The organism is Planctobacterium sp. R6 (genome assembly GCF_055755215.1).
On the sequence record NZ_JBVTQY010000005.1, the window covers coordinates 1 to 57,671 of the forward strand.

40 protein-coding genes and 1 tRNA gene are annotated in these 57,671 nt (G+C 48.2%); 17 read left to right on the forward strand and 24 right to left on the reverse strand.

The annotated features are described in order from the left end of the window. Positions 1-112: 112 nt before the first annotated feature. Positions 113-1,378 (reverse strand): transcription termination factor Rho, encoded by a 1,266-nt coding sequence (gene rho, locus AC0J20_RS04815; protein ID WP_473020834.1) that lies wholly within the window; start codon positions 1,376-1,378, stop codon positions 113-115. A 257-nt stretch (positions 1,379-1,635) separates the two neighbouring features. Between rho and AC0J20_RS04820 the strand changes: the two genes are divergently transcribed. After that, positions 1,636-2,121 (forward strand): GNAT family N-acetyltransferase, encoded by a 486-nt coding sequence (locus AC0J20_RS04820; RefSeq protein ID WP_473020835.1) that lies wholly within the window; start codon positions 1,636-1,638, stop codon positions 2,119-2,121. Positions 2,122-2,139: 18 nt separating this feature from the next. On the opposite strand, the gene AC0J20_RS04825 is transcribed toward AC0J20_RS04820, so the two are convergent. The 3 genes from AC0J20_RS04825 to ilvC form a co-directional block, all read right to left on the reverse strand. Continuing rightward, on the reverse strand, positions 2,140-2,490 hold the full coding sequence (locus AC0J20_RS04825; protein WP_473020836.1) for a hypothetical protein: 351 nt from the start codon (positions 2,488-2,490) through the stop codon (positions 2,140-2,142). Positions 2,491-2,673: 183 nt separating this feature from the next. Further along, positions 2,674-3,519 (reverse strand): hypothetical protein, encoded by an 846-nt coding sequence (locus tag AC0J20_RS04830; protein ID WP_473020837.1) that lies wholly within the window; start codon positions 3,517-3,519, stop codon positions 2,674-2,676. A 241-nt stretch (positions 3,520-3,760) separates the two neighbouring features. Next, on the reverse strand, positions 3,761-5,245 hold the full coding sequence (gene ilvC, locus AC0J20_RS04835; protein ID WP_473020838.1) for a ketol-acid reductoisomerase: 1,485 nt from the start codon (positions 5,243-5,245) through the stop codon (positions 3,761-3,763). 114 nt (positions 5,246-5,359) lie between these two features. On the opposite strand from ilvC, the gene ilvY reads away from it, so the two are divergent. Beyond that, positions 5,360-6,217 (forward strand): HTH-type transcriptional activator IlvY, encoded by an 858-nt coding sequence (gene ilvY, locus AC0J20_RS04840; RefSeq protein WP_229529839.1) that lies wholly within the window; start codon positions 5,360-5,362, stop codon positions 6,215-6,217. A 3-nt stretch (positions 6,218-6,220) separates the two neighbouring features. Here ilvY and AC0J20_RS04845 read toward each other — a convergent pair whose 3' ends face one another. Both AC0J20_RS04845 and AC0J20_RS04850 read right to left on the reverse strand, forming a co-directional pair. Next, on the reverse strand, positions 6,221-7,732 hold the full coding sequence (locus tag AC0J20_RS04845; protein ID WP_473020839.1) for a YifB family Mg chelatase-like AAA ATPase: 1,512 nt from the start codon (positions 7,730-7,732) through the stop codon (positions 6,221-6,223). 116 nt (positions 7,733-7,848) lie between these two features. Continuing rightward, the gene (locus AC0J20_RS04850) at positions 7,849-8,490 is read right to left on the reverse strand and encodes a trimeric intracellular cation channel family protein (protein ID WP_473020840.1); all 642 of its coding nucleotides are present in this window, start codon (positions 8,488-8,490) and stop codon (positions 7,849-7,851) included. A 332-nt stretch (positions 8,491-8,822) separates the two neighbouring features. Between AC0J20_RS04850 and ilvG the strand changes: the two genes are divergently transcribed. The 5 genes from ilvG to ilvA are packed head-to-tail and all read left to right on the forward strand — an operon-like array spanning position 8,823 to position 15,151. Further along, complete coding sequence (ilvG, locus tag AC0J20_RS04855) at positions 8,823-10,517, forward strand: acetolactate synthase 2 catalytic subunit (RefSeq protein ID WP_473020841.1); 1,695 nt, start codon at positions 8,823-8,825, stop codon at positions 10,515-10,517. Further along, complete coding sequence (gene ilvM, locus AC0J20_RS04860) at positions 10,501-10,752, forward strand: acetolactate synthase 2 small subunit (RefSeq protein ID WP_229529811.1); 252 nt, start codon at positions 10,501-10,503, stop codon at positions 10,750-10,752. Before ilvG ends, ilvM begins: the two co-directional genes overlap by 17 nt. Before the next feature lie 14 nt (positions 10,753-10,766). Further along, positions 10,767-11,696, forward strand: a complete 930-nt coding sequence (locus AC0J20_RS04865) for a branched-chain amino acid transaminase (RefSeq protein WP_229529810.1) — start codon at positions 10,767-10,769, stop codon at positions 11,694-11,696. Between the two features lie 37 nt (positions 11,697-11,733). Next, positions 11,734-13,584 (forward strand): dihydroxy-acid dehydratase, encoded by a 1,851-nt coding sequence (ilvD, locus tag AC0J20_RS04870; RefSeq protein ID WP_473020842.1) that lies wholly within the window; start codon positions 11,734-11,736, stop codon positions 13,582-13,584. A gap of 4 nt (positions 13,585-13,588) precedes the next feature. Continuing rightward, entirely contained in the window at positions 13,589-15,151 is a 1,563-nt protein-coding gene (ilvA, locus tag AC0J20_RS04875; RefSeq protein WP_473020843.1) for a threonine ammonia-lyase, biosynthetic, read from the forward strand. A 64-nt stretch (positions 15,152-15,215) separates the two neighbouring features. On the opposite strand, the gene AC0J20_RS04880 is transcribed toward ilvA, so the two are convergent. Continuing rightward, on the reverse strand, positions 15,216-15,404 hold the full coding sequence (locus tag AC0J20_RS04880) for a hypothetical protein (protein ID WP_473020844.1): 189 nt from the start codon (positions 15,402-15,404) through the stop codon (positions 15,216-15,218). Positions 15,405-15,469: 65 nt separating this feature from the next. On the opposite strand from AC0J20_RS04880, the gene AC0J20_RS04885 reads away from it, so the two are divergent. After that, complete coding sequence (locus AC0J20_RS04885) at positions 15,470-16,549, forward strand: GlxA family transcriptional regulator (RefSeq protein WP_473020845.1); 1,080 nt, start codon at positions 15,470-15,472, stop codon at positions 16,547-16,549. Here the strand turns inward: AC0J20_RS04885 and ubiK are convergent. Next, complete coding sequence (ubiK, locus tag AC0J20_RS04890; RefSeq protein WP_473020846.1) at positions 16,546-16,824, reverse strand: ubiquinone biosynthesis accessory factor UbiK; 279 nt, start codon at positions 16,822-16,824, stop codon at positions 16,546-16,548. The two genes, AC0J20_RS04885 and ubiK, sit on opposite strands and share 4 nt — an antisense overlap. 158 nt (positions 16,825-16,982) lie before the next feature. Between ubiK and rep the strand changes: the two genes are divergently transcribed. Beyond that, complete coding sequence (rep, locus tag AC0J20_RS04895; protein ID WP_473020847.1) at positions 16,983-18,992, forward strand: DNA helicase Rep; 2,010 nt, start codon at positions 16,983-16,985, stop codon at positions 18,990-18,992. 7 nt (positions 18,993-18,999) lie between these two features. Here the strand turns inward: rep and AC0J20_RS04900 are convergent, their stop codons facing one another. Together AC0J20_RS04900 and AC0J20_RS04905 are read right to left on the reverse strand one after the other, a co-directional pair. Beyond that, a complete protein-coding gene (locus tag AC0J20_RS04900) occupies positions 19,000-21,660 on the reverse strand; it encodes a bifunctional diguanylate cyclase/phosphodiesterase (RefSeq protein WP_473020848.1) in 2,661 nt (886 codons plus the stop codon). A 220-nt stretch (positions 21,661-21,880) separates the two neighbouring features. Then, positions 21,881-22,276, reverse strand: a complete 396-nt coding sequence (locus tag AC0J20_RS04905) for a c-type cytochrome (RefSeq protein WP_229529802.1) — start codon at positions 22,274-22,276, stop codon at positions 21,881-21,883. Positions 22,277-22,648: 372 nt separating this feature from the next. On the opposite strand from AC0J20_RS04905, the gene AC0J20_RS04910 reads away from it, so the two are divergent. From AC0J20_RS04910 to AC0J20_RS04920, 3 genes are all read left to right on the forward strand, one after another. Next, positions 22,649-22,725: transfer RNA gene (locus AC0J20_RS04910), tRNA-Arg, on the forward strand. 290 nt (positions 22,726-23,015) lie between these two features. Continuing rightward, complete coding sequence (locus AC0J20_RS04915; protein WP_473020849.1) at positions 23,016-23,621, forward strand: flavodoxin family protein; 606 nt, start codon at positions 23,016-23,018, stop codon at positions 23,619-23,621. 112 nt (positions 23,622-23,733) lie between these two features. Continuing rightward, a complete protein-coding gene (locus AC0J20_RS04920) occupies positions 23,734-24,408 on the forward strand; it encodes a response regulator transcription factor (protein ID WP_473020850.1) in 675 nt (224 codons plus the stop codon). 22 nt (positions 24,409-24,430) lie between these two features. On the opposite strand, the gene AC0J20_RS04925 is transcribed toward AC0J20_RS04920, so the two are convergent. From AC0J20_RS04925 to AC0J20_RS04940, 4 genes are all read right to left on the reverse strand, one after another. Then, positions 24,431-25,174 (reverse strand): LytR/AlgR family response regulator transcription factor, encoded by a 744-nt coding sequence (locus AC0J20_RS04925; RefSeq protein ID WP_473020851.1) that lies wholly within the window; start codon positions 25,172-25,174, stop codon positions 24,431-24,433. A 211-nt stretch (positions 25,175-25,385) separates the two neighbouring features. Next, positions 25,386-28,301 carry a TonB-dependent receptor gene (locus AC0J20_RS04930; RefSeq protein WP_473020852.1) on the reverse strand — a complete coding sequence of 972 codons (2,916 nt, stop codon included), beginning with the start codon at positions 28,299-28,301 and terminating at the stop codon, positions 25,386-25,388. Between the two features lie 239 nt (positions 28,302-28,540). After that, the gene (locus AC0J20_RS04935; RefSeq protein ID WP_473020853.1) at positions 28,541-29,278 is read right to left on the reverse strand and encodes a dienelactone hydrolase family protein; all 738 of its coding nucleotides are present in this window, start codon (positions 29,276-29,278) and stop codon (positions 28,541-28,543) included. Positions 29,279-29,427: 149 nt separating this feature from the next. Then, positions 29,428-30,228, reverse strand: a complete 801-nt coding sequence (locus AC0J20_RS04940; RefSeq protein WP_473020854.1) for an alpha/beta hydrolase — start codon at positions 30,226-30,228, stop codon at positions 29,428-29,430. A 467-nt stretch (positions 30,229-30,695) separates the two neighbouring features. Between AC0J20_RS04940 and AC0J20_RS04945 the strand changes: the two genes are divergently transcribed. Then, positions 30,696-31,493 carry a DeoR/GlpR family DNA-binding transcription regulator gene (locus AC0J20_RS04945; RefSeq protein WP_229529801.1) on the forward strand — a complete coding sequence of 266 codons (798 nt, stop codon included), beginning with the start codon at positions 30,696-30,698 and terminating at the stop codon, positions 31,491-31,493. Between the two features lie 36 nt (positions 31,494-31,529). On the opposite strand, the gene AC0J20_RS04950 is transcribed toward AC0J20_RS04945, so the two are convergent. The 6 genes from AC0J20_RS04950 to AC0J20_RS04975 all read right to left on the reverse strand — a co-directional run bounded on the left by AC0J20_RS04950 (position 31,530) and on the right by AC0J20_RS04975 (position 40,304). Next, positions 31,530-32,372, reverse strand: coding sequence for a hypothetical protein (locus AC0J20_RS04950; protein WP_473020855.1), 843 nt, complete (start codon positions 32,370-32,372; stop codon positions 31,530-31,532). Positions 32,373-32,449: 77 nt separating this feature from the next. Then, entirely contained in the window at positions 32,450-33,850 is a 1,401-nt protein-coding gene (locus AC0J20_RS04955; RefSeq protein ID WP_473020856.1) for an FGGY-family carbohydrate kinase, read from the reverse strand. Positions 33,851-33,871: 21 nt separating this feature from the next. Continuing rightward, positions 33,872-34,540, reverse strand: a complete 669-nt coding sequence (locus tag AC0J20_RS04960) for an aspartate/glutamate racemase family protein (RefSeq protein ID WP_473020857.1) — start codon at positions 34,538-34,540, stop codon at positions 33,872-33,874. Between the two features lie 143 nt (positions 34,541-34,683). Continuing rightward, positions 34,684-35,970, reverse strand: coding sequence for a four-carbon acid sugar kinase family protein (locus AC0J20_RS04965; RefSeq protein ID WP_473020858.1), 1,287 nt, complete (start codon positions 35,968-35,970; stop codon positions 34,684-34,686). 1 nt (position 35,971) lies between these two features. Then, positions 35,972-37,231 (reverse strand): ribulose-bisphosphate carboxylase large subunit family protein, encoded by a 1,260-nt coding sequence (locus AC0J20_RS04970; protein WP_473020859.1) that lies wholly within the window; start codon positions 37,229-37,231, stop codon positions 35,972-35,974. 133 nt (positions 37,232-37,364) lie between these two features. After that, complete coding sequence (locus tag AC0J20_RS04975) at positions 37,365-40,304, reverse strand: TonB-dependent receptor domain-containing protein (RefSeq protein ID WP_229529795.1); 2,940 nt, start codon at positions 40,302-40,304, stop codon at positions 37,365-37,367. 592 nt (positions 40,305-40,896) lie between these two features. On the opposite strand from AC0J20_RS04975, the gene AC0J20_RS04980 reads away from it, so the two are divergent. From AC0J20_RS04980 to AC0J20_RS04990, 3 genes are read left to right on the forward strand one after another with little or no spacing between them, the layout of a single operon-like run. Beyond that, positions 40,897-41,424, forward strand: a complete 528-nt coding sequence (locus tag AC0J20_RS04980; RefSeq protein WP_473020860.1) for a gluconate 2-dehydrogenase subunit 3 family protein — start codon at positions 40,897-40,899, stop codon at positions 41,422-41,424. Positions 41,425-41,433: 9 nt separating this feature from the next. Further along, the gene (locus AC0J20_RS04985; protein WP_473020861.1) at positions 41,434-43,122 is read left to right on the forward strand and encodes a GMC oxidoreductase; all 1,689 of its coding nucleotides are present in this window, start codon (positions 41,434-41,436) and stop codon (positions 43,120-43,122) included. Beyond that, positions 43,123-43,902, forward strand: coding sequence for a 3-keto-disaccharide hydrolase (locus AC0J20_RS04990; RefSeq protein WP_473020862.1), 780 nt, complete (start codon positions 43,123-43,125; stop codon positions 43,900-43,902). Between the two features lie 113 nt (positions 43,903-44,015). Here the strand turns inward: AC0J20_RS04990 and AC0J20_RS04995 are convergent, their stop codons facing one another. From AC0J20_RS04995 to AC0J20_RS05010, 4 genes are all read right to left on the reverse strand, one after another. Further along, positions 44,016-44,843, reverse strand: coding sequence for a phosphogluconate dehydrogenase C-terminal domain-containing protein (locus AC0J20_RS04995; protein WP_473020863.1), 828 nt, complete (start codon positions 44,841-44,843; stop codon positions 44,016-44,018). A 146-nt stretch (positions 44,844-44,989) separates the two neighbouring features. Beyond that, a complete protein-coding gene (locus tag AC0J20_RS05000) occupies positions 44,990-46,711 on the reverse strand; it encodes a DUF5060 domain-containing protein (protein WP_473020864.1) in 1,722 nt (573 codons plus the stop codon). 108 nt (positions 46,712-46,819) lie between these two features. After that, positions 46,820-49,690, reverse strand: coding sequence for an FAD-binding and (Fe-S)-binding domain-containing protein (locus AC0J20_RS05005; RefSeq protein ID WP_473020865.1), 2,871 nt, complete (start codon positions 49,688-49,690; stop codon positions 46,820-46,822). Between the two features lie 7 nt (positions 49,691-49,697). After that, the gene (locus tag AC0J20_RS05010) at positions 49,698-53,273 is read right to left on the reverse strand and encodes a family 78 glycoside hydrolase catalytic domain (RefSeq protein ID WP_473020866.1); all 3,576 of its coding nucleotides are present in this window, start codon (positions 53,271-53,273) and stop codon (positions 49,698-49,700) included. Positions 53,274-53,818: 545 nt separating this feature from the next. Between AC0J20_RS05010 and AC0J20_RS05015 the strand changes: the two genes are divergently transcribed. Continuing rightward, the gene (locus AC0J20_RS05015) at positions 53,819-57,325 is read left to right on the forward strand and encodes a family 78 glycoside hydrolase catalytic domain (protein ID WP_473020867.1); all 3,507 of its coding nucleotides are present in this window, start codon (positions 53,819-53,821) and stop codon (positions 57,323-57,325) included. Positions 57,326-57,671: the final 346 nt, after the last annotated feature.

The following is a 57,671-nucleotide window of genomic DNA, read 5'->3' on the forward strand; positions in this document are numbered from 1 at the left end:
GGCTCAAACTACAAGCCATCCTTGAAGGCTATGAATTGGCTAAGTCTCTTGAATCAGACTTGTGATCAAGAGACAGCTAAAACAGCGCCTTTTTTGGTATTTCTGCCGTTTATCAGCTCTTTTGACGCTTCATGGCATCAAAGAACTCATCATTGGTTTTAGTCATAGACAGCTTGCCAATGAGGAATTCCATCGCATCAATCTCTGACATTTCGTGCACGATTTTTCTCAGGATCCACATTTTCTGCAGCTCATCCTGTGAAGTCAGCAGCTCTTCACGACGGGTACCAGAGCGATTAAAGTCGATAGCCGGGAATACGCGTTTTTCTGCAATCTTGCGGTTCAGGTGCAATTCCATGTTACCGGTACCTTTAAACTCTTCGTAGATAACTTCATCCATCTTAGAGCCGGTATCGATCAATGCCGTTGCGATGATAGTCAGGCTGCCACCTTCTTCTACATTTCGAGCCGCACCAAAGAAACGCTTAGGCTTGTGTAGCGCATTAGCATCAACACCACCGGTCAGTACCTTACCGGAACTTGGAATAACGGTGTTGTAGGCACGTGCCAGACGAGTAATTGAATCCAATAAAATAACCACGTCTTTCTTGTGCTCTACCAGACGCTTGGCTTTCTCAATCACCATTTCAGCCACCTGCACGTGACGGCTGGCTGGCTCATCAAAGGTAGAGGCAACCACTTCGCCCTGCACCAGGCGCTGCATTTCGGTTACTTCTTCCGGACGTTCATCAATCAGCAATACCATTAACTGGCAATCCGGGTGATTGGCAGCAATTGACTGGGCGATGTTCTGTAATAACAATGTTTTACCGGCTTTTGGCGGGGCTACAATCAGACCACGCTGACCATTACCGATAGGAGAAGCAAGATCTAACACTCGCGCGGTAATGTCTTCGGTACTACCGTTGCCACGTTCCATTCTCAGGCGTTGTTCTGCATGCAGTGGCGTCAGGTTTTCGAATAAAATTTTGTTTCTGGAATTTTCAGGTTTATCAAAGTTAACCTGGTTTATCTTCAACAGTGCAAAGTAGCGCTCACTATCCTTTGGTGGTCTGATTTTTCCTGAAATGGTATCACCAGTGCGAAGGTTAAAGCGTCTGATTTGGCTGGGAGATACATAGATATCGTCCGGTCCGGCCAAATAAGATGAGTCAGCAGAGCGCAGAAAGCCAAAACCATCTTGTAAAATTTCAAGGACACCGTCGCCAAAAATATCTTCGCCGCTTTTTGCGTGAGTTTTAAGGATCGCGAAGATGATGTCTTGTTTACGGGCGCGGGCCATGTTTTCAATGCCCATTTCTTCCGCTAAAGAGACGAGTTCATTGATGGGTTTCTTTTTCAGTTCAGTCAGGTTCATATGGAAGGATCTTTATAATTGATGTGATACGCCTCTGGCGTGTTTGCTGTTGTCTGGGTCAATTATTTTGTTTATTCTCGGATAGAAATCGTGAGTAACAAGGATGTTCAGGTGTGAACAAGATTAAAACTAGCACCAAAAATTTAATTGAACAAGTAAAAAATGCGAATTACCGAAATTAGCCACCCATCAGGCCGGATTAGCGCTAAAACAGGGGATACCAGCGGCTACAATAGGAATTAACAGGGAACACAGACATGACGTTTAACCTTATCGAAGTAGATTACAACAACCCTCATCAGGCCAGTGATTTAGTTGCTATGCTCAATCATTATGCTCAGGACCCTATGGGTGGTGGCGAACCACTGAGCGAATTTGTTCATCAAAATCTGGCTAAATCCCTGGCACAGACCCCGGGTGCATTCTCCTTTATCATTTATATAGAAGGCAAACCCGCTGCCATGTGTAACTGCTTTACAGGGTTTTCCACCTTTGCCTGCAAACCGCTTATCAATATCCATGACTTTGTAGTGCACAGCGATTTCAGAGGGCAAGGATTAAGTAAGCATTTACTATCTGCGGTTGCAGAAAAGGCCAAAAAAGACGGCTGCTGCAAAGTGACACTGGAAGTGTTATCCAATAACAAAGCCGCCATTCAGGCTTACAACAAATTTGGTTTTAAATTATATCAACTGGATGAAGCCGCTGGCACCGCCCAGTTTATGGAGTTGAAATTGGTTTAGCCTGCTAGTAAATGTCCCTTATTTGAAAAAAAAGCCATTTACTCTGATTGGAGAAACCTGATTTTGTAAAATTAAGACCCCAAGGTATTGCATATCATCGTTGAGACTCCACTGCTTCCAGAGCACATGAATGGTTTCTCCTCTGCGAAGAATACCCAACAACTCTTTTTGTTCACTTAAAGAAGTTAAAAAAGGGACGTGCTTCCATTGCTCTTCTACATCCCTTTTAAGCTCCGGCGTTTTTAGTTCTTCCGGAGCGTATTGGGTGAATACATCCCAATTTCTGGTATTTGAACCTTCAACAAGCTCACGATAAATGGGTTCTGCAATTTGATGTATTTCCGCATCCGATTTTGAGGTTAGATCCAAAATAGCACTCCTTAAATCACGTTTTTTAAATGGAGCAACAAAATCAGATATTCAGTCAGCTCACATGATTTTTCATACTAAGGAGCATAGCAGACTGAGGAAAATTCGAGGAAAAGTATGCCTAGCCAGTTTTAATCACTTATTAAGTACTCAAAAACTGGTCCAATAATCGGCATTGCTTACCTACTCATTGACACTATTGGCGACAATGACTTTTGCCATTCCGGTCAACATGTGTTCCATCCAGTCAACGCCGTACTCTAATATTGAATCTACACTCAACGCCATGTAATGCTGTCCAGCTTCTGAAGCCAGGAACTGACTATAGGCCTCTAATGACGGGTCAGAAGCATCGCGAAACATATAGCTAAATGTAGCAACCATTTGCATTTCCAACATAGGCCCCAGTTGATCACGCATCATGGTAATTTGCTTGCGAAAGGTCCGTTCAAACTCCACCGGATCGCTGATGCGATTTTGGCCCAGCGCCTTATCAATTTCCACCACGCCCTTCATCATGGCAGGCATGAACTTTTCCATCATCTTGAACATCATTTCGTTCATTTCAGAAGCAGCAACCAAATCGCTAAACAACGCCATTTTACGTCGCCCTAACGCTTCTGGAGTAAAAGCCATAATATATTGCTGCATTGCCAGTGGGTCGATTTGTTGCGCCAGGATTTCCACCTGTGTGATCTCCCGACCTTCCGGACTGTTTAACCAGTTCAGGACTAAACGCAATTTATCGCTGTCACCCTGCTGTACAAAATGCTGTTTAACGGCGTTGAATACTTCAACTTCGTTAAAGTCATTCATAATCGTTGCCACAACATCATCCATCAGAACTTGTTTTTGCTGTGCCTCCATTGGCATCATGGCTGGCAGTTGAGACAACTGTGCAGGCATATTCATGATGGAAATTTCGATGCTGGATTGCTTTAGTACGGCATCCACCAGTGCAGCCTTATCCTGCGTAGCATTGGCGGTAGAAACGAAAAACAGTATTAGGGGTATCAGTACCTTTTTCATGTGAGCTTCCTTGATTCTTTCCGTTGGGTCAAAAAATTTTCGTCAGACTACCTGTATGACGTTTAGAAGCAAAGGCTAAAAAAATTCAGTTGCTGTAAGACATTGCCTTACGGTTTTGTCAGTCGGGGAATTTTTGCCGAACCACATAAAAAAAGCCCGGCGAAATTCACCGGGCTAACAGGGCTTTTAAAGCACCTAACGACAGAAATTGTCAACGTGGGAGACAAATCTGTTTGGGAACTTAGTTACTGGCTGCCACAATTGTTTTCATGTCAGTCATGTAACCGCGTAAGTCTGTACCAATGGTTTCAACAGGGTGATTGCGCAATGCATGGTTCGCCAGAACTAATGCTTTGTTATCAACACTGTTGGATGCACCGGAACTTTTACCGATCAGGTCGGTACCAATTTCAGGCATCAACTTCTCTCTCAGAAGTGGTACAGCTACATTCGCAAACAGATAGTTTCCATACTCTGCAGTATCCGAAATAACCACATTCATTTCGTATAAACGCTTACGGGCAATAGTGTTTGCTATTAACGGTGTCTCGTGCAGAGATTCGTAGTAAGCAGACTCTGGCAGAATTCCCGCCTCAACCATAACGTCGAAGGCCAGTTCTACACCCGTTTTGATCATGGCTACCATAAAGATGCCGTTATCAAAAAATTCTTGCTCATTGATGGTGCCGTCATATTTAGGCGCCTGCTCAAACCCAGTAGAGTTTGTTTCTTCACGCCATTTCAATAAGTTGGCATCACCGTTGGCCCAGTCTTCCATCATGGTTTTGGAAAACTCACCACACATGATGTCGTCCATGTGCTTTTCAAACAGAGGACGCAATAAACCATTTAGTTCATCAGACAAAGCTACGGCTTTCAGTTTGTCAGCATTCGACAAACGGTCCAGCATATTGGTAACTCCACCGATTTTCAGTGCTTCAGTGATTGCTTCAAGGCCATACTGAACCAATGCTCCGGCATAGCCGGCATCGATGCCTTCAGCTACCATTTTATCGTAAGCCAGAATCGCAGCAGTTTGCTGCATACCGCACAGAATGGTTTGTTCACCCATCAGGTCGGATTTTACTTCCGCAACGAAAGAGGACTCCAACACACCGGCTCTGTCTCCGCCTGTTGCAGAGGCCAGGGCTTTCGCGATATCCCAACCTTCACCTTTGGGGTCATTTTCTGGGTGAACCGCAATCAATGTCGGCACACCGAAACCACGCTTGTATTCTTCACGCACTTCTGTGCCTGGGCACTTAGGTGCACACATCACAACCGTGATGTCAGGGCGGATCTGTTGACCTTCTTCAACGATATTAAAACCGTGCGAATAGCCCAATGCGGCGCCGTCTTTCATCAGCGGCATTACGGCTTCAACCACGCTGGCGTGTTGCTTATCCGGCGTCAGGTTGTAGACCAAATCAGCCTGAGGGATCAGATCCTGATAGTTACCTACCGTAAAGCCGTTTTCAGTGGCTCTTTGATAAGATGCGCGCTTTTCGTCAATCGCTGACTGACGTAATGCATAACTCACATCCAGGCCGGAATCTCTCATATTCAGGCCCTGATTCAGACCCTGAGCACCACAACCTACGATGACGATTTTTTTACCTTTCATAAAATCACAGCCATCTGCAAATTCAGAACGGCTCATGAAACGACAACGACCTAACTGGTCTAACTGCTTACGCAAAGGCAATGAATTAAAATAATTTCCCATAACTCTTAATAATCTGTGACGATTAATCCGGGAACAACAATACGACTTTTTAGTCGTTGTGAAAAATGATATATTCGCAACATCACGTTTCATTTTTTGCAACATGGATAAGTAATGGACTTCCGGTCACTGCAAATATTCAAACATCTGGCGCAGTCCCTGCACTTTGGGAAAACCGCTGAAGCCATGTATATCAGCCCTTCCACATTATCCCGTGTGATCCAACGACTGGAAGATGAAGTGGGTTCCAGTCTCCTTGTGCGGGATAACAGAACCGCCAAGCTCACCCCGGCGGGACAGCGCTTTTTAGTGTTTGCCGAAGAAATCACGCGCCAATGGCAAACGTTGCAAGGGGATATCAACGAACAAATGCAGGCTTTGCAGGGCGAACTCAGTCTGTTTTGTACCGTAACGGCCAGTGTCAGTCACCTGCCACCGTTGCTGGAAGGCTTTCGCGATAGTCACCCCAGAGTTGAAATCAAACTGGCAACAGGTAACCCGGGCGAGTCGGTGCAACGGGTCATGGAGCAAAGTTCCGACCTGGCCATTGCCATTCACACCCCTAACTTTCCGCAGGAACTGTATTTTCAGCACCTGGATCAGGTGCCACTGGTGATGATCACCCCCAAAAAACACCCGGCGCGCAAAATATCAGACCTGGTCTGGACTGACGAACAAATGATTTTACCGGATATCGGCCCGTCAAAACGCATAGTACATCACTGGCTCAGCGAGCAGGGTATACGACCCAGAGTATATGCCAGCGTTGGCGGTAACGAGGCTATTTTGAGCATGGTGGCACTGGGCTGTGGTATTGCCATAGTGCCGGAAATTGTGGTCCACTACTCCACCATCGCCGACAAGGTAAATATCATTGAAATCAATAATATAGAATCTTATCGCCTGGGATTATGTTGTCTGGAAAAACGTCGTGATGAGCCGGTGATAAAAGCGTTTTTTGAGCAAATTTAAGGTTCAACGCAACAGATTGGCGATGATGCGATCCAGAGCGCGATAACCCAGCGCTTCGCTCAAATGCTGACGCTGAATGTCTTCCTGCCCCGCCAGATCGGCGATGGTTCGGGCAACTTTTAACAGGCGCTGATAGGTGCGAATGGAAAGCCGAAGTTTTTCCAGTACCATATCCAGAAATTGCTGATCGGACTCGGATAAAATGCAAAACTGTTTCACCTCGGCATTACTCAGTTCGGCATTAAGTTTTCCGGCTCTTTCATACTGCACCGCCATTGCCGTCAACACCTGTTGCCGTACCTGTTGACTGTTTTCAACCGGTTGTGTTCGCGCAAGTTGCAGATCCTGTTTTGACAATCTCGGGACGTCTACCTGCAAATCTATGCGGTCTAAAAACGGGCCTGACACCCGGTTCAGATACTTCAATATTTGGTCAGGCGTGTGCCTGCCGTCATTCACATCGCCGGAGGGGCTGGGATTTAAGGCCGCAATCAGTTGAAAACGGGCCGGGAACACCGCTTTTTGTGCAGCTCTGGATATGGTGATTTCCCCGGCTTCCAGCGGCTCCCGCAGCACGTCCAGCACCTTGCGCGGGAATTCAGTTAGTTCATCCAGGAACAAAATACCATTGTGCGCCAGACTGATCTCTCCTGGCACAGGTTTACTGCCGCCACCCACCAGCGCCACAGCAGAAGAGGTATGATGGGGATTGCGAAATGGCCTGAGACGCCAGTTTTTGGCATTGAAAGGCAAATTGGCGACAGATTTTACAGTAGCCGTTTGCAAGGACTCCTGTTCCGACATAGGTGGCAACAATCCTGCCAGGCGCGTAGCCAGCATGGTTTTTCCGGTACCCGGCGGACCACAAAACAACAGGTTGTGCCGACCTGCAGCCGCTATCGTCAGGGCTCGCTTGGCCTGTTGCTGGCCAATGATTTCAGCCAGATCCGGGTTTTCGCTTTGCGCTTCCTGAGAGTCTTTCACCAGCGAAGGCGCAATTTTTCGGCTTCCCGACAGATGCAAAAAAACCTCTTTAAAACTCAAGGCTGCATAAACCCGGGCATCCGATACCAGCATGGCTTCGTCCTGATTGGCAGCCGGTAAAATCAGCTGTTTTCCTGCATTTCGGGCCGCCACGGAGACGGGCAGAATGCCGCTAACCGGTCGCAATTCACCGGACAATGCCAACTCGCCAATAAACTCATAGTGCGCAATATCCATTTCCGGTGTCACCCCTGAAGCAGCAATGATGCCGATGGCAATCGCCAGATCAAAGCGCCCGCCTTCCTTGGGAAGATCTGCCGGTGCCAGGTTAACTGTGATTTTTTTGCCGGGGAATTCAAAATGAGAGTTGAGCAAGGCACTTCGTACCCTATCGCGGGCTTCTCTGACAGAGGCTTCGGGCAAGCCCACGATATTGAAGCCCGGCAGCCCATTTGAGAGATGCACTTCTACCGTAACCAAAGGTGCATCCACCCCCAAAACAGCGCGTGTTTTCACCACAGCCAGTGCCATATGCAATTCCTTTGCAAAATCCAAACTGCGCTCAAGTTTAGAGTAATCGCCCCCGTGAACAAGGGCTAAAAAGTACAGTTTTTAGTGCCTGTTCCTCATGCTCCGGGATTCACGCACTATTTATCGGCGTCACGCATCATGGGATGGTCGCCGGCTTTAAACACCCAGAAATGCCAGTGCCAGTGAATAGCGGCAACGCGCAGCAGCAAAGTACTTACAACACAGAGCAGCATGGCCAGGTGGATATTGTGGAAAAAAGTTTCAGTGGCAATGTACACCAGACCACCTGCGACACAGGTCATGGCATAGAGTTCACCGCGTAGCACCAGCGGGATTTCCCGGCAAATCACATCGCGAATCAACCCACCGAATACGCCGGTCATCACGCCCATAAACACCGCCACAAAAGGCGTGGTACCATAAGCGAGTGCCTTTTGCAGGCCCATCATGTTGAAAAATGCCAGTCCGATGGCATCAGCCAGCAACAGGTAGCGCATGGGAAACCAGTGGGTAATGCGCAACAGCATCATGGTGGACAGCGCGGCGGCGAGGATCACCAGAAAGAAATTCTTGTCCGTCAGCCAGTAAACCGGCACGTTCAGGATCATGTCCCGCAAAGTTCCACCACCAATGGCGGTTACCGCTGCCAGTACTAAAACGCCAAAGCCATCCATGCTTTTTCTGAAGGCCATTAAGGTGCCGGATATGGCAAATACCGCTACTCCGGCCAGGTCCACCCAATATAACCAGCTATTCAATTTCTGCTCTCGTTATTCATTTATGCCCACAGACTAATGCAAAAATTATAAAAATAAAGCTTGCGATAAAATCTACCGCTATGGTAATTGTATAAAAAGTGACGAAAACCGATGCCCCGGCATCCCAAAAACAGAAGACTAATGATCCCAACTCTTACCATTAACCCAGGCAAAATGCAGACTGTTCTTAACAGCCTCGTTGTCGTGGTCGTGGTGATTATTAGCTCGCTGCGGGGTCGGCTATAGGTTTTCGAAAATACCGAATTTAGCAAAACCCCCGCACGAAAGTCCGGGGGTTTTTTCGTTTTAGGGCCACTGAAAAAGTAAATGTTATGAATGGTGCAGAATACATATTGGCGTTTTTAGAGAAACAAGCTTGTCAACGGGTTTTTGGTTACCCCGGTGGAGCGGTTATGCCGCTTTACGATGCCATGCTGGATTCTCCGGTGAGCCACTACCTTACCCGGCATGAACAGGGTGCGGCTTTCGCCGCCATCGGCCAGGCCCGCAGCAGTAACCAGACCGCTGTTTGCATCGGCACATCCGGCCCCGGTGCCACCAACCTGTTAACGGCAGTCGCAGACGCCAAGTTAGATTCTGTGCCCCTGCTGGTATTAACCGGCCAGGTACCCACCAGCGCCATGGGCAGCGATGCCTTTCAGGAAGTGGATGTTCTGGGTTTATCTCTGAGCATCACCAAACACAGTTTTGTAGTCGAACGCATTGAGCAATTACCGGAAATTTTGCAATCCGCCTGGGATCTGACCATCGAAGGCAGACCGGGTCCGGTATTAGTGGATATACCCAAAGACGTTTTTCTGGCTGAACTAAATGCGCAGCCGGAAACAGTATCCAAACCAGGTAAAGAGAATTTTAATTCTTCTATAAAAGAGCTGGATAACAACAACTTACAATCTATCGCCATTGCCAATCAATTATTGAAGTCCAGTCAAAAACCGGTGCTTTATGTGGGAGGTGGCGTAGTAATGGGTCACGCTCAGCAGGCCCTGAATGAATTTTTGCAGGACACAGGGATGCCAGCCGTTTCCACCTTAAAAGGCCTGGGCACGGTGGACAAAGATTATGCGCTGAATCTGGGCATGTTAGGAATGCACGGCCTACCACCAGCCAATTATGCGGTTCAGGAAGCCGATTTATTGCTGGTCGCCGGAGCGCGCCTGGATGACAGAGCCACCGGCAAGCTCAACGAATTCGCCCCCAACGCCAAACTGATCCATATCGATATTGATGCCGCGGAAATAGGCAAGCGCCGCGCGGCTGATGCTGCCATCAAAGCGGATATCAAACAGGTACTGCCAAAGTTATGCCGTGAGATACAGTTCGCCGACTGGCAAGCCAGATGTGCAAACCTGCAACAACAACACCAGCAAAATTATGTGTTTTCGCCGCAGGAGCAACAGATTTCCGGCCCTAAATTACTGCGTATGTTAAGTAATAAACTCAACCACAGTGATATCGTGTGCTGTGACGTAGGCCAGCATCAAATGTGGGTGGCGCAACATATTCAGTTTTCCTCTCCCACCAGTCATCTGAGCAGCGGCGGCCTGGGCACTATGGGATTTGGTTTACCGGCCGCCATTGGAGCGCAACTGGAAAACCCGCAGAAAAATGTGGTGGCGGTGTGTGGTGATGGCTCTTTTATGATGAATATCCAGGAGTTAGCTACCTTAAACCGCTACCGTATTCCGGTAAAAATTCTGGTAATGGATAATCAGCGCTTAGGCATGGTGAAACAGTGGCAGGAATTGTTTAACGAGGAACGCTACAGCGAAACCAATCTGTCGGACAACCCGGAGTTTTCCAAAGTCGCCCAAGCCTTTGGATTAGAGGCCGAAGTGCTGGAGTCTGTTGCCGATGTCGAAGCGAAACTGGACTGGTTTCTACAGTCTGATTCACCCTGTTTATTACACGTCAGATTAAGCACTCAGGAAAATGTCTGGCCAATCGTGCCACCCAATACAGCAAACCACAACATGATGGAGGAACACCATGCAATATCAAATTGAACTGCAATTACACAATCAACCCGCAGTATTAGAACGCGTCCTTCAGGTGGTGCGCTATCGACAATTTCATCTCGAAGGTATGCAAATGCAGCCGGAAGGACAGGATAAGTTGACAGTTCAGTTAAAAGTTTCTGGGCAACATTCCATCAACATACTAACCAGCCAACTGAATAAGTTGTATGATCTGGCTCGCTTAACTATTCAACATGAGATGCCGCTCAAGGCGACGGCATAAACTAGGAAATAACAATGTCTAAAAAACTTGCAGATCACATCTGGTTCAACGGTGAAATCATTCCTTGGGAAAAAGCCACGGTTCACGTATTAACTCACGCCATTCACTACGGCTCTTCAGTCTTTGAAGGTGTGCGCGCTTATGATACGCCAGATAAAGGACCTTGTGTGTTCAGAATGCAGGAGCATACCCGCCGTTTGTTCGATTCTGCCAAAGTATATCGCATGACTATCCCCCACACTCAGGATGACATCAATGAAGCAACCTTAGCCATTCTGAGAAAAAATGAATTGAAATCCGCCTACATTCGTCCTATCGCCTTTTATGGTGATATCGGTATGGGCCTGCAGGTACCCTTCGGTACGGAAGTGGATCTGGCGATTGCGGCATTCCCCTGGGGTGCATACCTGGGTGATGAAGCCCTGAAAAACGGGGTTGATGCCGGTGTTTCTTCCTGGAACCGTCTGGCAGCCAATACCATGCCCACGGGTGCCAAAGCCGGTGGTAACTATATGTCTTCGCAGCTGATCTCGATGGAAGCCCGTCGTCACGGCTACGGCGAAGGTATTGCACTGGACGTAAACGGCTACGTCAGTGAAGGCGCCGGTGAAAACCTGTTTGTGATCCGCAACGGCGTGGTAGCCACCACACCTAAAACTGCGGCGATCTTGCCAGGTATTACCCGTGACACGGTTATGACTTTATTGCGCGAAATGGGCTATGAAGTACGCGAAGAAAACATTCCACGTGAATCTCTATACCTGGCTGATGAAGTGCTGATGTGTGGTACCGCCGCCGAAGTTACGCCAGTGCGCAGTGTTGACGGCATTCCGGTCGGTAACGGTGGCCGTGGCCCAATCACCGAAAAAGTACAGGACGCTTTCTTTGGTCTTTTCAATGGAAAAACTGAAGACAAGTGGGGCTGGTTAACACCAGTAGAATAAATATTCTTAAATTAACATATTGATATAGGTAGTAAAAATGCCAAAACGACTGCGTTCAGCAACCACCACTCACGGTAGAAACATGGCCGGCGCCAGAGCACTCTGGCGGGCAACAGGGATGAAGGATAATGATTTCGGCAAACCCATTATTGCGATTGCCAACTCCTTCACCCAGTTTGTGCCGGGCCATGTGCACCTCAAAGATTTGGGGCAACTGGTTGCCAGAGCAGTCGAAGAAGCCGGCGGTGTTGCCAAAGAGTTCAACACTATCGCGGTGGACGATGGCATTGCGATGGGGCACGGCGGCATGCTGTATAGCCTGCCTTCCCGTGACCTGATCTCAGACTCAGTGGAATACATGGTGAACGCCCATTGTGCCGATGCCATTGTGTGTATCTCCAACTGCGACAAAATCACACCCGGGATGCTGAACGCGGCTATGCGTTTAAATATCCCCACAATTTTTGTTTCCGGTGGTCCAATGGAAGCCGGAAAAACCAAACTTTCTGACCAGATCATCAAGCTAGACCTGGTGGATGCCATGGTAGCAGCGGCAGACGATAAGGTATCTGACGAAGACACTGCGCAAATTGAGCGCTCTGCCTGCCCCACCTGTGGTTCCTGCTCAGGTATGTTTACCGCCAACTCTATGAACTGTCTGACCGAAGCTCTGGGGTTATCCCTACCGGGCAATGGCTCGTTACTGGCCACACATGCTGATCGTGAAAAACTGTTTATTCAGGCAGGGCAGCAAATTGTAGCTATGTGTAAAGCCTACTATGAGCAGGACAATGACAGCATGTTACCGCGTAACATTGCCAACTTTAACGCCTTTGAAAATGCCATGAGTCTGGATATTGCCATGGGCGGTTCCACCAACACGATATTGCATTTATTGGCAGCGGCCCAGGAAGGTGAAATTCCCTTTACCATGGCTGATATCGACCGGTTGTCCCGTAAAGTTCCCCATTTATCTAAAGTGGCACCGGCAACTAATAAGTACCATATGGAAGACGTACACCGGGCCGGTGGTGTACTGGCTATTTTGGCAGAACTGGAGCGCGGCGGTTTACTGCATTCCGACTCTCCACACGTTCTGGGAAGCACCATTAGTGAAGTAATCGCTAACTGGGATATAACCAATAATCAAAACAAGCAAGCGCTTACTTTCTATTCTGCAGGCCCAGCAGGGATACGTACCACTCAGGCTTTTAGTCAGAGTTGTCGCTACCCGGCACCAGACACAGATCGTGAGAACGGCTGTATCCGAAGCATCGAACACGCTTACAGCCAGGAAGGTGGACTTGCGGTGTTATTCGGTAACATTGCTGAAAATGGCTGTATTGTGAAAACCGCCGGTGTAGATGAGTCTATCTGGAAGTTTACCGGTCGGGCGCGCATTTATGAAAGTCAGGATGCGGCAGTAGAAGCCATCTTAAATGACGAAGTGGTGGCCGGTGACGCCGTTATTATTCGTTACGAAGGCCCTAAAGGTGGCCCTGGTATGCAGGAAATGCTGTACCCCACCTCTTATCTGAAATCAAAAGGCTTAGGCAAGTCGTGCGCCCTGATCACTGATGGCCGTTTTTCCGGTGGTACTTCCGGACTGTCGATCGGGCATTGTTCACCTGAAGCAGCCAGCGGTGGTGGCATCGGTCTGGTGGAAGAAGGGGATACCATCATTATCGATATCCCCAACAGAACCATTAACGTGGATTTGAGTCAGGAAATATTAGAACAACGGCGTAACAGCATGGAGAGTTCTGCATCTCCCTGGCGTCCGGTTAATAGAGAACGTGCAGTCTCAAATGCACTGAAAGTCTTTGCAATGCTGGCCACCAGTGCCGACAAAGGTGCGGTAAGAGATATCGCTAAATTAAAGGACTAAGGGTATGAGTGATACTGAAGTTGTGGTATCTGACAGTGAATACCTGAAAAAAGTCCTGTTATCACCGGTTTATGATGTTGCCAGGAACACTGAACTGCAATACATGCAGCGTTTGTCCCAGGCCATGGGCAATGAAGTCTGGTTGAAACGTGAAGATCAGCAACCGGTTAAATCTTTCAAACTCCGGGGGGCGTACAATTGCATCACCCACCTGAGCGACGAAGCATTGCAAAAAGGCGTCATTGCTGCCTCTGCCGGTAATCATGCCCAGGGCGTTGCCTATTCCGCTTTTAAGAAGAAAATACGGGCTACCATCGTTATGCCGGAAACCACGCCCGACATAAAAATTGACGCTGTGCGCTCATTTGGTGGTGACTGGATAAACATTATCCTGCATGGCACCAGCTTTGATGCTGCCAGTGACGAAGCCAGACGCCTGGCGGCAGAGCATGGTTACACCATGATCCCACCTTTTGACACACCGGACGTAATCGCTGGTCAGGGTACTATTGCCCGTGAGTTACTGGAACAAAACCCCCATCTGGATACGCTGTTTATCGCCGTTGGCGGGGGTGGTTTGGCTGCCGGAATCGCGGTATTTGTTAAGCAGCTCAAGCCCGATGTTAAAATTGTTGCCGTCGAGGCGGAAGACTCCGCCTGTTTGAAAGCGGCACTGGCTGCAGGCAAACCGGTAACATTACCTTCTGTGGGGATTTTTGCCGATGGTGTAGCCGTAAAAACCATGGGCACGGAAACCTTTCGTTTGTGTCAACGTCTGGTGGACGAAGTTATCACGGTTAACAGCGACGAAATCTGTGCGGCTATTAAAGAGATTTTTGAAGACACCCGGGTTATCGCCGAACCGGCGGGAGCTTTGTCTGTTGCGGGTATAAGAAAGTACGTTCTTGAAAACAATATTAAAGATCAGAAGCTTGCCGGTATCTTGTGTGGTGCCAATATTAATTTTCACACACTGCGCTATGTTTCAGAACGTTGCGAACTGGGTGAACAAAAAGAAGCGGTATTTGCGGTGCGAATCCCTGAACGCAAAGGTGCCTTCAAAGAGTTTTGCGATATTCTGGGTAAACAGGCCATAACCGAATTTAACTACCGTTATTCCTCCGGTGACACTGCTCATATCTTTGTGGGCATTAAATTGCGTCGTGGCAAGGAAGAATACCGGGAAATCACCAGCAAATTAGATAACCGGGATTACAAATGGTTTGATATGTCTGACAATGAAATTGCCAAATTGCATGTCAGATATATGGTAGGTGGCAGACCCCCTACTTTGCTGACCGAAAAGCTGTACTCCTTTGAGTTTCCTGAACACCCCGGCGCCTTGCTTAACTTTTTAACTACACTGGGCGAACAATGGAATATTACCCTGTTTCATTATCGCAACCATGGTGCAGCTGAGGGCCTGGTGTTGGCGGGTTTTGATATTCCGGACGGTGAAGCTCCCTTGTTTAATCAACATCTGGAAAAACTGGGCTATCACTATGAAGATCAAAGTGAAAATCCGGCCTACAAATTTTTTCTGTCTGATTTAAATGGCGTGTTCTGACAAACGGGAATAACCTTTGGCTTATTCAAGCCAAAGGCTGCCTGCTCCAAACCTATACCTGTCATCAGTCACTGCTTCCGTCAGATTCCTGCGCAGCTAATACCGCTAAAAAACCCATCAGTAGCATCATAAAGGGCATACCAATCAGATTAAAGCTGGTTTCCAGATGCTGAGTCCACTGCATCCAGATCATCAATCCCCAACCAATCAATAGTGTCACAATAACCACGGGTAACCTGAACATGCGTTTCATTTTGCTTCTCCTCATTAAGTTGAGGTAATTTTAGCCACTTGCAATAATGCGCAGAAGTGGCAATAATGACAATTAAAGTGCCTTTATTGCCATCGGTAGACGATTTTGGCGTTTTAACTGTCTGTACGGAGAATCCCATGAAGACCATTAACATTATTGCCACGCCTAACTGCGTGTTTTCCAGCCTGACCGGCATTGTGGACTTTATGGAGTTTTGCAACATATTTTGGCGCTATCTGCATCCGGACTGTGATGAACAACTATTTCGCTGTCAGATATACAGCACCGAAGGCGAAGAGTTAAAAAGCGCGGCAGGTATTTCGATTAAAGCAAAAAATATCAGGGACTACACACCGGGCGATGCGGTCTTTCTGGTGTCTATTTTTGCTCACAACCGTGCTCACATGGAGGCCTATCTCAATAGCTGCCATTGTGTAACAGAGGTTATTCGACAGGAACACCAACAAGGAAAGCTCATTGCCAGCTATTGCACCGGCACTTTTGGCCTTGCAAGAACAGGAGTTCTTAATGATATACCCGCCACCACGGTCTGGTGGATGAAGAACCTGTTTAGCGAACACTTTCCCGATGTGCAATTAAAAATGGATGAACTGGTGGTTGTTCATGGCAACATCATTACCGGAGGCGCCACCACGTCTTACTTTAGTGTTTGCATGGCGCTGCTGGAAAAGCTCACCAACGATATCTTCGCCACGCAAATGTCAAAATTACTGTTACTGGACAAACAACGATTGTCGCAGCAGCCTTTTATTGATACCGCGTTTATCATCAATAAACACGACGCATTGGTAGAAAGCATTCAGGCCTGGATGATGAAACATTACGCTGAGCCGTTTTCTCTGGATGCAATCTGTGAACAGTTTGCCGTGACTAAGCGCACTTTAATCCGGCGCTTTAAAAATGCCTGCAACGAAACACCGCTGAATTACCTGCAGAAGATCAGAGTAGAAAAGGCCAAACACTATCTGGAATCCACGAATCTGCCTGTAGAACAGATTGTGTTTAAGGTGGGTTATGAGGATGTGGCTTCGTTTCGCAAATTATTTAACAACCACACACAGCTATCGCCGAAGAATTATCGCGAGCGCTTCGGCTTTGCGCATACCGAAGCGCAACAGGCCTAATCGGCGCTGTTTTCGATTTTTGCCGTGGCTGAGTTGGCTTTCTCCAGCTCTTCCATACGCGTTTCCAGCGCAATGAGTTTCTCACGGGTACGCTGTAAAACAGAGGTTTGCACATCAAACTCTTCTCTGGATACAAAATCCAGTCGACTCAGCTGATGCTGCAGCGCCTGTTTTACCTTGGCATCCACCCCTTCGGCCATTTGTTTCACACCGGGCGGAATGCTGTCTACCACTTTATTGGCAATTTCTTCCAGTTTCTTTGGATCAAGTACCATACTTACTGAGTCCTGCATATTTTTATGATTAACCACAGTGTGGAGGCTTTTTCTATGTATCTCAACTTTTTGTGTGGCATTGCACAGATTATTTTTGCCGACTCGTGTAAAATCAGCCGCCCTGATTTTCCCAGTTGACAGTCTGAGAAGCGAAACCCATGAGACTCAATCCGCAGCAAGATGATGCAGTTAAATATATTTCCGGTCCCTGCCTGGTATTGGCGGGCGCAGGTAGTGGTAAAACGCGGGTTATCACCAATAAAATAGCCTATCTGGTAAGGGAATGCGACGTACCAGCGCGCTATATCGCAGCCGTAACCTTTACCAATAAAGCGGCTCGTGAGATGAAAGAACGGGTCAGCCAGACACTAGGCAAAGCAGAAGCCCGGGGTTTAAAAGTATCGACGTTTCACACTCTCGGTCTGAATATCATCAAATCAGAAACCAGGGCATTGAACATCAAGCCTGGTTTTTCTTTGTTTGATGATAAAGATACCCTGGCATTGCTTAAGGATCTCACTGAAGACACCATAGACGGTGACAAGGAACAGTTGTCCTTGCTGCAAAGCTGCATTTCCAACTGGAAAAACGATCTCATCACGCCACAACAATTGTTAAACCAGGTCAGCTCCACTGGAGAAAAAGAATTTGCCCATGTTTATTTGCGGTATCAGGAACATTTGCAAGCCTACAATGCCCTGGATTTTGACGACCTTATCCTGTTGCCAACCTTATTGTTACAGCAAAACCAACAAGTCCGACAAAAGTGGCAGAACAAAATCCGCTATATGTTAGTGGATGAGTATCAGGATACTAATACCAGTCAATATGAACTGGTGCGCCTACTGGTGGGAGAACGAGCCAGATTTACCGTGGTGGGAGATGATGATCAGTCTATTTATTCCTGGCGTGGTGCCAAGCCGCAAAACCTGATCCTACTGAAAGAACATTACCCTAACCTGAGAGTGATCATGCTGGAGCAAAACTATCGCTCCTCTGGTCGTATTCTGCATTGTGCCAATATTCTGATCCAGAATAATCCCCATGAGTTTGAGAAACGCTTATTCTCGGAACTCAGTTACGGTGCAGAATTACGCGTTATCCAGTGTAAAAACGAGGAACATGAAGTAGAGCGGGTGGTGGCAGAACTGATGTCCCACAAGTTTATGAATGGCACCAGTTATAAAGACTATGCCATATTATATCGCGGTAACCACCAGTCCCGGCCTTTTGAAAAATCCCTGATGCTCAATCGCATTCCCTACAAAATCAGTGGTGGAATGTCGTTTTTTGGACGGGCAGAAATCAAAGACATCATGGCCTACCTGCGATTGCTGGTGAATCACGACGACGATACCGCGATGTTACGCGTAATCAACACACCCACCCGTGGCATTGGCCGGGCTACACTGGAAAAGCTGGGTAATCTGGCCAATCAACTGAAAATATCGCTATTTGAAGCGTCACTGTCATCGCAATTACCACAGGTACTCAGCGGCAAATCACTGGCCGCCGTACAGGGTTTTGGTCGCTGGATAGTAGAGCTGGCAGACAATGCCCAGCGCGGAGATACCAATGCCGCGTTGCGGGATCTGATCAAAGGTGCCAAATACGAAGAATGGGTCTATGAAACCAGTGCGTCACCCAAAGCTGCGGAAATGACCCTGGCCAATATCAGTACTTTATACGGCTGGGTACAGGGTATGCTGGAAGGCACGGATACCGATCCTCCCATGAGTCTGGTGGAAGTGGTTAACCGCCTTATTCTGCGGGACATGATGGAAAAGAACGAGGAAGAAGACGCCAGTGACGCCGTACAATTAATGACCTTACATGCCTCGAAAGGCCTGGAGTTTCCATACGTATTTATGGTGGGTATGGAAGAAGGTTTGTTGCCCCATCAAAGCAGTATCGACGAGGACAATGTCGAGGAAGAACGACGTCTGGCCTATGTGGGAATTACCCGCGCACAACGAGAACTCATATTCTCATTAGCAAAAGAGCGTCGACAGTTTGGAGAGATAAACTTTCCGGAACCCAGCCGCTTTCTGGATGAACTTCCGGTTGATGATGTCGTTTGGGAAACCAAAAAGCCGTCGGCCAGTAAAGAAGAAAAACAGAAAAAGGGCGAAGTCGGAATTGCTAATTTACGCAATATGCTGCGTTAAACCTGGCTCAGGCAGTCAATGGAATGACTTTTTCTTCATTTTCGACTTTTTTTTGATCCTGTTCGGCCTTCGGCTTGTCGATGGATTTATTCTGAAATTCGGTCAGAAACGAGCCCTGCCCTAACTCACAGCCAATCCCCACCAATGCCTCACATTGTGCGGCATTCTCGATACCCTCTGCTATTAACTGGAAGCCAAAGTGTTGCGAAATCTGCTGCACTGACTGGATCAGCTTCAGGTTTTGTTCTGATCCGGGCAGCGAACGAATAAATTTGCGATCAAACTTCACGTAATCAAAGGGGTAAGAACACAGATAGTTCAGGGATGCCAGGCCATTACCAAAGTTATCAAGTACCAGGGTAACCCCGGCTTTTTTGAGCATTTTAATAGACTGTAACACCTGCTGAGACTTGCGGTTTAATAAGGTTTCGTCGATTTCAATCACCAGTCTTTCCGGGGAAATACCCGACGACATGACATTCTCAATCAACTGATTGACCAGCGAAGCCTGCATCAGGTGATTACCGGACAGGTTGATGGCAACCTTGTCGGTCTTGGAAATAAAAGGCACATCTTCCTGCTCAGACAAAATCTGACAGGCCTTTTCCAGCATGAAATTATCCATTTCCATCGTCATGCCACTGTGTTCGATAATGCGTACAAACTGATCTTTCTTTACACTGCCGATAGTCGGGTGCACCCAGCGCACATAACACTCATGGTAAATGGTTTCATCACTGCCCAGGTGGATCACCGGCTGATAATTGCAATCGAATGCTTTTAACTTTAACGTGCGGCGGAAGTCATTTTCCAGCTCCAGCTCTTCCAGCAGTTTTTCACGCATACTCTGGTCGAACATCACATAGCGACCACGCCCCAGTGATTTGGCCTGGTACATTGCGGAATCGGCGTCACGAATAATTTCATCGGCACTTTGATACCAGCTTTCAACGTAAGCAATACCGATACTGCCGCCTGAGTACATTTCTGAACCATCCAGACAGAAAGGTTTGCTCAGGGTTTCCAGAATGCGCTGTGAAACCTCTTCGACATCTTCATCGTCGTCAAAGTTGTCCAGCAGGATCACAAATTCGTCTCCGCCCAGTCGGGCTAACAAATCGTGCCCCCGGATGCACTGATCAACCCGCAAGCTCACTTCAATTAAAAAGCTGTCGCCCGCGTGGTGACCCAGGGTGTCGTTGATTAATTTGAAACGGTCCAGGTCGATAAACAACAGCGCAAATTTGTTCTCAGGGAAACGCTGTTTGTTGGCCAATGCCAACTCCAGTCGATTGAGGAACATAGCGCGGTTAGGTAATCCAGTTAATGCATCGTGATGCGCATCGTGGATCAGCTTTAATTCGATTTGCTTACGCTCTTCGATTTGTTTTTTCAGGTGGGCATTGGTTTCATCCAATTCCTGAGTGCGCTCTTTGACCCGGGAAGACAGTTCGTTGTTGTAAGCGTAAATCGCTTCAGCTGCCTTTTTACGCTCCAGTGCTACCGCAATATGGTGAGAAACAAAGCGCAATAATTCCAGATCTTTAAAACCATAGGTGTAATCTTCGTTATAGGCCTGAATCCCTATAACACCCGACACTTCGCCATCGACAATCAGAGGTGCGCCAATCCAGGAGTTTTTACTGGCCAACATGCGCCCAGCAATATCCGGGCATAACAAACCTTCTTCGGCAAGTTCCTGCGCGCGTTTTGCATCTATCAGTTCGGCATGGCCATGTTTGAGTACATATTCCGTCAGCCCCTGGCCCAACGGTCGGGGGGTGGCCGCCTTACTCTTTTGATCACTGAAATAGGGAAAGCGTAAGAACTGGCGTTCTTTATCCAAAGTGGCAATATAAAGGTTAGGAGCATGAATAAGACGAGCCAGGATATCGTGCAGGTTAGCGTAAAAATCAGGGATATCACCTTCCATCGTGGCGGAAAGCTCTGATATTTCAAACAGGGCTTGTTGCAGAGACTCTATCTTCTGGCGTTCTTTAATTTCTTCCTGCAACTCGTTGTTAATGTCGCGCAATTGTTTAGTGCGCTGTCTGATCGTCTTTTCGGTTAACTCACGGTTTTTAACCCGATCCACTGTGGTTACTATGTGCTGCGACACAAACAGTAAAATGTCCAGATCGTCTTCGGTGTAGCGAACCGCATCGTCATAGCTTTGTACCGCCATCACACCAATAATGCGTTGACCTCGCTTCAGCGGCACACCAATCCAGTCAACGGGCCGGGTACCCAGCTTGCTGATACCGATCTCTTCAACTTTCTGATCGTAGTTCTCTTTGGTGAGAAACAGATGATTACCGGTTTCTAATACATAGCCGGTGAAACCATCTTTTAACTTTTCCGCGGGCATTTCGTTCATAGTGAGTTCGTCGAATTCATCAACGAAGTAAACGAAATCTACCATGCTCTCGCTGTCATCGTAGAAAGCGACGTAGAAATTACGAGCATGCATAAAGCTGGCGATAATGTCATGGACAGCGGAATACAGGCGTGACAATTCGCTAACTGAACTGGAGAGTTCAGAAATATCGAATAACGCTTTTTGAATGGCTTCGGCGCGCTTGTACTTCTCTGTCACCTTTTGAAGCTGCGGGACCAACTCTCGCAATTCGTCCTCAGACAGTACGCCAGCCTGATTATTTTGTTCCATCACACATTGTTGTCAAAATTTAATTATAATTATTCGCCAGAATAGACGTTGCTAAAAATAACGTAACATTAACAAAAAGGCCACCTTTGAGGTGACCTTTTCTTAGAATATTTGGAATGAAATTAATGCAAAATTGTGACTTTTTACTCAAAGCTGTTTTGTATTACATTCGCCTGGAGAAATTAATTACACCAATTTACCAAAGGCTATCGGGTGTCTGTTATTCCATCATAAATTCGATGGCAGCCTTGATGTCATCATCAGAGCAATCGCCACAGGTTCCTCTGGGAGGCATACCACCGATACCGTTCAGGGCGTTTTGCCAAACCGTTTCAAAACCTTTCTCATCTACCCGCGCCTGCCATGCAGCCGCATCACCTTTTTTAGGGGCACCTAAAACCCCACTGGCATGACACGCAACACAAGAGGCATTATAAATATCTGCGCCAGAACGCGGCCCTGCCGCTGCAGCAGATTCAGCAGCTGCACCAGCCACATGAACACTACCTACCGGCTTGATACGCTCTTTTATCTCTTCATCAGTATCTTTCTTTGCTCCGTGTGCCACAGAAACAAACATGCAGGTAGTTAAAATCAGGGTAAGCAGTTTTTTCATATCTTTTATTCCGCGATGACTTTCGTAAACCATAGTTAATAAACTGTAACGATTATAGCCAGTTAAAACCTGCCGACAACCGGAAACTGGAATATCAGGCCTGCTAATTAGTTTTTATTTTAGGAAAGCCCACAAAGCGGTTGCCTGAATGGCCCGACATCCGTATTATTAGCGCCCGGTTACGCACCCGTAGCTCAGCTGGGTGAATGCCGCCCGAAAACTACGAATACCTGGAGTAGTTTTAGGCATGAACGCGAGACAAGTGGACGTCGAGCTGGAAGCCCTCACCATGGAGGGTTTAAACCTTAAAAGGTTAACAACAAATGGATTAGATTAGGTGCTCGTACACCTCAATCACAACTACAAATTTGTGCACCCGTAGCTCAGCTGGATAGAGCGCTGCCCTCCGGAGGCAGAGGTCAGAGGTTCGAATCCTCTCGGGTGCGCCATTGTTTTCAGGCTTAAACCCAAAAAGCCAACTGCACTTTATTCCATTTAAACGCAAAACTATATTTATGGTTTACGGCTTTCTCACCGTTTTATCTTTTAGTGCGCATGTACACGAAAAATATCATACTCTACTTTCGTTCATAGATAACTCGCCGCCATGTTACTTTAATCCCTGCTTTTTACCTAAACTATAGTCGGATTTGCTAATAACCCACTGACATTTCACATATTTTTCACTTCTTCCGTGATAGCGTTCGCATCGACTATTTCAGTTAATGAAGCAAAGATCATGGTACTAATTGGCATTGTTTACTACTGCAACAATTGTGAGATTCATGAAATTGCTAACCTGATTGCTGAGGGTGTCATTGGATTTGGCAATACCAGAGTCAAGCATTTTCGATTAACCGAAAAAGACTTCCAAAGTAACCGATTCTGTGCGCAATGGACATTCAGTGAGTTAGCAAAATGCGACGCAATAATATTTGGTAGCCCTGCATCCGAAAATCCAACAACAGAGCGTTTACTAGCTTTTGCTGATGCCAGTTACGAACAATGGCAAGTACAGCGCTGGGTTGGTAAATTAGCCGCGGGATTTACCTGTGGCACAATCCAACATTGTCAGCAGATTAGTACCTTACAACACCTTATTACCCTGGCGTCTAGTCATGGAATGCTGTGGGTGACTCCAGATGTTCCGCCCAGTTGCAGTAACTCAGATTACGCGCTCAGTTGTAAGATGGGTATTGTGATTCAAATCCAAAGTAAGGGCGTTATAAATTCAGAAATGAACGCAGCCAGAAATTTGGGTTATCTGGTGGCAAAATATGCCAGCCGTTTTCGCATGTCCGATGAGAAAGTTCTCGGCTTACATCACATAAAATATTCAATGTAATTACAAGAGTCATGACTGGATTTTGAGGTAAATATTTAAAATCATCGGTTTAAAAAGGCATAATTTTTACTTTTACTATGCTGCTCATTACCAGAATGAGAGCGCTATAGAAATGAGTATTTTACTGGTTGAACATGATATTAAAGTCGCGACATCAGTAGCAGAATACCTGGAATTAAAAGGACATTGTGTTGACTACGCTCCAACTGCGCGTATTGCTAAAAATCTTTTAACAGATAATAGCTACAATGTTGTCGTCCTGGATGGAGATTTACCTGATACTAATAGTTATGATTTTTGCCAACAAATGAAAAGTCAGATATGCCCATCATTACCCGTGATGATGTTGTCAGCACAAAACTCCCTGGAGCACCTCATTGGCGGATTTCAAAGTGGCACGGATGATTATCTGGCGAAGCCTTTTGCCATGCCCGAGCTGTATGTGCGGTTAATGGCACTTTCACGCAGAACCCGGTTAAATAAAAACAGTAAAATAACCTTGGGGCCACTCATAGTAGATCGGCGATCGTACGCACTATTTCGCGAAAGCTGCAATATAAAGTGCACCCGTATGGGATTTCAGATCATGGATATTCTGGCAGAGGCTTACCCCAAAGTAGTGACGCAATCCGAACTATTTAACAATCTTTGGGGCAACCGGGATAGGGAGCCCAATGTGCTGCGTTCCCACATTTATCAACTCCGCCAGGTTATTGATAAACCATTCCCATTCCCTATTTTAAAAACCATTCACGGCGTTGGATTTACCATTCAAAACATTGAATAACTCAACAGAACATTGACGGAACCTAATCTATCAGTCTGGCCAGTTTATCTCTATTATTGCGACTCAGTACCAAATTTTCACCACTCGTTAGTCGAACACTGTAGTCTCCCCGAGGTTTAGGCCGCAACTCTTCAATTAAACTGATATTGATCAGGGTGCTTTTGTGAATTCGGCAAAACAGCTCCGGATCCAATTGCCTTTCAATGGAGCCCAAGGTGGCTCTGTGCATAATTTTGCGCTCATTTAACAAGAAAATTTCAACGTAATTCCCCGCCCCTTTTACATAGCGAATAGCGCTCTGACTAATAAGTCGTATGCGCCCGGTTTCTTTAATGACCAACTTTTTTCTTTCTCTTGGCTTCGGCTGGCTACCCAGTAAGAAATCATCTGAGATTGACGAATTTCGTCGCCTCAGACGCTCTCCAAGACTGGAAACAACTCTCCTTAGGGCAAGTTCCATGCGAATTTCACTCACCGGCATGAGTAAAAAGTCAAAAGCTCGATACTCAAAAGCCTGAATGGCACTGCAGCCAGAGTGACCTAATACAATTATCGGAAATACGAAACAGAAGCCACGTAGTGCGCTCTGGTGTAAAAATGCAATATCAGTAATAGCAAAATCCGGGGCTTCACGGTCGACTTCAGCAAATGCTTGCTGCTCGCAAGAGACAACTGTCACTTTCGAGACTAAAAAATGCTCCTGAATGGCTGCTCTAATGCCTATGGCACTTTCAGCATCATTTATGACGATTAAAACTTTGTACATAGAATCTCAAAGTCCAATTTATTAGTGTTTACTCCTGCCAACATTTTGCAAAATGCGGTAAGAACTTATCTCAACTGAGGACAACTAATATGCCATAGAAGGAGTGAAATATTCGTCAATTGACAATGCTAAGAATGGGGTTTTGAGACAGTTTTATAGTTAAAAAATAAACCCCAAAGTAGAGTAACTTTGGGGCTTTAGTTTAAGTTAATTAAAACTTGTACTGACTTTGTAGATAAAAAGTCCTGCCATAGGAATCAAAATATCTGGGGTCAAAGCCTTCCTGGTGACCACCGCCTTCACCAAATGCCAGTGGAGGTAGCTTGTCAAACAGGTTGTTGATACCGGCCGAGACAGTCAGGTTCTGGTTGTAATTGTAACGGGTCACCCAATCAACAATGGTATGGGAGGGGACTTTTAGCTGTACACCACCATCATAAATGATAGATAAATCATTTTCAGGACCCGGGTTACGAATCGCAAAACTACCGCCAGGGAAATAGCTATCGGCATAACCACTTTGGTAAGCAATATTTAAGGTGTGTACGAAATCACCATGACTTAAGGTATTAACGATGCGAATCTTGTTGCGGAAAACTACATCGTCATCTGGTCCTTTGCGACCTAAGCTGGTTTCGAAGACATCAGTTGAACCAACCTGCAGAGATTCACTTTCGATTATGTAGGTTCCCGATAATGAAGTCTTAAGATCAGCCCAGCCAAATTCATTTGTGAAGTTTACAGTCCAATCAATACCGGCATTATTCTGTTCACCGACGTTCACCGGCCCCTGAATAATAGCCAATACATCTTGCCCCAGCCCTTCATCAAATTTAGTGGTAAATAACTCGCGGTAAGTGTCCGGGTCGTTGAAGATATTGGCTTCCGTCGGACGCTGAACAACATTCTCAAGATCGACTTCCCAGTAATCAACCGAAACACTGAAACCATTGTCGCCGGAATACACAAAGCCAACGGAAAGTTGCTCAGACTCTTCAGGATTCAAATTGGGATTACCCTGTCGGAACACGTCATACTGCGCCAGGCCCTGAACACAATAAGCGGCCATTGGGTCACTGCTCGGGAACGGGCAGGCAAAGGTTCCACCAGTTACCCCAAAGGGGATCAGAGGTTCGGCAATTTCACGCATGGTAGGCGCTTTAAAGCCGGTACCTACTGAAGCACGCAGTAACCAGTTTTCATTGGGGCGATAGGAAGCACTTACTTTATAGGTGGTATCATCCAGGTCTTCACTTACATCACTAGTAAACCCATTTGCGATAACATTGCCATCAATATCCGTTAACAGGTTGCCACCAATAGTGCCGTCTTCAAGGTATTGCGCCAGTTCAATCGGATTCTGAACAACTGTATTTTCAACAGCAGAGATATCGTCATAACGAACAGCAGCTGTAACCTCGAAGCCTTCAAATACCGGGACGATAGTTTCCAGGAAAATACCGTAGGTCTCCCTTTCTAAATCAAATTGCGGATCGGCATCTGAAAACAGAATGACAGCACGTTGATTGGCCTCTGAGCCCCGGCGAGAATAGGTAGTTTCACGATAATCAAAGCCACCACCCAGGTATACATCACCGGCAGGTAACTCAAATACCGGAGCTGAGAAATTACCATTAACTGTTAATAACTCTGTATCGGTCACCGTATCCAGTCCACTATACATAGTTGCTCTGAGCGCGTTTATCTCCTCTTCAGACAAATTATCCGCGGTGGTGAATACATCCAGATCACCGGAGCTAAGCAGGGCTAAAAAATCTTCCTGAATTGGATACCCGGTAATAATTACATCTTCTCGCTCTGAGTCAGAATAAGTAACTGAAAAGTCATATGACACAGTGCTGTTCCATTCGCCCCGAATACCTAAATCCAAAAACAAACTATCTGTAGTGTATTCATTGGTGCGATTGCCGCCCGGTAAAGAGCGCCAGGCCGCCGTAGAGCGAACCAGTTCGCCGTTGTCTACACGCTCCTGAAACTCGGCAGGTAAACTGGGATAGATATACTCGGCGAACAAAGGGTTATCCTGAGCAACCGGGAAATTACCGGTGGGATACGGTGCAATTCGAGATGTTAGCTCAAATCTGGAATAGGACACCGTACTATAGACCTCGGCAGAGTCATTGATTTCCGCTACCCCACCAATGATCAGGTTATCTCGCGTGTATTCAGGAACAATTTCCAAAGTGCTGGTGAAGTCGTATCGACAGGCATAATATTCACCCACCTGTTCACCATCCAGAAAGGCAACCGTGTCACTGGGTACATTATCCGGTGCGCATTGGCCATTCATTTCCCGGAAAGGATTGATGCCGATTTCATAACCATCATTAAAGCGCAGTGTCGCCGTAGCAGGGATGGCATTAGAAGAATCAGCCACAAAGACCAAATCTTGCCCGTTGTAATTAAAGGGGATGATTCCTGTTCTGGCATGTTCTCTGTCACGGGAAGCCAGGGCCTCCTGGTCTTCTCGCATATAGGAAACAAAGACATTGAAACCGTCCCGAGAGAGATCACCAAACCCCGTGGTAAAGTTAAACGTATAGTTTTCACCGCCAGTATCTTCGGGTACGTCGTAGCGCACATCGAAAGTGGTTTCCTGTATATCTTTCTTCAATATAAAGTTAACAACACCAGCAATCGCATCCGAACCATATAAAGCAGAAGCACCGTCGGTCAGCACTTCAACCCGCTCTATCGCAGAAATCGGAATTGAATTTACATCCACAGCACTGCCGGAGCCAGCTGGTGCCAGGCGCTTGCCATTTAACAATACCAGCGTGTACTCATCACCAATACCGCGCAACGAAGCCGACGAAATACCAGCACCACCGCCACCAACAGACTGTGTACCCGTAGTAAATCCCTGCATACTTGGAATTGTTGCTATCAGGTCGGGCACTGAGGTAACACCGGTTTTTGCGATGTCGTCTGCTGACAGCGTAGTAATGGGCAACGCCCCTTCTAAATCAGTTCGTTTAATACTTGAGCCTGTAACCGCAATGCGTTCAACGGCATCGTTGTCCAGAGATTCTTGTGCCACTGCATTGGCGCTACCAGCAATAAGTGCTGCGGCAACCGCACGGGCAATTAGTTTTTTTGTGTGCATGTAATTTCCTGTGTTAATTGCAAAAAAGCTTTTACAACGGAGTAGGCTATACAAATGCAACTTTGGCAGGGGAAATTCGACACAAACGGGGATAACGGCGTAGTGAAACGGCTATGGCAGTTTCTATAACGGATTTTTAATATTCTTAGATTAAGCATTCAGCACAGGGCAAAGTAAAAAAAGCCCTGTTTTAAGAGGGCCAAACGAAGGAATTCAATAATGAACAGGTAACGCAGATTTTAAAGATTGATGGCAAGCCAGTTTACGATCTCAGATTGTAAAAGCGGATCTTGTTTAAACAGCGGATGACCATGGGCATCTCCGGTATAACTCAGAAACTTTGAGGCAACATGTTTTGCGACACCAAACAGCTTTTGCGCACTTTGATATGCCGCTTCATCCTCAACAGAAGCAATCAGCAGCGTGGGTGAAAACTGCAGCAGATGCTCATATCTTTGTGTATTTTTTTCACCCTGCGCAGAAGAGAGCAAGATCACAGCAGAAAAGGGAAAAGATGCTGACAGCTTCAGCGCCAAAGAACCTCCACAACTCGTACCTATAACACCTATTTTGCCATTGGCTCCCACTTTGTCTTGCAAAAACTCAAGCCCTGTCATGGCGTCTGAAGGCCACAATTTATATAACTTTTTAATCAGCGCACTACTTTCTTGTGCAGAAAGCTCATCTGCCCTGGTCATATCAAAGGCGTCTGTTGCACTGTCCCCAAAACCCCGTAAATCGATACTTAAGGCATGAATACCAAGCACGGCCAGGCCTTGGCCAATTTGTTCATACATAGTGCGATTAAAATTACACTGATGCAGCATTAGCACAGCTTTTTGACTTTGTGCTTTTGGCTTATAGTAACTGCCCTGTAGGGTAAATTTATCTGCAGTCGAAAAGCTTACCTGTTCCGCATTGCCATTGGATGCATTGAAAAGTAAGGCAGAAAACACCAGCATTTTTAATAGTTTCATTTGTAGAGCTTCCCGAAAATTGGAATTCTGAAGCTTGCACGAGCTTGCCGGCTGCAAAGGCGCCAATAGTCCAGAAATTGAAACTGTTTGTCGTTATGAAATTCGAAATTTGGCCTACTCGTTTCTACATTGCAACAACCTGTTTGCTTCTAATTCGCTGCTTCGGTAAACAGCACAATCTGCTCACAGACAAGCTCATCATTTAATATCCGGCGATGGCCCAATCCCTGAGTTCGAAACAACTTTGAACCGGACCAAGACTGCTGCAATCTGAGCACATCATTAAACGCCACTTCTTTGTCGTTTAGATCATGTACTAACATGCCACCTCTGCTCAGTAACTTGCTGCTCATCATCAGATTTAACTGCTCCCTTGGGATCCCTACAAGCTCATCTACCAATTGCAAAAATTTTTGTTTTGCAACGGGCGTTAAGCCTAATTTCGTGGAGAGTTTTGCCAACACTTCGGTAAAATCTATGGCAGGAGCAATCAATATCAGTTGTTCAAAATCATCTCGCCTGGCGGCAATGTAACCCAGAGCACTAGCCCCCATTGAGTGTCCAATAGCCACATCCACCGGCAGATTCACCCTGGCGATGCAATCTTCAATAGCCTGGATAAATTTTCCGGGATGAGATAATCCTGAATTAGTTTTTCCATGACCGGCGGGAATCGGCGCAACAATGCGGTAGCCACGTGCTCTGAGAGCGTGAAACAAGGTTGTAAAATCTTCAACCGAACCTGACCAGCCATGCATCAACAATACGGTTTTTCCGCTGCCCTGCCAGAGTTTAAGCTGGGTATCTTCATTTACCTCAATCGTTGCATCAGCTTGCGGCAGTGTCTGTTTATGCGCCGCAATTCTCGGTGTAAGTATCAGATTCCTGACAATTTTGGCCGCCATTGTGGGCAACAAGATACTAATTAATCGTAGCAATTTGATGAGCATAATTGACCTGTTCGTGTGATAAACCGGCCGGGAGTGTTTAAAATATTTGATAAATGCGCAACAGAGGAAATGCACCTTTGGACCTTAGGTACGATGTTTTAGACGATAGGTTGGATTTATTGACTACTCAGGGAATTGCAGCCCACTGCTGGGCCAGATGTTAAAAGCGGGATTACAGACAAGGCGTGAAATTGCAGAGCCATTATTTGCTACCCACTAAATAACTTGGGCAACACCAGATATGACAATACCCAACCTATTTTTATGGCTGCAGCAACGGATGAATTTTTTCACAATTTGTTCAAGTAAATTTAGTCATTGGAAGGCTTTACTGGTATTATTCTTTCAAAAGGTGCCTTTTTTAGTCATGTAAATTGCTGACAAAAGTGTTTTGTCGCGCTGAAATTGATGGCCGTTGATTGAAGGACCTTAATAATGATTATTGTTCCCAAGGAAACGTGCACTATATGCTTGAAAAACAAAGACACCATTTATTGTTGGAGTTGCTGGCCGAAAGTGGTTTTGCGTCCGTGCCTACGCTGTCCTCACAACTGAGAGCATCTGAGGCTACCATACGACGTGATTTGACCAAGCTTGCGAAACGCAACCTGCTGACCAAGATCCGCGGCGGCGCTCAGTCAAACAACCCGGTAGGGTCAACAAAAGGACGAACCCATTTAAAAGGCTCCGTTTTTTTGGTGGATGCCGAAACACATCAGGACAAAAAGCAAGCCATTGCCGCCAAGGCAGTGTCATTGTGTGAAGACGGTGAGTCCATCATTATCAATGGCGGTAGCAGTACCTATATGATGAAGGACGCGCTGTATAGTCGCCATTTGAATATACTGACGAACTCGTTTGCCTTAGCCACCGAACTGGCAGAAAACAGTGATTGTCAGATTACGTTACCGGGTGGAGAGATTTACCGCAAACAAAGCATCATATTAAGCTCATTTGACAATGACTGTATCCCCAATTACCACGGCTCCAAAATGTTTATGGGCACTCCCGGCATTAGCGAGTTCGGCCTGATGGAAACAGATCCTTTGCTGATCCTTTCTGAGCGTAAATTGCTGAAACAAGCCGATCAACTTATTGTTTTGGCCGACAGTTCTAAAATTGGAAAGCGCAGTAGTTTGATCTTGTGCGAGCTGGAAGAAGTAGACGTGCTAATCACCGATGATGGCGTCACTGAAGAACAGCTTGATATGCTGAAAAAGCACAACGTGGAAGTTATTCTCGCACCTGTGGCTCGCAGCAATTAAGCAAAGCAGCAGCCCTGATGCACTGCCGATAAGGCATCAGGGTGTGAAAGGTTGCGCCATAAACCCTTCAATCAGGGTGGCAATCTCCTGGTGAGACTTTTCTCCTGACGTAAACCCAATAATGGCGACATGTCGGTTGCCCTGCATCCCTTTAACCGTATAACCCTGTTCCGGTCCGGTGCGACCAAAACTGTACAGATCCATATTGTGAACATTGCCATCCAGAATCTGACGATGATTCTCGTTAGGGGCATCATCTTCCGGTGTCTTCGCAAAAAACATCACATCCCTGACCTTGGGATCGCCAATGTATATCCACTCCGGAGTGAAATCATCCAGCTCCCCCGCTACGGTAGGAATGTGCCTGACACCATCAGCAGTGACGAAAAAATCTTCAGCATCTGCACTCCCTCCGGCGACCGTTTCAAGAATAAAGGGATAGGCTTTACCGGAAGACTCCAGAACTTCAACAGCGATGCGATCTGCAAAAAAGTGATACCGAAAGGTGAAATACGGATTGCTGGACTCCAGTATAACCACATCGCCCTGGATAATATTATTGACAACCCTGGTCACCGAGCCGCTATCGCGACCCGCGTGACCAAAGCCCCCCACGCTATTTGGAAATCCACGGTATTCGCCTTTGGGACCCGGAGGCAGGTACGAAGCAATCCAGTCGTTGCCTTGAGAATCAATGAAACTCTTAAACCCTGATATGCCATTGCCCTTTTCAAAATACACGGTTCCCATCGGCATAGTAATTTTATAGGTGTCACTTCCGTGCCAGTCTGTTTCACTGAGCGTGACCGGTTGAGCAACACTGAGGCTGGAAGCCAACAAAGCCAAAAGACCCAACACTATAAACAACAAAACTTGCATAAAAATTTCCTAAAATTAACTGTGCTTCGGGCACCACATCCGCAAAAACCAACCTTTCAACAGCATGACATTGCCGGCTACAGTTCAGCCAGTGCACGCCATTGAGTGCGATACGACGTCAGTCCTGAAAGAGTCGATTTGTGTACTTCTCGTAATCCGAGTTCACATTGAGCATTATCCCAATGAGTTAAACAGGCAGCACCTTGCACGGTTCCGGTGCTGTCGCGGGACAAAAATACCGGCTGCTCAGCGCGCAACTGACCCACAAGTTCGCATAACAACGGGTTTTTCAAAAAAGCACCTTCAATGAATACCGGTCCCTGTGTGCCCAGCATGTCCAGCTGATAGTCAATCATCAGCGCACAGTAGAGCGTTGCCAATGCAATGCCGCTTATCTGATTAATATCACCGACAAAGCGCCCTTTTTTTCCGCCAAAAGGTCCACTGCCCTCACTGAAATCCGGTAATGCAAACACCGATTGTTGGATAACGTGCGCTACATCCTGAACGCTGAACTGCTCACCAAGCCAGGAGCCGGCTTGCTCGCAAATAACTTCAAACTCTCGCCCGCCCATAAACCGGGCGCAGGCTACCGGCTGACCAGTCACATCAATGTTGGCGAGCATATCCTTGTCGGCATTCAACTTGTCCAATGGTGTTCGGGAAGCCATTAATATGGTCCAGGTACCCGTCGAAATTACCGTAAAAGGAGCATCGCCCTGTGTCAGGCGGTAACGTAAAAAGCTGGCATTACTGTCGTGAACGCCATTAAAAAAACGACAATCAGCGCTAAGGCCCAGCTGTTGAGACAACGCCGGTAACAGCTGACCACAATCATGCCAGGCGGGTTTCACGGGCGGCATTAGTTGGCGCAGACCTAACTTGTCTACCAGTGCTGAATAGTCCCATCGCGAAAATGACCACAGATCGGTGTGGCAACCCAACGATGTGATTTCAGAATATCTCTGGCCGGTAAAGCGCCACACCCAATATTGGGGATACATGAGAATGTCGGTTACCTGAGAAAATTGTTCCGGAAAACTTTGCTTTAACCAGTGCAGTTGTCGGCCCAGATTCAGTCCCGCCGGCAAATCCGGAGAGTAAGCTTCACTAAAATTTGGTCGCAAGGCACTGTAATCCGACGTGTCGCTTTGAACCCCCGGAAATTCATAATCCAGTATCGGAAAAACTAACCCACCATCAGCGTCGTTTTCGCGATTTATCAAGGCAGCGGTGGCGCCGTGAGTGGTCACCGTCAGCGCCGCAATGTGATATTCCTGCGCAACAGCTTTGATACCATCCATCAACCATTGCCAAATGACTTCAGTATTGAAACCTGGATAGTCCCCATAATTTACAACGCTGTTTTTCATCTGCCTGGAGAACACAGATTGAAAATCGCGATTTAACAGGTGCAGCTTGATATGGGTTTTGCCGATATCAATGACTACGGTATGTTGCGACGAGTTGTCTGGCATGCTTACCTTCTTAATTCCTGCTTAGCAACTGAGACTTTGCAATACTGCCTGGGCACGTTGTACGCCAAGTTCGGGGCTGGAAAATACGGGTGCAGTTAAGGCATCCTCCGGTAAAGTACTCAGTACCCGTGCCATTGAAGCCTGCGCCAAAACAATTGCATCGACACTTTTCATGCCCTCGGTTAACCCCTGAGCAACGATGCGATCATGAGTTTCGCCGTCTCCGGCCATGACCGCTTCAAATGCACCTTCGCAAAGGTACTCAACAATCTCTACCTCTTTGCCCTGCTGCGCTGCAACATTGCGCACCAGATCCGAAGTCGGCTTTAAGGTAGTAGGTAAAGTTGCAATAACTCCTACACGACGACCGGCATCAAGCGCTTTTTCCGCCATCGGACGATCCACCCGCAACACCGGCTTATCGTAGAGCTGTGCAGCGATATCAACCGCTGGTCCAATAGATGAACAGGTGACAAGAACAGCATCAGCACCGGCATCAAAACAGGAGCCTACCATAGTGATCAGGCGTCTCATGGAAGACTTTTCCAGAAAACCTTTGGCGATGGTATTTTTGATCAGACTTTCATCGACAAAATGCAGAATGCGTACATCCGGCATGATGCGCGCAGTCAACTCGTTAAACAATGGACTGAGTGTCGGTGAGGTATGAACTAAAGCTAATGTTTTCACAATAATTTTCCTTCTAAAGTGTGCATGGCTGCGCATCGTCGGTATCGAATTCGCCGGCCAACCGGTCACAAAAATTTATCGGCCGTAATGATCTGCGCGATGTACCGGAAGCAATTGCCAGGTTACACATAATAAACCTATGATTATTCTGCCAGTTGACGACCACAACGCACAGATTCGAAAAAATTGGGCTGGCCCATCTGACCGCCTTTCAGCACCATTTCCAGACCATCGATACTGGTATCCAGAGAGTGAATTTTCACCAGTGGTGCGCCCACTTCAATGGGCGCTTGCCAGGTCATGGCATCCGCGTTAAGTTGCGCAACACCATGACTGGAAGTGTCACCTCCGGCAAACAGGATGCGCTTAAGCCCGGTTTCCTGCACGACCTTTTTGGCTATTCGGCCCAGCATAGCGCCCAGTACTTCCCCGGCCGCTTCAGGTTGGCCGGACAATGGCCCTTGAGCAGAATAAATAATGCAGCTTTTTTTCGCTGCCAGAGAAGCCAGTGCAGCGGCGACTAAACGGCGCTCTTCTGCGTCGTCCCGGGTCAATGCCGTCATATTCACCGGTATGGCATCATAGCCTTTGGATTTGGCGACTGCGATTTGCTCTCCGGTCACCGGTGAGCAACTACCACTCAATACCAGTAAGTGTTCAACTGCCGAAGCAGGTGTCTGAATTTTATCTTCTTCGGTCAGCGACCTGTTGCGCCACTGAGACACGAGCGCTCTGGTAAGGCCCGAACTACCAACCGCAAAATGCATGTTGTTATTGGCAATCAGGGCTCCTGTCGCTGCCAGATCATCGGCGGATACACCATCAAAGAGGATTGCAGCGGCGTTGTTGCCAGCGCTTTCAAACTGGGTTTGCTGATTTTCTGCGTGCAAATCCGGCAGAGGCAGTAAGGATATCTTGCGCCCGGTTTGTTCAGCCAGATGCAATCTGAGATCAGCTTCCGCCATAGGTGTAACCGGATGGCAGGACATAGTCGGGTGCCGGTCGATGCGATACAAAGTGTCATTGGCCTTAGCAAACAGATTGCCAAATGCCACATAGCGCCCCAGATGAGGAGCTGCCACAACAATAGCCGCCGGGCCACCCAGCAAATCGACACCGATTTCCAGTGCCTTGCCGATAGAGCCCACCGTCGGGCTGCTGTCAAATGTCGAGCAGGTTTTGTAGTGCACCACTTCAGCGTGCTGTAACGCGCTAAACATTTGTGGCAGCTTGTCTTGCATCCAACTCACAGAACGACTTCTGCTGTCACCGGCAATACCGATGGCTTTCACCCCTTCAAATCGTTGGTACAGCGCCTTGTCCGGAACCCGAAGAAACAATACTGCACTCACTCCCCCCTCAGCTAACTGTTCAAGCACATCAGTGGAGCCAGTAAAATCATCTGCGTAATAACCGTACAGTAATGCCACGTTATACTCCCAAAGCAGCCGCCAGTTCAGCATGATCTTTGGCTGCCTGAATCGCCGGGATACCTGAAATTGCCGCATCCCAGGCTTGTCTGAGTGCTGTAACACCCGCGGCAGGTCCCATTGGATGGGCCATTATGCCACCACCCGCAGCATACATAACATCAGTGGTACGCATTGCCTGAAAGGTCTTTTCCACCTGATGAACTGACTGGCCGGAAGAAAAAACCGGCATGATCTCACAGCCTTTAGCCGGGGCATCAAACATGGGTGTCAGGCACTCTCTGGCCGATGCGATAACGCTGTCGTTGGATTCGCAGAATTTATTGTCGATGCCATTGACATGAGTGTGATCAATACCCGCCAGGCGCCAAAGTTTCTGGTAAGCGATGAAACTCATACCTATGGCTGGCGAGCGTGCCAGCATTCCCCAGCCATTGCGGTGGCCGTGTATCGGCAATTGTGAATGTGCCCGAAGTACCTTCATGGCCGGCAGGCCAATGGAATTCAGGCTGGCCATGATACAGGTTCCCTCTTCAGCAAGTACTACATCGTGACGGGACAGCATTTCGTCTATCTCGCCGGTGAGGTTTGCAGCATACATCACCATTTTACCGGTTTTGTCGCGGTGTTCGCGGATCACTTTCATAACCGCCTTAACGCGCGCCTCAAAAGGACAGTGTGGCCCGTTTGCCTGTAACTCGTCATCTTTAATAAAATCGACACCGGAATCTAACAGCAGCTTTACCTGCTGCGCCGTCGCCTCAGGAGAAAATCCCACACTGGGTTTAATAATAGTACCTATGATGGGGCGGTCATAAACCCCCGCCAGTTTTCGCGTTCCGGCAACACCAAATTGCGGCCCCTGATAATTTTCGAGAAAAGCATCAGGTAATTTAATGTCCAGCAGTTTCAGGCCGGAAAACGCTTTTAGTTCAGATAAATTGCCGGCGATGGTGGTTAAAAGATTTGGTAAAGAGAGCCCCATATTGGCAACGGGCCAGGACAATGTCACCCTGGCGGCCCGCCGTGTGGCATTGCGGTTTTTAGGTAAACCGGAGCCAGGCAAAGAGGCAGATTGCACCTCGCCCAGGTCGGTAATTTCTTCCACGCGTGCGGCATGTGCATCACGTAATTCGTCGGTTTCGCCAGGAACCCGAACAAAGGTGCCCGTTGATTGCTCTCCAGCCATTGTGTCTGCTGCCTCTTGCAGCGGGTAGGCAGTTTCGATCCAATAAGATGCTAAAATACGATCTGTTGTCATGGCATTGTAACGTACGCTAAGTACTCCTCGCTGATAACGTTGTAGTGAGAGTGAAAGTTTCGCGATCTAAACGAATACAGGCATGTTGCGTGATGTTCGTCACACAACATGCCTTTTTTACTTTAGTTTGTGCTTAAAAGCTGACGCGTAGACCGGCGTAGAAGCTGCGTCCGATGGCATCGTAAACGCCCGCTGCTGTGCCTGTATCTGCGCTGCCACCTGGTAAACCTCCAATGATGGGCGGTGGAGTGGTGTCAAACAGGTTTTTAATCCCGAATGTCACTGTATAGTTCTCATCAAAGAAGTAATTAACCTGAGCATCTGCATAGACTTTTGCGTCAATCTTGAAGTTGTCTTTGCCTGCGTCTGCACCGTAGCGGTCCATCCAGTAAGTATCGTCAAGATATGACTCGCCGATATAGCGCGTGATCAGGTTCATATTCCAGGCGCCTTGCTGGTAACCGATGGCAATAAACGCCTTGTTTTCCGCATCACCCACTTCGCCGTCTGAACGGTCTGCTGCTTCGCCCTCAAGCGGGATAAGACCTTTTTCCAGCAGGTGCGTCCAGCTAAAATCAAGCGAAACATCTCCGGAAAACATCTCAGTCGTGTAGCGCGCAGTGACATCAAAGCCTTTGGTCCACTGACCACCACTGTTTACCAAACCAACCGTTACCTGTTCAACAGAGCCGGCACTCCAGGGCGTAGCCGCCGCCGGACGACGGTCAACAAATTCACAGAAGCTGGCAATGCCATCGTTGTAACATTTATCAAGAATCACCGATGGATTCACACGGGAAATCGCATCTTCAATCTCAATGTCGTAATAGTCGAGAGAGAATGAAAGGTCACTGGTGGGGGTATACACGGCACCAATGGTATAGCTTTTCGCCGTTTCTTCTTTAATGCCCGGGTTGTTGGTCGACAAGAGTCCGACACCCTGTACATCAGATTGATTGAGGGTTAACGAACCGTTCTCATCAATGTTTTGCTGTACACCCGCTGCGGCGCGACAGTTCTCTGCCAGCGCACCAGTGTCAGCGTTGGTTATCCCTTCGCATGGATCAGTAATGGATGTTGTGGATACAGACTCCGCAGCAAACAACTCGCCGATGTTTGGCGCGCGAACCGCGTGAGCATAAACAGCGCGGAAGCGCAGTTCTTCAGTAGCAGACCATTCAATACCCGCGTTGTAGGCAGACACAGCACCCACCGTGGAATAATCTGACAGGCGGTACGCCGCGTTAAGGGTTACACCGTCAATCACCGGCGCTACGGCTTCGATATACACTTCAGAAACATCCAGCTCCCCGGCGGTATCAGTGTGCTGAATGTAACCGTTCATATTGCTATTCGTCAGCGGGTCAAAATAGTGCTCGCTTGATTCTTCGCGGTATTCAATGCCTGCCGCGATGGCCAGGGCACCGGCCGGTAATTCGAACACTTCACCGGTGACGTTCGCAGAGATGACCTGCATATCCTGCACGGCATTCTGATACAGGCTGCCCTCAACATAAGCAAGCATTTCCGGTGTCATGGTGCCTTCGCCGTAGAAGTTAACCGGTACACATCCGCGACCACGTGCGTCGGCATCGACACAGATTGCATCAGTTGTGCTGCCATCACCGTCCAGGTCATAGACGTCCTGGGCCACCGTGAGTGCGGCTTTCAGATTCGGGCCGTGGAAAAGACCATCCATTCGACCGTCAAGCGTGGTGCGTCCATAAGAATAATGCAGATCGTATTCCCAGTTGTCGTTCAGATAACCTTCCGAACCAAGTACCACCCGGAACAATTCACGTTCGGTAGGCGTATCCCGCAGGCCATTTGGGCCAAACTGAGTCAGACGACGGTTAAGACCAACGTCCCGCAAGCCATCGTTATTTGAGTCAGTGGCGTTATCAATAATGATCTGTGGCAAAAATGGGTTTTGCGTCAGTGTGGTTTCGCCCGTTGCCGGGTTTAAAATATAGTTTTCCACATTGATGTTTTCACCGATACCCAGCACATCGTTGTTTGCAACAAAAGGCGATGGCTCAGCATAGCCTGAGGTGGTTACCAAACCATAGTTGGATTCAATAAACAGTGTATGGTCTTCACTGACGTCATAACTACTGCGCAGTGCCACGGTAAAGCGGTCTACCGGCGACACAATCGTTTTGTAAGGTCTGCGATTAAAACGCTCTTCCTGGGTACCATTCCACACCACGGCATTACCGGCACTGTCAAAGGTATAGTTAACACCACCTGAGTTAACCACCCCACCCGCGATAACACCTGAGCGGCTAATGGTAGGCTCAAATACCGTGGCAGGATCCCGGTTGTTATGACCGAGGCTGGTGTAGTCTTCTGAAGTGCGATCGCGATCACTTGATCTCACTTCACCTTGTCTGCTCCAGCCAACATTGATCATAAAATTACCGCGGTCATTATCAAAGTTGTGACCCGCAGTCAGATCAAATTTGTACTGTTCGTCATCGCCTTCTTCAGAAATGCCCGCCTGGCTGTTGAAGACAAGCCCTTCAAAATCTTTTTTGTATATGATGTTCACCACACCGGCAACGGCGTCAGAGCCATAAACCGCCGATGCACCACCGGTAAGTACTTCCACCCGGTCGATAAATTCTGTGGGTACCATGGACAAATCAACCTGGGTAGTCCCCGGAGAAGAGGCCACCATCCGCTTGCCATTGACCAATACCAATGTTCTGTCTGCGCCCAGATTGCGCAGGTTCACGGTCGCAGAACCCACCGTGGTAATATCATCATTGGAAGTGCTTCTGCTGGCGCCGGCAATACCAAACGCCGGATTGTATTGCAGTGCTTCCTGAACATTGATTACAGCCTGGTCTTGCAACGACTCAGCATCAATAGTTTGTAGTGGTGTTGCCGCCGTCACATCGGCACTGCGAATACGCGAACCGGTAACAGCGATTTTCTCAACATCCCTGAGGTTTTCACCAGAGTTGCTTTCATTCTGCTCCTGGGCGAACGCCTGTCCGGTAAAAAACAAGGACGACGATAAACCGACTACAATTGCTGTCCGCAGCGGACATTTGTTGAATTTTTTCATAATAATATGTGCCCCATATTTTGATCGACTCAGCACGCTGAGTATGTATAGCTCTCTGCGACTGAAGCTATAGTAAAAACGAATCATCCAGAGGGTCTCCAGGACGTGCGCTTTACTACTGCTGAGCTCCCTGTTGCACAAACCAGGCAGCTAATCAGTTGTTGCATGGTTTCTCATTTAAAAATGCGCATGTCTAATCGCGCAAAAAGCCATTAACATAAAATTTACCTCATTAACAATCATGTTGCAACACCTAAATAATCATTTATAATCGTTACCCATCATTTAAGGTCATTTAAATAGCCTGAACGCCCGGATTTACCCTATTTCCAATCGGGTAACAGCGGATTTATTGGGCTTATATCATTCTGACTCAGGCAAAAGTCACCCACTTATCTGAGCGATTAATGTCCAGAAACCCCATTTAAAGGCAGGATTCTGACAACAACAACAGATTATCACAGCAACCTATTTGAGTATTTATGAGTGTTTATGATTGTTATTTTAACAAATTCGATTGCGAGATGCTTAGAGTAAAAACAGTAATGTTAATTTTCTGTAGCATTTTTGTTCACAAAAGACGGAGAATGCGATGCAAGTTTTAAACAGGAGGCAACTGTTAATTCAGGGCGGATTACTGCTGGGAGTGTCGCTTACCCCTTTGAGCAAATTGGCGCTTGCTGCTATTGAAGATAGCCAGTCCGGTTCCGGACACACTTTTCTGTCCGGTTCTCTCAGAACCACGCTTGCGATCATCACTGACATAATTATTCCTGCCACCGACACGCCAGGTGCGGTTGCCGCAGGTGTTCCGGATTTTATAGAACAGATGTTGTCCCGTTGCGTGCACAGCATGGAGGCACAAGAGTGGCTTGCCGAATTCAGGAAGTTCCAGCTGGAATCCGGTTTTAATGCCTTGTCGAAGGAACAGCAACTGGCAGCGGTAAAGAGTCTGGATGAGCAATTGGGCCAGGTTCCCTTCTACAGCACCATCAAAGAGCTGAGCCTGGTGGGCTATTACACCTCAGAAATTGGCGGCAGTGTTGAATTGCAGCACGATCCGGTACCCGGCCCCTATTACGAAATTCCACTGAAAAACATTGCACGCGCCTGGTCATAAGGAGAACCCATGAATACAGATTATGACATTATAGTAGTCGGTTCCGGCATGTCCGGAGGGTACGCCGCCAAAGAGTTTTGCGAAAAAGGCTATAAAACTCTGGTACTCGATCGGGGCGAGCCACTGGAGCACGGCCAGTACAAAACCGAATTTCTGCCGCCCTGGTCGATGGAATATCGGGGAAGAGTGCCGGAGGATGAGCTCGCCACGGAACAGCCCATACAAAGAAAAAGTTATGCCCTCACCGACTTTACCAAACATCATTTTATCAATGACAAAAATAACCCCTACCAGCAAGACCAACCTTTTACCTGGATAAGAAGCGCTAAGGTTGGCGGAAAATCACTGCTTTGGGCACGTCAGTCTTATCGATGGAATGCGCTGGACTTTGCTGCCAATGCTCAGGATGGCCACGGCATTGACTGGCCCATTCGCTATAACGACATTGCGCCCTGGTATGATTACGTCGAGCCGTTTATCGGCATTGCCGGTAGCGAAGAAGGGCTTGAAGTGCTACCGGACGGAAAGTTCCTTCCGCCCCTGCCAATGAATACTGTTGAGCGGGAAATAAAAGCGAAACTGGAACGCGCATTTCCCGGACGCAAACTGATCCCTGCCCGGGTTGCCCATCTGACGCAACCGCAACCCGAGCATCTCGCATTAGGTCGCGGTATGTGTATGGCCCGCAATGAATGCCAGCGCGGCTGCTCCTGGGGCGGATATTATTCGTCACTGTCCGGCGCCCTGGCGGCAGCGAAAAAAACCAACAATATGACACTGCGGGCCAACGCCCAGGTACAACAAGTGTTATATGGTGAGCAATCAGGCAGAGCGACAGGCGTCGCCTATGTGGATACCAAAACCGGTAAGCGGATAGAGGTATCGGCACGTATCATTTTTATGTGCGCTTCAACCCTGGCCAGTGTGCAAATTTTACTTAACTCACGATCTGCGGCCTTCCCTAACGGCATAGGTAACCGCAGTACGGTGCTTGGCCATTATATTATGGATCACGTTGGTGCCGTGGGTGCCCGTGGCGATGTGCCTGGTCACCTGGACATGTATTACAAGGGCAGACGCCCGGGCGGGGTCTACCTGCCGAGATTTCGCAATCTGGAAACGCCGCGCAATGACTATTTGCGGGGATTTGGTTTTCAGGGCAGTGCAGAGCGACGCGACTGGCGGCGCGGCATTAACCAGCAAGGTATAGGGGCAGAACTGAAACAGCAACTGCGCTCACCGGGTGGCTGGAAATTTATTTTAGCCGGTTACGGTGAAGTATTGCCGGACTACAACAACAAAGTGTATTTGCATGAAACCCTAAAAGATAAATGGGGCATGCCACAGCTGGTGACCGATGTCGCCTACGGCGAAAACGCCATAAAAATGAAAAAAGACATTCAGCACTCTGCCGCAGAAATGCTCACCGCCGCAGGCCTGAACAATGTTGAGAGCTTTGATTACAATGTTTCACCTGGCGGATTTGTCCATGAAATGGGAGGTGCCTGTATGGGCAAAGATCCCAAAACCTCTTACCTCAACCAATGGAATCAAAGTCATGAGGTCAGTAACTTGTTTGTCACTGACGGCGCGGCGTTTTCTTCAATATCTTGCGTGAACCCTTCAATTACGTTTATGGCGCTGACAGCAAGAGCGGCGGATTATGCTGTAAAACAAATGAAAACAGGAAACCTATAAATGTTGCGATACTATCTTACTGCTGCTATCTCAGTGTTACCCTGCATTGGTTGCGCTGCAGACGCGGAAATTGAACACTGGCAGTCCATATTCAACGGCAAAAACCTCGACGGCTGGACCCCCAAGATCAGCGGCTATCCGCTGAATGAAGATCCGTTAAACACCTTTGTAGTACAGGATGGCTTACTCACCGTTTCTTACCAGCACTACCAGGATTTTAACGAGCAATTTGGTCACCTCTTTTATCAGACAAAACTGTCACATTATAAGCTGCGTTTCAGCTACCGGTTTATCGGTGAGCAGCTTCCCGATGGTCCAAAATGGGCCTACAAGAACAGTGGTGCCATGTTGCACAGTCAGGCACCGGAAACCATGTCCCTCAGACAAGCTTTTCCGGATTCCATTGAAGCGCAATTGCTGGGCGCTGACCAGGGCGATACCCGACCCACAGCGAATGTCTGTACGCCCAACACCAATGTTACTTTTGAAGGTAAGCCAGCCACTAACCACTGCACTGACTCCCGCTCAAACACCTACCCCACAGAGCAATGGGTACAGGTGGAATTTGAAGTCATAGGCCACCAGCAGATTACCCATTGGGTAAATGGCGAACAGGTTATGCAGTATAGCGACCTGGTCATGGATGATCCCGACAACGAGTTTCCCGTTGCCCCGAAACTCAGCAGTGGCTACATAGCGCTGCAATCAGAAAGTCATCCGGTGCAGTTTAAGGACATTGAGTTGTTAGATTTGTCTGGCAAACAGCACACCCGGCCCTAGTGCGAAAATAACGCCCCGGGCCAGTTGCTGTAGATGAGTTTTACTGTCTTAGATTTTTACTGTTGTGGCATAAATGGCTTGCTGACCGATAATGACCAGCAAGCCACTGAATGTCAGGTGATCCGCTCGACACTGGCCAGAATTTCCTCCCGCTCGAATACCTGTTTCCAGTCATCCCGCATCAATGCAGGGATACCAAATTCGATCGCCTTATTGCAGGCATCAGAGAACACGCCCTCGATTTCATTAAAGATAACGGCACTCAGAATATTCATGTGTCCCAGTAAAAAATCCCGGGCACACTCTTCTGAAACGCCCTTTTTCACCACCTCGTCCATCGCCTGGCGCATCACCATCAGCAAGGAGGCACAAACGGTTTCAGATAAACCGGGCTCCAGGTACGCCATCTGCTCAACAGTACAGCGATGGGTACGGGAAACCGGCGCATAAATGACCTTGGCTATTTCATCCCCCAGGGCATAATGCTCCTCGGGGCCTTGCATCAAGGCGTTTACAACAGCCTGTTTCGCTGCAATTCCACCGAAATAATCCTTGCGACCTGCCTCTGTAGTTTCATCATTAAAGATGGGGGGATGACAAGGGTGCGAAATAAAATAGGTAATGTCTTCACGCTCTGGCAGGTGACCGGCAAACGGCGCCGCACCATCCAGAATCACGACCAAAGTACCCGTCTCCAGTTTAGGTACCAGCACCTGTGTAACCTTGCCAATCACGGTATCGGGGATGGCCAGAATGACCACCTCCGCATCCTTGATGGCATCATCAAGGGCCACCGGGGTAGCGCCCACTTCAGCGTTTAAACGGGCAACCCCCGGTTCAGCCACCTCAACATGACGCACATCAAAATCCGTTTTCGCCAGGTTTTTGCTCAGGCGGATCCCCATTTTCCCACCTGCGCCCAATATTGCTACTTTCTTCATTTTCATCTCCAAAGGCGAATGCCCAATACGCGATATCTTTGCAGCTTACGCCGTGCTCTGCCTGCTCACTAACCTCAAAGATATCGATAAGTTATCCCGCACTGCCCACCATCACTATTGCATGGGGGCAGCCGGGTCAGATAAGGTCAGGACTGAGGTCGTTTGCGAATTGCCAATACCCAGTCAGTCTTAGTATCAGGAGGCGTAAAACTCACAGCCCGGGGCCATTCTTCACGGTTGTTGTTTCCCTTAGCGCTGATGTCCAGGGCACCGTAACCGGTAACCGGTTTCACCGGTTGGGTTTCCCCTGTTTTTGCGTTGATCCAGATGTTATTGTCATAGCTCCCTTCGGCTAAAAACAACGAGAAAGGCTCGCCGTGCATGGAAAACACCAGGTACTGTTCGCCTTCTTCCACCAGCGCGAACACCCGGAAAGGATCGTGGCCGGTGAGTTGATCACTTTGTGGGGTCAAAGTGTGAAACTGCACTTCGTTATTCATTACCTGCGCGATGATATCCACGTACTGTGACGATAAATAAAAGGGATTTTCTTCAAAAACCGGCAGGCCATAGCGACCACGGGCATACAAGCCTTTTTCCGATTCAGCACCATTCCAGTTAAAGGATGCGCCTGCCATTGTGGTGGCCCAGGCCGCCTGACGCAGATCGTCCTGACTAGCGCCGGAACGCGGATGCCAGTAACGCTGCCACAAGGCATTTCCTTCCATCATGTACACAGGTTTACCCTTATAGCCGACCAATGCGGCCATGTAGTGGGTCCAGGCGGTGCGCCAATAGTTGTAACGCTCCATGGTTTTATCCGGCGCCACGATTAAATGGTTTTCTACCGCAGCAAAGTTGTAGGCATCTTTTTCAAAATGATTTTCCCGGGGCATTTCATCCTGATAGGTGCGCAGATGATTGAAAATGTCGTATTTTTGCATCAGCTTTGCCCACCCCAGTTCGTGGGTTTCTCGCCCGCCGTCTACTTCCCAGACAAAATTCCAGCCAGCGATATTGGCAAAGGCACCCAGCCTGGCGACGGCATATTTAACATAGAACTCTTGCTCATCCTGGCTCAGGCTTTCCCAGCGCGGCCCGTCATTGCGGCTGCCGTCGAAGCCGATAAACATATATAGCCCGACATTGCGATCATTTAACCAGTCGACACGTTGCTCCATCATTTTCCAGACATTGAGCTTCATAGTGCTAGATGCTTTACCTTCCTCGTAGAGTGTCAGGTCAAGTGTGTCGGGTTTGGGACCGTCAAGGTAATATTGTTTATAACAACACAGTGACATCAACCAGTTGACCTGTAAGTGGTTGTAGCCTTTATCGATCAGAGGCTGAAACACATTGTCGCTCATCCAGTCAAAGTCCTGAGCAATGCCCCCGTGCCCCGTTTCATAATAGGACTTCAACCAGACCGGCTCCGTCCCATTGTAGGCAAACCAACGGGGGTTTTTCTCATACGGTTGAAGCATACCTTTGCCGGCATTTTCGGCCGTGCTCAAAAAGCTGCCTTCGCCCCCTTTGGTGCCATCACTCCAGCGATAGCTGTAAGTCCAGCGCCCGGTTTCATTGGGCATAAAACGCATCTTCCAGACATTGCCGGTTTGTTTATCACCGCCACCCTGGCCGTCACCGTCATAAAACCCCCAAAATGGCCATTTCTTGCCTGAAGGGGCGACATAGTCAACCAGTAACTGCACATCGTTAAACTTATTCTCGTATGAATTATTGTTTATGATCTCAGCTTCAAAAACGCGGTGATTGCCTACCGATGGTTCAGCAGCCATTACGCCGCAACCAGTTAGCCAAATCAGCAGCAAAGACACCAGATAATATCGAATAGGCTTGCATCGCATAGACTGTTTCCTCTTGTAGATTGGGTTGACGTTTAATTTCATTGCAGGAAAAAACAACAGGCAGTTGCCTCCACAAAAGCGGCTATTTGCCTGCTAAAGCGTTGATGTTTATTCACTGTGACTGCCACTTCCGTTTGATGGGATTGCATTCCCTTTGTTTTTGGTGGTGGCTTTATCCACCAAATATAAAATCGACTGGTAATCAATACCGGCATGGTGAGATAAACCGATTTCACAGGTTCGGCTATTGCTATACCCTGCGCTACAGCCTTGCGGCACTTGTTCCCGCAGACCAGACAAGGCGCTGGCGTTTAACTCCGGTGTGGTAAACCCCTTATCACCGGCAAAGCCGCAGCAGTAAATATGTTCCGGTACAACCACGTTGCGGCTGCACTGCCTTGCCAGACTATGCATCTGCTCAGCCAGGCCCATTTTTCGGCTTGAACAGGTAACATGCAGCATGACAGTGTCATCTACCGGCGTGAAATTCAGATGCGCTGACAATATCTCTGAGACAAATGCCACCGGTTCATAGATAGCTAAATGCTTGCTGGCATCGCCCTGCAACATAGCCCTGCAGGGGCTGGTATCCATTAAAATAGGATAGCGTCCCTGTTGGCTTAGCGTCTCCAGGCGTGCCAGCAATGATTGCTGTTTCTGTGCTGCGGCCTGGGCCATGCCTTTACTTTGGAATGGCATGCCACAACACTCCCCGTCAAAGTTAGGGCTGATAACGTTAAACCCGGCTTTTTGCAGCAGGCTCAGGGTAACCTCGGTGAGTGAGCGCTGCTCCTTCGCACCGATTGCCTGGCCCATCGTCCGGCTGGCACAACTGGGCATGTAAACCACCGTTTTCGCTGCCGGGGGATTGCCTGTCGTTTCTGATATCCAGTGATACCGGGCCTTTTGTGGGGTAAATTTGTTCCATTTTGGCAACTGATTAAACGACAGCGTTCTTGCAACGCCGGTCAGGCAACTCATTGCGCGATCGCCCAGCACCTTGTGCAAAGCTGATACCACCGACAGCGCGAAGCGGGAAACCCCTTCAACCCTGGCAAAATGTCTGGCTAACAAACTGGCTGTGCGCTGGTGTTTGTGATTTCGCTGTTGCCGACGCTCCCTGACAAAATCCCCGGTGTTTATTCCCACCGGACACCGGTCTGCACACAACCCCGTCGCTGCACAGGTATCAATTCCGGCATAGTCGAAGGCCTGCCCCAGTTCAGCGACCAATGCTTTATTCTCTTTGGAGCGCTCTAAACGGCTGATCTCACGGAACAGAGTAATGCGTTGCCGCGGCGTAAAACTCAAATCTTTAGAAGGACAGACGGGTTCGCAAAAACCGCATTCAATACATTTATCTATGATGCTGTTGGCGGCAGGCAACGCTTTTAAATGCGTGATATGTGCCAGCGGATTGTCATTGATAATCACCCCGGGATTAAGCAAATTTTGCGGATCAAACAAATGCTTTATTTTTTGCATGATGGCCAGACCCTTCGGTCCCCATTCAAGCTCCACAAAAGGCGCCATGTTCCTGCCGGTGCCATGTTCGGCTTTCAGGGAGCCACCAAAATCCACCGCAACCAACTGACATACGCTGTCCATGAACGATTTGTAGCGGTCTATCTCAACCTGAGTACCGAAGTCCTGGGTAAACACAAAATGCAGGTTGCCTTCCAGTGCGTGACCAAAAATGATGGCTTCGTGATACCGGTATTGCTCAAACAGCGCCTGCAACGCAGCCACCCCCTCAGCCAGGCGCTCAAGGGGGAAGGCCACATCTTCAATAATCACAGTGGTGCCATTTTCTCTGACTGCACCCACCGCCGGAAACGTGCCTTTGCGTATAGCCCACAACTGAGCACAGCGTTCGCTGTCGTCAGTAAAGGCAATACAATTGGTTTGTTTAAAGGTGGACAGCAACGCCTGTAACGCCTGCACCTGTGTTGCCAGTTTGTCGGCATTTGCGGCACGGGTTTCAATCAGTAACGCGGCAACGTTATTATCGAGATCATGGATAAACGCCGGCAATCCTGGCATGTCACTGACCGATGCCAAAGCGCGCCGATCCAGTAATTCGACAGCGGCGACGTTCGCCTCAGCGAGTGCATTCACCGCCAGGCAGGTTGTATGAATATCCGGAAAAAACACCATGGATGATGCGCGGTACTTATCTTCCCGCACGGTGTGATAGGTAATGGATGAGATAAAGCCCAGCGTGCCCTCAGAGCCAATCATCAAATGTGCCAAAATATCAATGGGATCAACAAAATCAATCAGTGAATTGATGGCATATCCGGTGGTATTTTTGAGCCTGTATTTATGTTTTATCAGGGCATGCAAAGCAGTGTCGTTGCGCACCTCCTCCGCCAGGTTTGCAATGCTTTGCAACAATACCGCGTGCGATGTCCGAAAGGCAGTAATACTGCTCTGGTCTGCCGTATCCAGCACCGCACCGTCGTAAAGTACCACGCGAATACTGGCCAGGGTGTGATAGCTGTTTTGCGCGACGCCACAGCACATGCCACTGGCGTTGTTCGCCGCAATGCCGCCAATCTTACAGCTGTTAATCGACGCGGGGTCTGGCCCCAGCTTTCTGCCATACGGCAGCAGGTACTTGTTGGCATCAGCCCCAATGACTCCAGGCCCCAGTTTAATTTTCAGCCCCAAATCCTGGATGTCATGGTTGCGCCAGCGATTCGTCAGGGTAATCAGAATGGAATCGGACTGGGCCTGACCAGATAAACTGGTGCCAGCAGCCCGAAATGTAACAGCCAGGCCAATGTCAGCTGCTGCTTTTACCACCCGTACGACTTCCTCTTCCGTATCCAGTATAAGTACCAGTTCGGGAACTAACCGGTAAAAGCTGGCATCAACTCCCATCGCCAGACGCTGAGCATAATCACTGATAATTCGCTCAGCCGGTAGAAACCTCGATAACCTGGCGGACAGTATTTGGTATGCCGACTTGTTCATTGTGTTTTCAGTCCGCCTGACCTGGCAGCTTACAGACAAATGAGTAACAGCCCGACAAAAGTTGTAAACTCACGCCCTGAGGGTGTTTTTCTACACGGGAAATACCATCGCACTCATCTAACGCCCTGCCGCTTTCGGTAACCATTTCAGTATCCTGCACGGGCAGAACTAATGTGGCGCTGGTATTCGCCGGAACCCTGGCCTGATAACGCAGTTGTCCGGCTTCGGTTTGCCAGCTGCTTTGGATTTTGCCATAGGGCGAGTCATAGTAAGCATCTACCTGTGTGATGCTCCGCTGATTATCAATACCGGGTTTCAGCAAAAAATGCTTAAAGCCCGGTTTGTCTCGTTGAATGCCCGCCGAATGACAAATCATCCATTGTGCGACTGCGCCAAAAGAATAATGATTGAATGAATTCATGCCGTTATTACCGGCAAACCCATGTTCAACGGTATAGCCATTCAGGCGTTCCCAGATAGTGGTTGCCCCCTGAACAACTGAATAAAGCCAGGACGGATAGGTTTCGCTTTGGATCAACCGGTAGGCAGTATCGCTGTAACCATTTTCAGTGAGTGCATCAGCCACCCAGGCAGTACCAATAAACCCGGTCATCAGAGAATATTCAGGGCGCTCTATGCCGCTATCATCTTTGTTTTTAGACTTTACTGTCCGGTCCAAATGGGCCGCCATGGTCGCTGTCAAAGAGTCGTCAAATGCCCCCAACGCCAGCCCTACTGCATAGGCGGTTTGTACATCCGCTTCCTTAAATTCAGGGGTACAATCCGATGGCTCCCAAATATTGCCGTAAGTCAGCCAGCCAAGCGCCTTTTTATCCGGGGACACAAAGGTATCGTTGAAGAACGCTTTGCGGTTCAGGTGTTGGCGATGAAACCTTGCAGCCTGCTTTTCGTCGCCAAGAATGCGGGCGACCTGCTGCATGATATTCAAAATATAAACCTGATAGGCGGTAGCCAGAAATGCGGAACCAACCTGCTGATGTTGCGGCCCAAGCCAGTCGCCTAAACCGTCATCGGTAATAAATCCGCTGTTTTCATCCGTGACGCTGTCCAGAAAGTCCATATAAGCCTGCATTGACGCGTAATGCTCCGCCAGTAAGCCAAAATCGTTGAATTGCAGGTATGCTTCCCAGGCCAAAGTAATACCAGCACTGCCCCACAATATACCGCCGAAACCACCTCCTACCGGGGCGATGTCGGGATATCGGCCTGCAGGGCTTTGAGTGTCCCGCATTGCTTTGAGATAGCGACGGATAAACTGCGAAGAGTCACTGATAAAAGTGGCACTGCGTCCAAACACATTAATATCGCCGGTCCAGCCCATACGCTCATTGCGCTGCGGGCAATCGGTGGGCACCGACAGAAAATTATCAATATTGGACCAGACGATATTCGACCAGAGCTGATTGACGTTTTTATTTGAGCTTGTGTAATTGGCGGTCAATCGGGACACGGAACTAATAACAATGCCTTTAACTGCAGATAACGGCAAAGCCTCGTCAATGCCGGTAATTTCAATGTACTGAAAACCATGAGAAGTAAAACGCGGCTGAAAACGTTGCGGCCCCGCCTTCATGATATAAATATCCTGACTCAGTGCTGAGCGATAATTTTCAGTCAGAATCATGCCTACATTGGGGCCGGATTCAGGTAAATCCGGATACAACATTTCGGCAAAGCGCAGGGTGATTTGCTGACCTTCGTTGCCATTCGCCAAATCAAGTTGTGGCACACCCACGATATTCTGACCTATATCATAGACGAACACCCCGGGCCGGACTTCCTCAACACTTTGCGCATTAAGCGTCTTAAATACCCTGGCTGGCTCACCAACCTGCCCCTCCAGAGCCATGTTTTCATAGCTCAGATGCTGAGCTTCAATCATCATGCTGGGCCGACTACCGGAGGTAGCAGAGTTTTCCAACGGCACCTGTCGGGCAGGTACCCAACCATCCGCGTTAAATCCCGCCTGACTCCAGTTGCTTATTTCAGCTTCTTTGCGGGCGTCATAGACTTCCCCCATCGTCAGACTGCTGTAGGTAATGGGTCCCTGATTAAAGAACTGCCAGTTCTGGGTATCAGTGTTAAACACCAATTCGGTACCGTCAGCTAAGGTGACCACCAGCATCGCCAGCAGCGATTGCTGATCGCCAAAGCAATGCCAGGTATTACCGTAACTTAACAGCCCGCTCCACCAGCCTTCTGCCAGCAAGGCCCCCATGGCATTATTGCCCGATAAAATATAGGACGACACATCATAGGTCTGGTACAGATGGGTTTCATTGTATTGTGTCAGGCCCGGATTATAGTAGTCGTTTCCAATCCGATGGCCGTTGATATAAAACTCGTAGATACCGCGGGCAGTAACGTAAAGACGCGCCCTGGCGATTGTCTTGCCTTGCAGATCGAACTCAGAGCGCAACATCGGCATACCATTTTGGCTGGGATCTGCCACGATGAAGGTGCCTTTAGTACCACCTGAAATCTGGTAGCGCTGGTTTTCAACCCGGAAATGAGGGGATGCTTGATGTGCCGCAAATATGCCGCTGTAAGGCAAGTTCAGGGATTCGGAAAACACATTGTTGTTGGGCGCATGGATATTGCTGACCCGCAGATTACTAAAGCTGGCGTGTTGCTCTGGCTCCACCCTAAATCCGATTGCGTTCAGCATCCCGTAGGGTAACGTATCGTGATCGCCGCCTTCCTCATTTAAGCAAACCCTGGCACCATGCATCATGGGGGCACGGGCTTTTTCTGAAAACAATACCGGCGTTCTGGGTCGTTGTGCCCCAAGATAAAAATCGCTATTGCCGTCAAGCTGTATGGTCAGGGTGCCATATTCACTATGGATAAACAGATGGTGTAGCGCGTAACGGTTGTCCTGGTTAATCACCTGGTGTTTAATTCTGAACTGCGCCACAGGCACTGCCGGGTTATCTTCGGGTAGATAACCCGCGCGATAAATGTTCAGCCGGGCATGACCCTGCACCTCATCCAGCCCGGCAATATCCAACTCAACACGGAAATAACTTTCATTAAGAGCACTTTCCTGCTGATAGATGTTTTTATACTTGTCCAGAAAACGAGGGTCATTGGCTGCGAATATAATACTGGCACACTGGCTCCCCGGCGCAATTTCAACATCCACAGACAAGTCATACAGTGGCAAGTAGTCGGCATACAAAGGCTTGTCATTGTCACCGCCGCCAATCCACTGTGCCCCTTGCCAGGCGCTGATATCCGAATTCATCAGACCGGTTTCAAACCAGGATTCAGTTTCGCTGACTTGCGAATCCTGATCCCAAACCGCCACCCGCCATTGGTAGCGGCTGCGGGGCTGAAGAGATTTGCCCTGATAAAGGATATGCACCGACTGATCACTACTTACTTCACCGCTGTCCCAAAACAGCACACCGGCATCATTACACACTGTAATACGGTAACCCAGTTGTTTCTGGCCGCGGCGTTCTGGTTGATGACGCATCTGCCAACTGAAGCGTGGCTGCAGTACATCAATACCTAACGGGTTCGCCTGGTACTCAACTTTTAAATTATCGGGCTGCATACTACTCAACGTCCAGTTTGCGCCAGAAAACACCTCCGCTAAGCTCTTATATTGGGTATCAGCCTGCGTGAATCAGAAAATGTATCCGGACCTGTTATCTTTGCAAGGGCACTCAACCTGCAACATTTTTTCAACATATTGCACCTGTTGCCGAAGCACCATGCTCCGGATATTACAACAAATGACTTAAATAGCAACATTTTGATTACATGCGATTGAAAAAAGTTCAACAAGCATAATTCAGACTTATGGCTGCTCACAAGGTACCTAAAAACCTGCCAGAAACAGCCTGAACACCCCAACATCAAAGCCACCAGCCCATTGCTACAGATTTTTATCTTGCGCCACATTAGCGCCACTTTCGATAAAAACAGTGATTTAACTGACAGTTAAGAAAATGAAACAACAAAACCAAATGACACCTTATGAGCGATATTGATTATTGTTATTGATTTTAACATTCTGACTCGCTAGTCTGATATCTATGATAGCAGACGAAACCTTCAAAAAAGCCACAGGGGGTCGTCACAGAATAATGAGATAACATGAAAACCAGTCAAGGCTCGTTGCACCGCTTGCAGGTTGAATACCGTCAAACCCCCTTGGGTATTGACGTCACTCAGCCGCGCTTCAGTTGGCAAATGGCTAATGCCAGGGGGATACGCGGCCAATATCAGCAGGCCTATCGCATCCTGGTAAAAAACAGCAAGGGCGAAGTCGCGTGGGATTCCGGCAGGGTGTTCTCATCTGACTCTTTACACATTGTTTATCAGGGCTGGCCCCTGCAGGCTTGTACAACTTACAACTGGGCGGTCACGGTTTGGGATCAAAATGCAGACACTCTTGAGGCCGGGTCGTGGTTTGAAACCGGCCTGATGAATTCTGACATCAGCGCATGGGAAGGTGCAAAGTGGATTGGTGGTGACGACAGCGATTTGTGTTTATACGCTGATTATCTGCCGCTGTATAATCTGTCGGCAGATTTGCGCATTGACCCCGGCAGCACAAGGGCTTCAATACTGCTGGCCGCCAATGATCCGCGACTGTGTCACAAAGACAAAAACATCTATCAACTGCACAATGGCGTAAATCAAAGCTATTTCAGTGTAGAGCTTGATGTGGGTGAGATATCCCGTCGGGGTGGTTTTGCGCATTTGCGCTTTTATCGGGCCGGTTACAGTGCCGATGATGTGCCCGACAAACCGCTATTTGATTATATTGTAAAACCCTCGGTTATTAATCACCATAACCAACATCAGTTTCATCATCTTTTGATCCATAACGCCTATGGTACCTTGACGGTGCAGCTAAATAATCAGGCTGATTTCTACCTCAACACTGTCGTACAGCCACCGGCCGATCCCAGATTTCCGCCACTCAGGCCACTGCTTCAGGGTGCCAGAGCACCGTTAAATCCCGCCGGGAACGATCATCGGGTAATAACCTACGGCATGCTTAATCATATAGGCTTTTTAGTAGAGCCAGGCCAACAGGCCCAGGTTAAAAACCTTGCAATAAACAACGTCCACGCGCCGCGCAATACCCTGTTCAGAGAACATCCGACGCCACACCAAAGCATCTTTTCCGATCAGATAGTGGCGGGATCTTTTGTTATTGAAAACGGGCACTATGCGCTGACTGGTGGAGTTGACGGGCTTTGTATACTGGCGAATCCCAGCCGCAACAGTATGCCTATGGTACGCCGGGAGTTTGCACTAAAAGCGCAGACAATCACCAAAGCCCGTCTGTATGTTACGGCCAGAGGCATCTATGAGTTTTTCATTAATGGCCAGCGAATAAGCAACGATTATTACAACCCGGGGCTGACCCAGTACAACCGCACGCATCTGTACCAAAGCTATGATGTCACCGATCTTCTCCGTACCGGTAGCAATGCAATGGGGGCTCAGTTAGCCGAGGGATGGTGGAGCGGGATGCTGGGCTTTGGCAACACCTGGCATGGCTTTGGCGACCGGCAATCATTGTTGGTAAAACTGGTTGTCGAGTATCAGGATGGCAGCCGCGATGTGCAGGTTTCGGATGATCAGCACTGGCAATTTTTTAACCAAGGTCCGGTAGTGTACGGCAGCCTGATACAGGGTGAAGTGTATGACGCAAACAAAGCGCACTCAGTCGCCGGCTGGAGCGAGCCGGGTTTTAATACCGCACGCTGGACACGCGCCCACGAAGTTCCGCTAACAGGCACAGTGACGCAGGGGATACATCCGAATCTCAGGCAAAAGCCACAACATTTAGACTTCACTCAACAGGCACTGATTGGGCAAATAGGGGAGCCGGCCCGTGAGTTCAAAGTAATCAGCGCCCGGGAAGTCCGGCAGGTGCGCCCCGGAGTATTTGTTTACGACCTTGGACAGAATATTGTCGGAGTGCCGCGTATTGACTTTAACCAAGGCCAAGCAGGGCAGGTTGTAACCCTGCGTTACGCAGAAATGTGTTATCCGGACCGCCCGGAATCAGGCGCCAATGCCGGTATGATTCTGACCGAGAATTACCGCGCAGCCCTCAGTCAGGATATATACATAATGAAGGCGGGCAAACAGTGTTATCAGCCCAGATTTACCTTCCACGGGTTTCAGTACATCGAAATAACCGGCATCGAAACTGCGCTGCCACTGACAGCTGTGCAGGGGGTTGTGATCAGCTCCATTGCCGAATTAACCGCCGGATATCAAAGCTCTGACACCGGGTTGAACAAACTATGGTCAAACATTGTATGGTCAAATATTGATAACTTCTTATCTGTGCCCACCGATTGCCCGCAACGCAATGAACGAATGGGCTGGTCGGGAGATATCAGCGTGTTTAGCCGCACGGCGTCTTACATCAGTGATTGTTCTCAGTTCTTGCGCCGACATTTGATAAGTATGCGCGATACCCAGTCTGACAACGGGCGCTATGCGGATATTGCGCCGATTGATGGCGGTTTTGGCGGCCTGTTATGGGGCTGTGCCGGTATCGTATTGCCGTGGGAAATCTACTGGCAATTTAATGATATTGGGATACTGGCAGAAAACTATACCGCCATGTTGAACTACCTGAATTACCTGGATACCACACTCGACCCGGCCACCGGACTAAGCCGCGATCAGGAATTGGGTGACTGGCTGGGACCGCAAAATCAACAATTAGGAGCGGCCTTTCCGGCGACGGCTTATCATGTGTATGCTTTGGGCATCGTCGCCAAAACTGCCGCTTTGCTGGGCCACGAAGAGGATGCAGCCTCCCTGAAAGGGCGTTACCACAAGCGCCAAGCATTTCTTAATACCCTGTTGGCAGATACTGCCGACACACAGAGTTTTTATGCCATTGGATTAGCCCTTGGCGTTTTTGAAGACCAGGATAACGCCCGTTTTGCGGCCAGGCTCAATAACTGCGTAACGCGACAATCCAGTGACGACAACGGCATAGTGCGACCGGAATATTCCCTGATGACCGGGTTTATCGGCACGGCATGGATAGGAGATGCGTTGAGCGCCCATGGCTACGGTGACACTGCCTACCGGTTATTCCTGAACGATCAATACCCGTCATTACTGTATTCAGTGCGTCAGGGAGCATCAACAATTTGGGAGCGTCTGAACGGCTATACCACTGAACATGGTTTTGCCGGTAACAACAGCATGAATTCTTTCAATCATTACTCCTTTGGCGCCGTCGGACAATGGCTGATGAGTCACTCAGCAGGCATTCAGCGGGCAACACCCGGATTTAAAAACTTTGCGCTTCGACCCGAAATCGACGGCAACGGTCAAATCTCAGCGGTAGACGCCTGGTACCAGTCACCCTATGGCAAAATCACCAGTCACTGGTGGATAGAGGACAACGCATTGCACTATAAAACAAAAGTGCCGGCCAACACGACAGCCACCCTGCAACTGCCGGTAACAGACATAAAGGCGATCACCGAAAGCGGCACTACATTACAAGACAGCGCGGGCATTTATGCTATTCAACACTGTGATGGTTATATCAGTATGCAATTGCAATCAGGTGAGTATCACTTTAACTGTCAACACACTACCAAACCCTAACAGCGCAAAAACCCCGACATTCGCCCTGCTAAAACCCACAATTCAACTTGTGGTAAAGGATTTGTTACCATTTTGTGAGCTATTTTGAAAACTTATGAGTTACTTTGTCTATTTTTGAGTTGAATGAGCGGCGAGTGAATGATAATGTTAAATCTGATGTTAATAAAATGTGACCCTGTTGTACGACAGTAATCACTCAGAGTTACAAGTCAGCAACATTAAACAACGTAACAGGTTGGTTTTTCCGGCCTAGCTCCAATGCAAAAAGGCACAGCACGAAAGCGACTGGCGTTACCCGTGCTCAGGCGAACCGGTTACAGTATAAATCTGAATTTAAGGTGGTATG

Bases quoted from the DNA above. Each gene is read 5' to 3' on its own strand.
- AC0J20_RS04980 (WP_473020860.1), top strand. From the start codon at position 40,897: ATGCAAGTTTTAAACAGGAGGCAACTGTTAATTCAGGGCGGATTACTG.
- AC0J20_RS04945 (WP_229529801.1), top strand. From the start codon at position 30,696: ATGCTTGAAAAACAAAGACACCATTTATTGTTGGAGTTGCTGGCCGAA.
- ilvA (WP_473020843.1), top strand. From the start codon at position 13,589: ATGAGTGATACTGAAGTTGTGGTATCTGACAGTGAATACCTGAAAAAA.
- AC0J20_RS04915 (WP_473020849.1), top strand. From the start codon at position 23,016: ATGGTACTAATTGGCATTGTTTACTACTGCAACAATTGTGAGATTCAT.
- AC0J20_RS04880 (WP_473020844.1), bottom strand. From the start codon at position 15,404: ATGAAACGCATGTTCAGGTTACCCGTGGTTATTGTGACACTATTGATT.
- rho (WP_473020834.1), bottom strand. From the start codon at position 1,378: ATGAACCTGACTGAACTGAAAAAGAAACCCATCAATGAACTCGTCTCT.
- AC0J20_RS04970 (WP_473020859.1), bottom strand. From the start codon at position 37,231: ATGACAACAGATCGTATTTTAGCATCTTATTGGATCGAAACTGCCTAC.
- AC0J20_RS05015 (WP_473020867.1), top strand. From the start codon at position 53,819: ATGAAAACCAGTCAAGGCTCGTTGCACCGCTTGCAGGTTGAATACCGT.
- ilvD (WP_473020842.1), top strand. From the start codon at position 11,734: ATGCCAAAACGACTGCGTTCAGCAACCACCACTCACGGTAGAAACATG.
- ubiK (WP_473020846.1), bottom strand. From the start codon at position 16,824: ATGGTACTTGATCCAAAGAAACTGGAAGAAATTGCCAATAAAGTGGTA.
- AC0J20_RS04820 (WP_473020835.1), top strand. From the start codon at position 1,636: ATGACGTTTAACCTTATCGAAGTAGATTACAACAACCCTCATCAGGCC.
- AC0J20_RS04885 (WP_473020845.1), top strand. From the start codon at position 15,470: ATGACAATTAAAGTGCCTTTATTGCCATCGGTAGACGATTTTGGCGTT.
- ilvM (WP_229529811.1), top strand. From the start codon at position 10,501: ATGCAATATCAAATTGAACTGCAATTACACAATCAACCCGCAGTATTA.
- AC0J20_RS04995 (WP_473020863.1), bottom strand. From the start codon at position 44,843: ATGAAGAAAGTAGCAATATTGGGCGCAGGTGGGAAAATGGGGATCCGC.
- AC0J20_RS04920 (WP_473020850.1), top strand. From the start codon at position 23,734: ATGAGTATTTTACTGGTTGAACATGATATTAAAGTCGCGACATCAGTA.
- rep (WP_473020847.1), top strand. From the start codon at position 16,983: ATGAGACTCAATCCGCAGCAAGATGATGCAGTTAAATATATTTCCGGT.
- AC0J20_RS04990 (WP_473020862.1), top strand. From the start codon at position 43,123: ATGTTGCGATACTATCTTACTGCTGCTATCTCAGTGTTACCCTGCATT.
- AC0J20_RS04930 (WP_473020852.1), bottom strand. From the start codon at position 28,301: ATGCACACAAAAAAACTAATTGCCCGTGCGGTTGCCGCAGCACTTATT.
- AC0J20_RS04925 (WP_473020851.1), bottom strand. From the start codon at position 25,174: ATGTACAAAGTTTTAATCGTCATAAATGATGCTGAAAGTGCCATAGGC.
- AC0J20_RS05000 (WP_473020864.1), bottom strand. From the start codon at position 46,711: ATGCGATGCAAGCCTATTCGATATTATCTGGTGTCTTTGCTGCTGATT.
- AC0J20_RS05010 (WP_473020866.1), bottom strand. From the start codon at position 53,273: ATGCAGCCCGATAATTTAAAAGTTGAGTACCAGGCGAACCCGTTAGGT.
- AC0J20_RS04935 (WP_473020853.1), bottom strand. From the start codon at position 29,278: ATGAAACTATTAAAAATGCTGGTGTTTTCTGCCTTACTTTTCAATGCA.
- AC0J20_RS04845 (WP_473020839.1), bottom strand. From the start codon at position 7,732: ATGGCACTGGCTGTGGTGAAAACACGCGCTGTTTTGGGGGTGGATGCA.
- ilvY (WP_229529839.1), top strand. From the start codon at position 5,360: ATGGACTTCCGGTCACTGCAAATATTCAAACATCTGGCGCAGTCCCTG.
- ilvC (WP_473020838.1), bottom strand. From the start codon at position 5,245: ATGGGAAATTATTTTAATTCATTGCCTTTGCGTAAGCAGTTAGACCAG.
- ilvG (WP_473020841.1), top strand. From the start codon at position 8,823: ATGAATGGTGCAGAATACATATTGGCGTTTTTAGAGAAACAAGCTTGT.
- AC0J20_RS04975 (WP_229529795.1), bottom strand. From the start codon at position 40,304: ATGAAAAAATTCAACAAATGTCCGCTGCGGACAGCAATTGTAGTCGGT.
- AC0J20_RS04940 (WP_473020854.1), bottom strand. From the start codon at position 30,228: ATGCTCATCAAATTGCTACGATTAATTAGTATCTTGTTGCCCACAATG.
- AC0J20_RS04985 (WP_473020861.1), top strand. From the start codon at position 41,434: ATGAATACAGATTATGACATTATAGTAGTCGGTTCCGGCATGTCCGGA.
- AC0J20_RS04955 (WP_473020856.1), bottom strand. From the start codon at position 33,850: ATGCCAGACAACTCGTCGCAACATACCGTAGTCATTGATATCGGCAAA.
- AC0J20_RS04830 (WP_473020837.1), bottom strand. From the start codon at position 3,519: ATGAAAAAGGTACTGATACCCCTAATACTGTTTTTCGTTTCTACCGCC.
- AC0J20_RS04865 (WP_229529810.1), top strand. From the start codon at position 10,767: ATGTCTAAAAAACTTGCAGATCACATCTGGTTCAACGGTGAAATCATT.
- AC0J20_RS05005 (WP_473020865.1), bottom strand. From the start codon at position 49,690: ATGAACAAGTCGGCATACCAAATACTGTCCGCCAGGTTATCGAGGTTT.
- AC0J20_RS04900 (WP_473020848.1), bottom strand. From the start codon at position 21,660: ATGGAACAAAATAATCAGGCTGGCGTACTGTCTGAGGACGAATTGCGA.
- AC0J20_RS04905 (WP_229529802.1), bottom strand. From the start codon at position 22,276: ATGAAAAAACTGCTTACCCTGATTTTAACTACCTGCATGTTTGTTTCT.
- AC0J20_RS04950 (WP_473020855.1), bottom strand. From the start codon at position 32,372: ATGCAAGTTTTGTTGTTTATAGTGTTGGGTCTTTTGGCTTTGTTGGCT.